A 57,671-nucleotide genomic window follows, 5' to 3' on the forward strand; every position below is an offset into this window, starting at 1 on the left:
TATTTGGAGATGCAAGAAGTGACGAGGACCAGATTGGCGCCTCTTATCCTGAGTTAGAATGGGCTATGAAAATGAAAGAGGATGGTAAAACAGAAGCTGATTTTTCCGGAAGAGAAAAAGAAGTTTTTAAAATTTTTAAGCGTTATAACACCAACAATTTACACAAAATGAACCCTATACCGGTTTGTGAAATACCTAAAGGTTTAATATAAAACACCTAACTATTATAATTTTACATACCTTTACCATGCTATTATTATTTCTATAACTCGTGCTTTTTTTAATATAAAAAAAAGCACCCTAAAAAATTAATTGACCATGGTTAAACTAATGGTTGCAGACCAACACCCTATTGTCACAAAAGGGTTAGAATTGGTATTTGCAAGTTCGCGTGACATTAAATTTATTGAAGCTGTTTCTGATGGCGAAGCAATTTTTGATGCCTTAAAACAGTACACTACAGACATTTTACTTTGCGAAATAGACTTACCAAAACTTAATGGTATAAGTGTATTAAGACGTATTAAAAAGGAAAACCCTGAAGTAAAGGTTATTATTTACAGTGCACAACAAGAAGATGTCTATGCAGTAAGTGCTATAAAAGCAGGTGCTGATGGCTATGTCCAAAAATCTACTGATTTATTATCTTTAAAAGATGCTATCATGAAAGTGCATTTGGGAGGCGTTTACTTAAGCCCAAGTCTTTCTAGAAAAATAGCTTCAGATAAAACTTCAGGAAAAGGTGGGTACTACAAAAAACTATCTACTAGAGAAGTGGAAGTCCTAAAATTACTATCTAGCGGTAAAAGAAATAAGGAAATTGCTGAAGAATTACAGATTAATGAAAAAACTGTAAGTACTTATAGAGCACGTTTAATGAAAAAATTAAATGTAACGAATCTAATAGACCTTGTCAATCAAGCTAAAGGATTAGAATTATAAGGCTCTATTTAATTTTCTAGCTAATAACATCTTCAAACCAGAATAGTCTTTGACCTCTTCCAAAATGTCTCTATTTACTACTGTTCTGTTTTGAAGTGTTTGTTGCTGAAAATTAAGTACTTTTTGATCAATTAAAAAACAACGTAACGTTAGGATTGTTTCACTTACTAACTGAGCCACAGAATCTATTTTAGTTTTAGGAAAAATATTATTACGCTCCCAATCCGATAATTCATAGCGCTCATCCTCCATTAAAATAGAAGTAATCTCTGAGGCTAAATCAGGATGTATCGTATTTATGATCGATTCTATTTTAAATTCCGGATTCTGATTTAATGTTTCAATTATTGCAAAATAAATATCTTTAAATAGCGGATTTAAAAATTCCATTTCATCTTCCTGCAAATCTAAAAACACTTTTTCAAACACTTTAGATTGTTGCACAATTGGTTCTAACTCTAATTGCCCTTTCTCATTTTCTTTTAATATAAGATCCTCAAAATCCACTGTTTTATCTCCATAAAGCAATAAAATCTCAATAATCTTGCGCTCTAAGGTATATTGTACATCTACCTTTTTAACTGCAGGCGTATTTTTTACAACTTCAAATGCTTGTGGCATTTCCGGTCCGTTAGAACTCCCTTTTTGATCTTTATTTGTGATTTGCGCCAAAGTAGAGAATAATACTTCCTCGCTAATATCCATGATCCTAGCACATTCTTGGATATAAATTTCTGTTTTAATCCTATCCGGAATTTTAGCTATACTGTTAACAATATCTCTAATCGTTTCCGCCTTTTTTATAGGATCATTTTTTGCACCTTCGTATAAAACAGACGCTTTAAATTGTATAAAATCTTGAGCATTCTCCTTCAGATACTTGGTTAACTCTTCTAACGTATTAGATTTAGCAAAACTATCAGGATCTTCTCCTTCTGGAAAAGTACAAACCTTAACATTCATACCTTGTTCAAGGATTAAATCAATCCCTCTTAAAGAGGCACGCATCCCAGCAGCATCACCATCAAATAGTACCGTAATATTTTTTGTCAATCGGTTAATTAACCTAATTTGATCACTACTTAACGCTGTACCAGAACTAGACACTACGTTTTTTATTCCCGTTTGATAAAACTGTATAACATCCGTATAACCTTCTACCAAATAACAATTATCTTCTTTAGCTATACTTTGCTTAGCATTATAAATACCATATAAGACTTTACTTTTATGGTACAAATCACTTTCTGGACTGTTTAAATATTTTGCAGCTTTTTTATCGTTAGTTAAAATACGACCACCAAAACCTAAAACACGCCCACTCATACTTTGTATCGGAAATAAGACACGACCTTTAAAACGGTCAAAGCGTTTACTTTCCTTAACTATAGTCAGTCCTGTGGCTTCTAAAAACTCTAATTTATAACCTTTTTTTAAAGCCTCATCCGTAAACCCACTCCATTGATCTAAACTATATCCTAAATCAAACTTCTTTATTGTTTCTGTTGTAAAACCACGTTCTTTAAAATAACTTAATCCAATTGCTTTTCCTTGGTCTGTGTTATGCAATATGTTCTGAAAATACTTACTCGCAAACTCACTCACTAGATATAAACTTTCTCGTTTATCTTGCTCTTGTTTTTGCTCGTTAGACTGTTCTGTTTCTTCTATTTCAATATTATACTTTTTAGCCAAATACTTTATAGCTTCCGGATAAGTAAAATGTTCATGCTCCATTAAAAAAGCAACGACGTTACCTCCTTTTCCACTAGAAAAATCTTTCCAAATTTGCTTAACAGGTGATACGACAAAACTTGGAGAACGCTCGTCAGAAAACGGACTCAGCCCTTTAAAATTAGTACCTGCTTTTTTTAGCTGAACAAAATCACCAATAACCTCTTCCAGTCTAGAGGATTCGTATACTTGGTCAATGGTAGATTTTGAAATCAAAGTTTTTTATTATTGAAGGATTATACTGCAAAAGTAATATAAATAACATGTTTTTCAATGCTGAAACTTATAGTTTTAAAACACTTTAGACAGCTCCAGTTTATAACATTCTATGGGCTAATAAGTCGCAAATAAAAAAAATGTTAAACAAGATAAATAGTACGTCATGTCTTTTAGCTCAAATTTGACTAATTTTGCAACATGGTAAAAGACATTCAACTTCGTGTTTCTTTAAAAGAAGAAGAGATTCCAGATATTTTAATTAAAAAATCTGCGGAATCGCTATCTATGTCACGGGACAAAATTTCCGGGATTAAGGTCTTGCGAAAATCTATTGATGCCAGAAAACCAAAAATCATATTTAATTACAAGGTCTCTGTTTTTATTAACGAACCCGTCCCTGAAACTTCAGACTACACCTTTGACTACAAAGACGTCTCTAAAGCTAAACCCATCCACATTATAGGATTTGGTCCTGCTGGTATGTGGGCGGCTTTACGTTGTATAGAATTAGGTTTTAAACCTATAGTTTTAGAACGCGGCGCGAATGTAAAAGACAGACGACGTGATTTAAAAGCCATAAATCAAGATCACTTTGTAAATGAAGACTCTAATTACTGCTTCGGTGAAGGAGGAGCAGGAACGTATAGTGACGGTAAATTATACACCCGTAGTTTAAAACGTGGTGATGTCCGACGTATTTTTGAAAACCTTGTTTACCATGGTGCCACAGATCAAATTTTAGTCGATGCCCATCCACACATTGGGACTAATAAGCTACCTAAAGTTGTACAAAACATTAGAGAAAATATTATTAAATATGGCGGAGAAGTCCATTTTAATACACGTGTTACCGATTTTGTAATTAAGAATAATAAAATAGAAGCCATACAACTTAAAAATGGTGACGAGTTAATTACTGACAAAGTCATTTTAGCGACTGGTCACTCTGCTAGAGATATATTTAACCTATTACATGATAAGAATATCGCCATTGAAGCAAAATCGTTTGCAATGGGGGTTAGAGCAGAGCATCCGCAACACATTATAGATTCAATCCAATACCATTGCGAAGGTCCAAGACCAGATTTATTACCTGCGGCTTCTTACAGTTTAGTGCAACAAGTTAATGGACGCGGTGTCTACAGTTTTTGTATGTGTCCAGGAGGTTTTATTGTACCAGCAGCAACTGCCAATGGAGAAGTTGTCGTTAATGGAATGTCGCCTTCAAGGCGAAATAACAAATTTGCCAATTCTGGTATTGTTGTAGAAATTGATGCCAATCGTGATCTTAAAAAGTATGAACATTTTGGAGCATTAAAAGCTTTAGAGTTTCAGAAAGACCTAGAGAAGTTAGCTTTTACAGCTGGCGGCAGAAGCCAAGTTGCACCAGCACAACGCATGACCGATTTTGTTGCAGGTAAATTATCTACTAGTTTAAATGAGACGTCTTATCAACCCGGTTTAAATAGTGCACCGCTACACAGTTTGTTCCCTAAATTAATTGGAGCTTCTTTAAGAAAAGGCTTTAAAGCTTTTGGAGATAAAATGAAAGGGTACTATACTGAAGAAGCTAATATTATTGGTGTAGAATCCCGTACCTCGTCACCAGTTAGCATCCCAAGAACAGACCTTTTATCTCATCCTGAAATCACGAACCTATTTCCTTGCGGAGAAGGTGGTGGGTATGCTGGTGGAATTATAAGTGCTGCCATGGATGGCGAACGTTGTGCAGAAGCGGCGACCGGTAATCTATAAAACACAAGAAAAAGCACTGTATTCCATTTAGAGAAAACAACATAAAGAAAGGCTAAAAACGTCCGAATTCTATACTAAACAGTACTAAATCTTAGGAACTGACTTGCGTCTTATACAGATTTTATTCTTATTTTCGCTACTTAAATAAGAAAGCAATGAAAGCATATATATTTCCAGGTCAAGGCGCCCAATTTACAGGAATGGGCCTTGATTTATACGAAAACTCACCAGAAGCACAACATTTATTTGAAGATGCTAACGAAATTTTAGGTTTCAACATTACAGATATCATGTTTGAAGGTACTGCTGAGCAATTAAAAGAAACTAAGGTTACACAACCTGCTATCTTTTTACACTCTGTTATTTTAGCAAAAACATTAGGTGATAGTTTTAAACCAGAAATGGTTGCAGGACATAGTTTAGGTGAATTTTCTGCTTTAGTCGCTGCTGGCGCATTAAGCTTTGAAGATGGTCTTAAATTAGTATCGCAACGTGCCCAAGCCATGCAAAAAGCATGCGAAATGCAACCAAGCACTATGGCAGCTGTATTGGGTCTTGAAGACCAGGTTGTTGAAGCTATTTGTGATAAAATAGACGGTGTAGTTCTTGCTGCAAATTACAATTGTCCCGGACAGTTAGTAATTTCTGGAGAAGTTAGTGCTGTAGAACGTGCTTGTCAAGCGATGAAAGATGCTGGAGCAAGACGTGCTTTAATGCTACCTGTTGGAGGCGCGTTTCACTCGCCAATGATGGAACCTGCAAGAGAAGAATTAGCAGCTGCTATTGAAAATACTACTTTTAGCAAACCAAATTGCCCAATTTATCAAAATGTAACTGCTACTGCAACTACTGATGAAGCAGAAATTAAAGCGAATTTAATATCGCAATTAACTGCTCCCGTGCGTTGGACACAATCCGTACAGCAAATGATAACAGACGGGGCTACTTTATTTACAGAAGTTGGTCCAGGAAAAGTCCTTCAAGGTTTAGTAAAAAAAATAAATAGAGATGCACAAACAGCATCTGCAACTTTACAAACTAAAGACGATGAGTAGTAGAAACATACTTATTTTAGGGTTAATTGTCCTCAATATTATTTTAGACCAAGTGTCTAAATTTATTGTCAGAGTAGATGTTATTGCAGGTACTCAAACAGAAATTTTCGGACAATACTTTACACTTCATAATGTAGAAAACAAAGGTGCCTTTCTAGGTATGGGTAGTGATTTTAGTCCAGCCTTACGCATCGGCTTACTTCTAGTCCTACCTATAGTTGTATTAGGCTTAGTACTAAGACATATTATTAAAGACAAAACCATGAATACAATGACCTTAGTTGGTTTTTGTTGTATAATTGGTGGTGGAATTGCCAATGTTTATGACCGTATTATTTACGGTTCTGTTACCGATTTTTTACATATCGATTTAGGTGGTGTGTTTAGGACCGGTATTTTTAATCTAGCAGACGTGTCTGTTATGGTTGGAATGGGCTGCCTAATTGTTGGTGGTTTAAAAACCAAAAAAGCATAAAAAAAAGCCTCGAAATAATTTCGAGGCTTTTTTTTATTTAACTAGCTAAATTACATGCGCTGCAATCTTTGACTTCTCCGTAATACGTTTCGCGATACTTGTGAAGTGTTTTAATTGGAATACCTAGTATTTGCTTTTTAATATACGTTACTTTGGCATTAAGTCGTCCCATTTTTGGATCGAATCTGTTTTCCTGTCTTGTCTGACGTTTTACTGTAATCAATTTCATTATTTTATCATTTGCATTGGCTACAAAGGAAGGGAGAATAACAACCAATAACGAATTACAAAAACTAAAATAGTGTTAATCAACACATTAATATTAATCTATTAATAAGATCGCACTATAATTATCGGATTACTAATTTAAGCATGCTCTTGTTCAAGATTTACTAATGCTATTTTAACACTTTTTGCCATTTCCAAGACGATAACATCGCTTGTTCTAAAGTATGTTCTGCTTTCCAACCTAATTCTAAATTAGCTTTAGACGTATCTGCAAACGCTGAAATAACATCGCCTGGACGTCTATCTACTATTTTATAATTAAGTTTTGTGTCTGATACTTTTTCAAATGCTTTAATGACTTCCAAAACAGTACTTCCTGTTCCTGTCCCTAAATTAAAAACCTCAAAATTAGTTTGATTTTTATGGTCCAGTAAACGTTGTAATGCCACCACGTGTGCCTTAGCAAGATCTACTACATGTATATAATCTCTTACACAAGTACCATCTATCGTTGGATAATCGTTTCCAAAAACTGATAACTGATCACGTAATCCTATTCCTGTTTGTGTTATATAAGGTATTAAGTTTTGGGGCACTCCTATTGGTAATTCCCCTATTTTTGTAGACTCATGTCCTCCAATGGGATTAAAATAACGCAGCGCAATACTATTTAAATTAGTATTGACTTTACAGGTATCTTTAATAATCTCTTCTCCAATTTGTTTTGTGTTTCCGTAGGGCGATTCTGCTGGTTTTATTGGAGCCGTTTCTGAAATAGGCATGACATCTGCCTGACCGTAAACAGTACATGAAGAACTAAATATAAAATTAGAGACCTTTAACTTTGTTAATTCTTGCAATACGTACACCAATGTATTTATATTATTCTCATAATACATTAATGGATTTTCTACACTCTCTCCTACCGCTTTACTCGCTGCAAAATGGATAACGCCTTGAATGTCTTGGTGTGCTTTAAAAAATGCTTGCACTGCTGCCTTATTTTTTAAATCTAATTTTTCAAAGACAGGAACTTGACCAGTAATTGCGACAATTCCCTCCAAGACCTCTAACGAGGCATTGGAGAGGTTATCTATTATTACAACTTGATATCCTTTATTTTGAAGCTCGACAACGGTGTGTGATCCTATAAACCCTAAACCTCCTGTGACTAGTATTTTCATATGCTGCTGCGCGCGTTAGGGATAGAAGCGGTATCCTTTTTTTGCTGCCATATATGGCAAAAAAAGATTTTAGCGGATAGCCCGACCCTTGTGGTAACGCCCTAATTATTTAGATTAAAAAGTTTTTAATTGTGGTTGTTATAAATTCGATTTGCTCGTCATCCAACTCGGTATGCATTGGTAAGGATATTACCTGCTTTACTAATTGGTTTGTTACTGGAAAATCAGCTTCGTTATAACGCTCGTCTTTATATGCTTTTTGTAAATGTAACGGGATTGGATAATAGACACCACATGGAATTCCGTTATCATTTAAATGCTTGACTAAGGCATCCCTGTCTGCGTTTTCTATTTTTAAAGTATATTGATGAAATACGTGACAGTCGCACGTATCACAAATCCCTTCGCAGTTATTTACCGTCTTTGGTGTTGTTATTTGCGGCACGTCCGCCAATGCTGCACTGTATTTTCTTGCGGCATTACGACGGGCATTATTATAGCTGTCCAACTTAGGTAATTTAGCGTCTAAAACTGCCGCTTGGATAGAATCTAAACGTGAGTTTACACCAACAACATCGTGGTGGTAACGCTCATACATTCCGTGATTTACTATTCCTCTTATGGTATGTGCTAATGCGTCATCATTTGTAAAAATAGCACCTCCATCTCCATAACATCCTAAATTTTTAGATGGAAAGAAAGACGTTGACGCCACATGACCTATTGTACCTGCTTTGGCTTTTTTACCATCGTTATATGTATAAGTTGCTCCAATCGCTTGCGCATTATCTTCAATAACATACAAATTATGCGCTTTAGCAATTTCCATAATAGCCTCCATATTTGCACATTGCCCAAATAAATGAACGGGTACAATTGCTTTTGTTTTTGGAGTGATGGCTTTTTTTATAGCTTCAATACTAATGTTAAAGTCATCTGGATTAACATCTACTAAAACAGGTGTTAGTTTAAGTAATGCGATAACCTCCACAGTTGCTGCAAAGGTAAAATCCGCAGTAATGACCTCATCTCCTTGTTCCAAACCTAATCCCATCATTGCAATTTGCAATGCATCTGTACCATTGGCACAAGGGATTACATGTTTTACGTTTAAATAATCTTCAAGGTTTTTTTGAAACTCATGAACCTTAGGTCCATTTACAAAACTGGTGTTGTCTATAATTTCTTGAATTGAAGAATCTACAACATTTTTTATAGCTGCGTATTGACCTTTAAGATCAACCATTTGTATTTTTTTCATCGCTGTATATGTGGTAAACTAATGTTAGAAACTTAGTTTTACTTTTAATTTATAATTATCGAATTTACAAAAATACCAAACGCTAAGCAATGAATTGTTTATTTTAGCAAAAATACCTTCGTGAAATTACTTTATAACATAGCCATACAACTAGCCACATTAGCTTTAAAATTTTTAAGTTTATTTAATAACAAACTTAAATTAGGGGTTATTGGACGCGCTAAAACTTTTGACCTATTACAACAATCAATAAATAAGGGCGATCGGACTTTATGGTTTCATTGCGCGTCTTTAGGCGAGTATGAGCAAGGTCTACCCATATTTAACGAGCTTAGAAAAGACTACCCTAAACATAAAATTGTATTGACTTTTTTCTCTCCTTCCGGTTATGAAATTAGAAAAAATGCGCCTTTTGCAGATGTTGTCGTGTACTTACCTTTGGATAGTAAACAGCATGCAAAACGCTTTATAACTATAGTTAATCCTGAATTAACTGTTTTTGTAAAATATGAAATTTGGCCAAATTATTTGAATCAAATTAAAGTACGAGGACTAAAAGCAATATTAATATCGGCCGTATTTAGAAAAGAGCAATCGTTTTTTAAATGGTATGGGATCGAAACTAAAAATGCCTTATTTGCTTTTGACCATATTTTTACACAAAACGAACCCTCTAAAACACTATTAGAATCTATTGGTTATACTACGGCTACCGTTTCTGGAGATACTAGATTCGACCGCGTCTCTAATCAATTAGAAATCAATAATAATTTACCTTTTTTAGATGAATTTAAGGACAATAAATTATGTGTCGTCATTGGTAGTTCATGGCCTGAAGACGAGTCTATTTTAGTTGATTTTATTAATGTTTATAAAGGATTACCCGTTAAATTTATAATTGCACCGCACAATATTAAGTCTAAACAGATTGAAAACATACAATCTGGATTAAATAAATCCTCTGTACTTTTTACAACAAAAGAAGGACAGAATTTACAAGATTACGATGTCTTTATTTTAGACACTATTGGTTTGCTAAGTAAAGCTTACAGTTATGCAAATATCGCTTACGTTGGTGGCGCTATGGGAACTACAGGTTTACATAATATTCTAGAACCTGCTGTTTTTGGAGTGCCCATTATTATAGGAAAAAACTACAGTAAATTTCCAGAGGCTTATGACATGATTGCTAATGGCGGGGTATTATCAGTTGCTAACAAAGCGCAATTATTTTCTAATTTAAACCTTCTGATTACCGATAAAGAATACAGGAGAACAACAGGATTAAAAAACCTTAACTTTATAAATGACAACAAAGGAGCGGTTATTAAAGTGACTGAATTTTTAAAGCAATAAACCCTGAACTACTTTTTAGCGGCATACAGCGTGTTACTGATTAAAGCGAGTATAATTACTGCTATTCCTAATAAAACCATTGCACTATAGGTTTCTAAAAACCAAAATGTACTGACTATTATTGTAAAGATTACTTCGATGTATTTAAACGGCGCAACAATACTGGTTTTTCCTGTTTGAAATGCTTTGGTCATATAGAGTTGCCCAACGTACCCAAAAACACCTAAACTAAGCAATATTAGCCATTCTAATTGGCTAGGGGTCTTCCAGTCACCAATACTCATGATACCTCCAAAAATTAAGGCGGTTAGCATAAAGTAGTTGATAATAACCAATGGGCTTTCTTCCTTTCCAATTTTTCTAATTAAAACAAAAACTAATCCATTGGAAAACGCTGAAACAAAGATTAAGACTACCCCTAAAGTATTTATATCCTGACCAAATCCTTTAATAATTAAAACGCCTGAAAAGGCCAATGCAAATAAAAACCATTGTAAAAGTTTGATTTTTTCTTTCAATAAAAACACAGCTAAAATAGCGGCAAAGATCGGAGCTGTATAGCGTAAAGACACCGCAGTACCAACTGCAATATAATTTAGAGATTGAAAGAAGCAGGTCAAAGATATCACACCTACTATTGCCCTTATTATCAATAACTGCTTTTTGTTACCAAAATAGGGAATCTTATTTTTTAAAATTAATGGCGTTGTAAAAGCTAAGGTACCTATTGCTCTAAAAAACACAATTTGATACACACCAAAACCATTTAGATATTTAACTAACAAATTCATAAATGCAAAAGCTAGTGCACTTACAACCATAAATATGATGGACTTATTATAATTCATTTTCAAGTAAAAATCCCTTCAATAAAAAATATTGAAGGGATATATTTAATAGTGCTAAATAACGTATTATTTTAACGAATCTATAATTTTTAAAGTACTTTTTGTTGTGGATTCAATTTTACTTAAGTCGTACATACCATTACTTTCTTTTGCAATAAGCTTAGATCCTATACCGACACAGGTAACACCCGCATTAAACCAAGACTCAAGATTTTCTCTTGTTGGAGAAACCCCACCTGTAGGCATAATACTAGTCCAAGGTTGAGGCCCTTTTATTGCTTTAACAAAGTCAGCCCCGTATGTTCCACCGGGAAATAATTTTACAATCTCACACCCTAATTCTTCAGCACGACAAATTTCTGTCAACGTTCCGCATCCAGGAGACCACATTACTTTACGTCTATTACAAACGATAGCAATATCTTCTCTTAACACAGGAGTGACAATAAAATTAGCTCCTAAAGACATGAATCTAGATGCAGAAGCTGCGTCTGTTACAGACCCAACCCCAAGTATCATTCCTGGTAACTCTTTTGTTACATACTTGCTTAGTGCGTCAAAAACTTCGTGAGCAAAATCGCCACGCGCTGTAAACTCTAATAATCGTGCGCCACCATCATAAACTGCTTTTACAACTGCTTTACTTATTTCTATATCGTCATTATAAAACAAAGGTACTAACCCTGTTTGTTTCATAACTTCTGCTACTTCTATTCTTGTGAAATTTGCCATTTTATTTTTTTTATCTTGAAACTTTACCTGAAGAATCTCCGCTTAACAATTTTTCGATATCATCCAGTGTTATTAAATTACAATCACCCGAAATGGTGTGCTTTAAGCAGCACGCTGCTACCGCAATATTTAAAGCTCTTTGCTTATCATCTTCGTTATTATCTAATCCATATATTAACCCTCCCATAAAAGCATCACCACTACCTACTCTATCTACAACAGGAGTTACTTCTTTAACATCTGCATTATAAATAGTTTTTCCATCGTATAAAATCCCACCAATACGTTGATGAGAGGCACTAACAGAATATCTTAATGTAGTAGCTGCGGTATGTAAATTAGGACATAATTTAAATATTTGATCATATAAAAACGGCAATGATTTTTCATTTTGATAATTAGGATCTACTTTGTCTTTTCCTAACATAAAAAATGCCGTATCGATATCTCCTAAAATGATATTACTATATTTTAAAAGTTGTGGCATTATTTGATTGGGCTCTTTGCCATATTGCCACAGCTTAGATCTATAGTTTAAATCTGAAGAAATAGTAATCCCTAATTTATGAGCCACTTTAATTGCTTCTAAACATTCGTCAGCAGCAGATTGCGAAATTGCAGGCGTAATACCACTCCAATGAAACCATGTCGCTCCCTTTAAAACGTTTTCCCAGTCTATCGCCCCTTTAACAATAGTCGACATAGAACTATGTGCTCTATCATAAACAACATTACTACCACGGGTCCCTGCTCCTGTTTCTAGGTAATAAATACCTAATCTGTCTCCACCATAGATTACATTTTTAGACTCTACGTTAAATTTACGCATCTCTTTAAGAGCACAAGCACCAATTTCGTTATCAGGTAGTCTGGTAACAAATTCGGCTGGTATACCATAATTTGCTAATGATACTGCGACATTAAATTCTCCACCACCATAAGAGGCAGCAAATTTATTTGCTTGAGAAAACCTTAAATGACGCTCTGTAGAGAGTCTTAACATAATTTCTCCGAATGTGACAATTTTACTCATTTTATAAATTTGATTACTATTCTATTTTTAAAAAACTAAATAGTTTTATTTTTTAAAATCTTTATTAAAAATAAACTATTACAGTTTAAAAAAAGACGTTCTTAAAAAATAAAACTATTTAGTATACTAAAACTTATATCACAATTTAGCTAAAAGCTAACGCTTCTTTACGAACAACATTACTTTGAATGTGACATAAAGTTTTATTAGCTGCTAAATATGCTAATTTAAATTTAATTTAAATTCCTAAAGCTTGACCACCACCAATTTGGATAGTTTCTGCTGTAATGAAAGAGGCATCCTTACTTGCTAAGAATGAGATTACTCCAGCAACATCTTCCGGCTGCCCTAATCTACCTAACATAATATTATTTGCCCAAGAAGCGAAAACTTCTGGTTTAGTTGCTTTAATTTGCGCGTGGAATGGTGTATCAATAGTACCAGGTGATACCGCATTTACTCTGATGCCGTATTCCGCTAAATCCTTAGCTAATGCTCTTGTAATAGCATGAACACCGGCTTTAGATGTTCCGTAGATACCTGCTCCTGGCCCACCTGCAGTCCATCCTGCATTAGATGTGTAATTAATTATTGAAGGATGCTCTCCTGATTTAAGGAAAGGTATTGCTGCTCTTGATGCATAAAATACAGAATCCAAGTTTAAAGCCATTACGTTTTTATAAAATTCGGTAGTCATTTCTTCAAATCTAGAACGACCTCCTAATCCACCTGCATTGTTTACAAGTACATCAATTCTACCATATTTATTTCCTATCGCTTGAATATTAGACGTTACTTCAGCTTCATTTGTTACATCAAAACCGTAGTATTCTGCCGTGATTCCTTCAGCTTTCAACACTTCTAATTTCTCAGCTCCCGCTTTATCGTCTATACCATTCAAAACTACAGTATACCCATCTTTACCTAATCTTTTTGCTACTTCAAAACCGATACCTCCTGTTGCTCCTGTTACTATTGCAACTTTTCCTGTTGTATTACTCATTTTTATATGTGTTTAAATTTAATTTATTCTTTAATTATTGTCTAAATTCTTAATATCTAATTAACTTCTTGGTTTTAGTGGTTCTATTTTTGGACATAATAACCAAACCGCTAAAAGTGCAATTATTGCTAATGCTCCACCTATTATAAATGCAGGCGTATAATTACCACCTGTTGTTATAAATGTCACTAAAAGTGTCAATCCAGCTGCGCCAAGTTTAGCCGCCATACCAGCAAAACCTGAAAGTGTACCCACTATTTTACCTCCAAAAAGATCACTTGGAAGTGTTTGAATATTTCCTATAGCCACTTGAAAACCAAATAATAATATAGCCATAATTATAACTGCAATTAATGCTGCAGTATTTCGAGCCTTATTAATTTCTGATAAAGACGCAAGAGCTGCAATTCCAACATCTGAGGGCGGTCCATATTTTGCCAATAAACGTTCTTCCTTTGTTGCTTCTGCTTTTGGTGTTTTCCAAACAGCAGATTGATATGCCTTAATAAATCGAGGATTAGATTTAATTTCATTAGTGCTATTTCCAGCAATGTCTTCAATAAAATCTTTATCCGATTTTAAATCTTTGAATGCATCATTATCCATTATCTTTTTAACTTGTGGATCAGCCATTGTTACAGCTGCAGACTCTTCAACTCCAAAAACCCCTAAAACTTGCGGTGCACCAGGGTATTTTAATAGAATAAAACATGGAATCATTATTACACATCCCAATGTAATAACATACTTACGGGTCTTATCCACAGTCCATCCAAAATTTAGCTTCTTTTGAGCAAGCAAACCGCCATACCATGCACCAATCATTGCTCCTACATAAGGAACCCAAGCTGAAAATGCAATTTCTTTTACATTCATACCAAATACCTCAGATAAATAAATAGGAATCCAAACGATAAACAACCACCAAATAGGATCAAGTGCTGCCGAAGCAATTATTACTCCCCAACTTTCTTTATGCCTAAGCAACTCTCCAGTATCAGGCACATATCCATCATCATAATTACCATCTTCATCAATATCTTGATTTTTTTGTCCAGAAAGGATATATTTTCTTTCATCATCAGACAACCAAGGATGGGTCTTTGGACCTGATTTTACAATGAACAACCAAGGCAATAGCCATAATAATCCAAGTATACCTACAACTATAAAAATGGATTTCCATTCTAAATAAGCAGATAACAAGCCAATAACTGGATAAGCAACAATACCTCCAATAGCTGCTCCTGAATTAAAAACGCCTTGAGCCAGTGCTCTCTCTTTTGTTGGAAACCACTCCGCATTAGCTTTAGCTGCACCGGGCCAATTTCCAGCTTCCGCAACACCTAATATTGATCTAAATATCGAAAAACTTAACATCCCTTGGGCTAAGGCATGAAACATAGTTGCTACAGACCAAACACCAATAGATAAAGCAAACCCCATTCTAGTACCTATCCAGTCAAAAATCTTACCAAAAAGCGCCTGACCTCCGGCATAAGACAGTATAAAGACTGTTGATATGGTACCAAAAATAACCTTATGTCCATCCTTGTCCATCTCAGGAAATAAATCTTTAGCAATGTCAGGCCATAGTGCTCCAAAAGCTTGTCTATCTATATAATTTACCACTGCAGCTAAAGCCACTAGTCCTACTACCCACCATCTTAATCCTTTTACTTTCATAAGGTTTTTTAATTTTTAAAATAAACCATCTAACAGGATATTTAGGAACAAACTAAATACCAGTACATTAGACTGATTTGTAATAAATTTGAATATTTGTAATTTAAAGAAGTGTTACCTTAAATTATTTTCTATATATCTATAAATTGTAACAATATTTATACAATTCGTTAAAGTGATTTTTCATTGCCTGTTTTGCTCCAACGGGATCTTGCCTTTTAATGGCGTCGAAAATTAGTTGGTGTTCTGCAATAGCCCCTCCTGATAAATTTTTATCACAAACATGGTATTTTTCAAAATTTGTAATAATTTCAGGGGTGATTATTAACATGAACGTATTCATAGTGCTATTTCCACTAGCCTTTGCTATCGCTAAATGGAACAGTAAATCTTCCTGAACAGCATCCTCTTTGTTCTTAACTTTATTACTATAAGCATCTAAAGCTATTTTCATTTTCTCTAAATCTTCATCTGTACGTCTTAAAGCTGCTAGCCTTACCGTTTTTAATTCTAATAAAATTCTAGTTTCAACTAAATCTTTAAATTCTGGAGATTCTAATCTTAAGATATCTTCTATCATTCCATTCATAGCAATAACTCCGATATTTGCTACAAAAGTTCCGCTTTGCGGAATGGATTTCAATAAACCGTAAAATTCTAATTTTTGAATAGCTTCCCTTACATTACTCCTTGACACTTCAAACTTTTCCGATAGCACACGTTCAGCAGGTAATTTATCTCCAGGTTCAAGATTTTTAATGTTTATTAAATCTCTTATCTGAGCAATAATTTGCTTTTGTAGGCTAAAGTTTTCATTTTTTGTAAGGACTTCCAATTTCATATAAATAATATTTTATTTATTCTATTATACCTTCAAATTTACTAAATATGAACAAATCTTTTATATAATTATTTAGCTAAACTTTACACTTCTGTCTAGACTTGTAAAGCTTAACTTAAATAAAAGACTAATCATAATAATTTTAATATGTGACCACTAGCTCATAATACCTCACTTTTAAAAAAGGTGTTTATCCCTTTTCTAATGTTAAAATTCATACCCTCTTTTAAAATTACAAACTATACTTATTTTGCTTATTTCTGGAAATAATTTACTTAAAACCCTATAGACTCTAATACTTACTTTTTAACTAATAAACATATCATCACAACTTTTCACAATTTAAGATAAGCCGTATATAATATAACTATTCCCACTATTTAATTACTTTTAAGCAAAAAAATATTTTCTTTCTTTATAAGTATTACATTTAAACCAAATGGATAAATAATAAGATTTATAAAGAAAGAAAATCACCAACTATTAATAACCCGCATTTTGAGTAATCACACCATCGGTAGCTAATATTTCTGAAACAGGAACAGGGAATAAATAATAATTACTATTAACGGTTACTCCCATTTCTGAATCTACAGTATTTGTTCTAACTAAATCAAACCATCTATGTCCTTCAAATGCTAATTCTAATCTCCTTTCATCTGCAATAGCTTGTCTAACATCAGCCTGAGAACTGATTGTACCTGTTAAGCTATTTAAACCAGCTCTAGTTCTTATATCATCCAATAAAGGAAGTACAGTAGAAGCGGGAGACGAATTTTCATTCAATGTTTCAGCATATAATAAAATAATATCTGCTAATCGAATTTCTATCCAATCATGCTCTGGACCTAAACCACCTTCTTTAGGGAATTTCACTGCCGTTAAACCATCTACATTAAGAGTCACAGCTCTTCGTAAATCCGTACCACCTCCATTAGCATCACTAGCATCAAATGCTGCAACTAAATCAGGATCGACTGGTAAATCAGCTTTTGAATCATCCCCTACATACCAATTCCAAAAATCAGAACCAAATGAATACTCATCTGTTACAGATCCTGTTATTTGAGTTGAAAAAATAATTTCAGAGTTCTCTACTTCATTTTGTGCTCCAAAAATTTCATCGAAATTAGTTTTCAAACTTATTCCTGCTGATGCTGCTCCATTTACAACAGCCGCCAAATGTGGCTCAGCATTAATAAAATCTCCCATTGCCACATACACCTTACCTAGTAAACTCTGAGCTGCATAACGAGAAGCTCTTCCATTATCACTAGTAACACCTAACAAAGCCATAGCACTGTTTAGATCAGGAATAATAACATTATTATATACATCCGCCGCAGGTTGTCTTACCAAAACAGATGTATCAGTTAAGCTAGGCTCTGCCAATAAATTAACAGTAACATCTCCAAAAACTTGTACTAACTTAAAATAAGATAAAGCTCTCAAAAATTTAGCCTCACCAATTTGAACATTATTAGAAGAATTTTCTATTACATTATTAGCACTCAATATTGATTTATACACAGCGGTATAAAAAGGCCCAAAAAATTGATCCTCCATAGCTGTTAACCCATTATCATATTCATCAAACTCTGTATAAGGAGATTCATCCATTACAGCATTATCCGATCTAAACTCCCCCATAACAGCAATTGGTGTTACCGTACCTAATTGATAATAATATGCTGCATTCAAAACACCTTCAAAATCTGTTAAAGAATCTGAATTAGCAATATTAGATGGGGATTGCTCTAAATCCGTCGAACATGCTGTTATGAAAAGCAATGATCCTAGTAATATAGATATTTTTTTCATTTTATTTTTTTTTTAAAAATTAACATTTAATCCTACTGTAAAACTTCTAACAATTGGACTAGCACCAAATTGTGTTCCGTACGTTGTTGGTCCTAAATAATCACCACCAGAAGTACTAACTCCTTCAGGGTTGTAAGAAGTATAATCATCTGCCCATAAATACAATAAATTAGTTGCCGCAACATAAGCTCTAATAGAACTTAACCCTATTTTTTCAACAACATCCTGTTTAAGCGTATATCCTATAGTCAAGTTTTTTAATGCTACAAAAGAAGCATCTTGTAAAGCTGCATCTGTTTGATTTCTGTTTGGTGTATAAAATTCTCCATTATGATCAGCAATACCGTCATTATTAGCATCAAAGCTATCTACCAATCTTCCTCCCCATTGCGATCCATAATACAAAGGATCTACATTATAAACATCTGCTCCATGAGACCCTTGAAATTGTAAAGACATATCAAAATCTTTGTAAGTAAAATTATGAGACATACCCCAGTAAAAATCTGGTGTATTCTGTCCTATTTTCACTAAATCTCCACCGTCTTCAACAGTTCTAGTATTATCAATTACACCATCTCCATTCTGATCTACAACATAAGATTCTCCAGATTGATTATTTGGACTTCTTGTACCATCAGCCAAGTAAGTCATTTCAACCTCCCCAATAGTTTCTAATCCCCACATCTCACCTATTCCTCCTCCTACATAATTTCTAAACACAGGACCTCTTCCACTTACTCCATAAATAGTTTGAGGCAATTCTGAAAGTCCACCTAAATCTGTAATCTCTGTATCAACAGTAGATAAGTTAGCTCCAAAACTCCAAGTAAAATTATCATTACTTATCACTCTTGCATTTAACTCAAATTCCCAACCAGAACTTCTTACGTCACCTGAATTAAGAACAATAGAAGATGTTCCTAAAACTTCGGAAACACTTTGATTAATTAATATGTTTTCAATATCAGAAGTATAGTAATCTACCCCGATTGTAAAACGATTATTCAATACTCCGAAATCTATCCCGTAGTTAGTTTCAGTATTTGTTTGCCAAGTCAAATCTAAGTTTGCGACATTATCAGGTATTAAAAAACCAGTCCCAAAAAACGTTGCTGAAGGATCCAACAAACTCAATGCATCATAAGACCCTAAAAATGAAGTCGTCCCTAAAGACCCATAACTCATTCTTAATTTCAACTTACTCAACATTTCACTTTCGTCTAAAAATGATTCTTTATGTACATTCCATCCCAATGAAAATGCTGGAAAAGTTGCATATTGTTTATTTGCTCCAAATCGAGAATCTCCATCTCGTCTTACAGAAGCAGATACTAAGTAACGATCATCATAAGCATAGCTCACTCTTCCAAACACACTCTCTCTTGCTCTAGTTTCATCTCTTTCTGTTACGGTAATATCCGCAGGGTCAAATAAATTATAATTTAATATATCTCCATCAGGCACATTTACACCATCTAATGCTGTCCCTTGTAATTTAGTCGTTTGAAATTCTATTCCCGCGACTGCTGAAACATCATGTTTACCAAACTCTTTAGCAAAACTTAGAGTCGTTTCGCTCAAAACAGATGACACTTTTAAATCTGTTTGATCCATATATGTTTGAGAAGTCCTAGCTCTAGAATCATAACCAATTAATCTATGTTCATAATACTGTGTATCCTTAAGGTCACCACCTAAAACAGTTTTTAAGTTAAGACCATCCAAAATACTATATTGTAAATAAGAACTTACATTCCCGAAAAATGTTTTTTCCCAACGCTCTGTATTATCTAGCTTTGCTGCTGGCCCAGCATCACCAGAACCTCCAATACCGTTATTATTTCTTCCATAATGCCAATCTTGGGCCGCCATACCAGGTTCCAGAGTATAAATACTATTTGCCTCGTAACCAGAACCTCTATATCCATCATCAAAAGCTTCTAATCCTAAAGCTTGTGCTTGTACATCTAATTGTTGCACAAATGCGATTGATTCAGCTGTATGATAAATAGGAGTAACAGGTGTTGATCTTAATAAATCCCTCATATCATGACCTAAAATATCTCTATCAGATGTAAATCCATTAAAGCTTACTCCTGTTTTGAATTTATCACCTAATTTCGCATCGATATTCAATCTTGCATTTAGTCTTTCATAACCTTCAGTGATTACAACACCTTCTACTTTTTGATATCCAATTGACCCAAAATATTTCACATCATCAGTCCCACCACTCATATTAAAATCATGACTCATTGTATTACCATCACGAAACAACCAATCTTCTGGACTAATTGAACCTGGTGAATCTTCATAAGCACTCAACCTATACTCTAAAAAATCAGGATCAACACTATTTACAGTACCTTCCCAATTACCTGCCGCAATCTCCTCTCTTGCATGAGCTGCCCATTCCGTACCAGACTTAAGGATATTCTTACGGTACTTACTAGAAATACTTGTATAGGTATTGTAGCTAAAAGCTGTTTTACCTGACTTTCCTTTTTTGGTTGTAATTAATATAACACCATTTGCACCTCTAGAACCGTAAATAGCAGCAGAAGCTGCATCTTTTAAAACCTCTAAACTTTCAATATCATTTGGATTAACGGTAGCCAGACTACCTGAAATAGGAAAGCCGTCAACAACTATTAACGGGCTAGAATTACCAGAAATAGATGATGCCGCTCTAATTTGAATTTTTGGATCCGCACCAGGTGATCCATTTTGGTTTTGAATTAAAACCCCTGGCAATTTACCAGCTAACGCTTCATCTACACGTGTAGCCTGAACACCAGCAACGTCATCTCCACCAAGACTTGATACAGCTCCTGTAAGATGTGATTTTTTTCGTGTACCATACCCAACAACAACAACTTCCTCTAAAGTATTAGCATCAACCGTTAAGGAAATATTAAGTTTTGACTGCTTATCAACCACAACCGTTTGAGCTGTATAACCTATATACGAAAATTTTAATACATCTCCTTTTTTAGCTTTGATTTGATATTGACCATCAAAATCTGTACTTGCGCCATTAGTCGTTCCTACAACAACAACATTAACATTAGGTAATGGCATGTTGTACTCGACATCAACCACTGTTCCGGTTATTGTCACATCGTCTTGAGCAAAAGCAGCAATGCACATGAAGAGCATTGCAAATAGTGCTGATTTAGCTTTTAAATTCATAATTAATTTTTAAGTTTTTAGTTAATTAATTTAGTTTCACTAAAAACACAAACGTTAGGCGAGTAACAATTTGTTTGTTACTTTTGTAATGTTATGTTTTTAACATAATTACTTCCCGTCAAAGAAGTGTTTTTTTTTAAAAGGATAGATTTTTTAATCTGTCCTTTTTTTATGGTTTTAACCCAATAAACATAATTGGTTTACCAGATTGGTTTACCAAATATATATAAATATTTGTTAATTACAACGTTTTCGTGATTTTTCTATGTTAAAAAACCACATGTTTAAGTTAAAATAGTAAAGAATCACATAGAAAATAAGCGTTTCATTGCTATTCTATAAAGTCTTCATATACAAGACTAAACAGATTTATCAAAATTATTACTTGACACTAATTGCTTTCTTTGGCAAAATAGTTTGGATTTTCACTCAACTTATGAGTCAAATAAAACCGATTTTAACGTTTCGCACTAGTCAGTCAATTCACCTTACTTCTTATCTCCAAAATAAGAGACCTCAGCTCCGCTTAAAAAATCTTCTCTTACAGGACTGAATGTATCTATCAACTCACCTTCTTCTAAACATACAGCACTGTGTAATAAATTGGGCTCGATATATACACCATCTCCAGCTTCTACAATTTGTTTTACGCCATCAATTTCAAATTCGAATTTACCGGAAACACAGTAAGTCGCTTGCGTATGAAAATGTTGATGCGGAGCACCTAATGCGCCCTCGTCAAATTTTACTCTGACCATCATAATTTGATTATCATAACCTAAAAATTTTCTTGACACACCACCACCAAGCACTTCCCATTCCATGTCTTTTGTAATGACGTATTTTTCACTAGATCGATTCATTTTTTTATTTATTTAAGGATTAATTTATTCAAAGTAATAAGCACCACTCCATTGATAATCAACACCATTGATTTTTAAAGCATGCTTTGCTTCTTCTGAAGCATTTTTATTTGCTGTTATAAAAAGTTTAGTAACACTGTTTATATTAGTTATTGCAATTGCGGTATATTCTTCAGTATCTAAAATAACTTTCAATTCTTTTATATTACTATTTGAATTTACAGCAGATTCTGAAACAGGACTATAACTACCATGTGCTTCTATAGTGGACACAAAAAGTGTGTTCTTAGTGTTTTTTCGTCTTAATAACAATGCAGGGTCCCGACGTAAATTAAACTCAGGATCGTTTGCTCCTATTCTAGTAAACAACAAGTCATCATTAGTATTAGTCACCGTGGTTAACGTATAAAACTTACGATTATTTAACCACGAAAATTTACTGTTAACATCAGAAGCTTTAGCAGTCGCCTCCACATATAAATGTTGATACCCATTTTTACTTCCTAATGGCTTTAACGTTTCTGGTGTTTTGTATTCAAAATTTGTAGCTAATACTTGACCAAAAAAGTAATATGGGAAATCATATTGATTGATTTTATTGGATACAATTTTCATAATATCCAACACATATGGTTTTTCGAAATCTGGATCTTTGATAATTGCCATAGTACGAAGCATTTCTGTCCCGGGATAAGCATTTACCTCTTTTGCACTAACAACTTGTACACTCTGATTGTCCGAAGAAAAATAGTGTAGTACGGAATGGTTTTTACTTCCTATTTCATACTTCCCATTAAAATGAGACGTTTCATTTTGTGTTACTGTATTATGTGCTATAGTTTGTTTTGCCCAGGTCTTATTTTCTTTTAGATAGTTCCCACCTCCCTTTTGTTCAATATTTACAAAACGTGCTAAACCATAATCCTGAATAACTTCTTCACCATTTTCATATAAAGAATATGATAATTTATCATAATGACCATGACTAGACCCTTGAGCTGCATATTTAAAAACAAGTTCTAAGGCTTCATTTCTCAAAATACCAACACCTCCTTGTGTTCCATTTGGTCCATCAGATAAATTAATCGACTCTTTATCAAACGGTTGTGTTTCTCCATTTTTAATCCCAAGCGCTACTGCTAACCCCGAATCATCTAATAACACTTTGTCCTGTTTTTCTGCTACACTTAGTAATCCTGGATTCTGATTTCCAAATTTATATGAAATATCTACAGCCGTAACTAAAGCATCATTATAGTAAGACATTCCTTTTTGACCATCATTAAGTGGAAAAAAATCACCATCCGCATCTGATAAATTCAAAAGCGCATTAATCGATTTTAATAACACCCCATCTTTATACTCAAAAATCTTTAATTCTGGTTTAACATTATGCAATCCTTCAGCAAAAACTAAAAATGGATACATTGCATAGCGTTGATAATATGGTCCTTCATTATAATAACCATCTGGAGAAAATGGTTCTTCTATATTCGCTAAAAAACCAGCTTTACCATCTTTATTTAAAAACCCACCATCATCATCTTTTTCTTTAGTATCTAATTTTAAATCCTTAATGCCATATAAAGCACGATCAATTAATTCTTGATCATTCATTACCAAACCAATCATACCCACTGCTGCATTACCCCAAGTACTATGGTTATGCACTCTTTGGTAAAATTGTGGACTATCTACAGAAATATGATCTGCAAATGGCTTAAATAAATTTGCCTCTAAAGTATTACGTTCTTCTTCAGTCAAATAATTATAAACACAATCATAGGCTTGACTCACGTATACTAACCAATTAGCATCGTTTAAACATTGCCAAAACAATTTACCTCTTGCATACGATCTAGTTTTAGGATGCAGTGGTAATGTTTGATACATAGCCTCATATTGCATCAACATATCCTTTACATATTTAGCATATTTTTCGTCGTCCAAAATTTGATATAATACACCTGCTTTTTGTAATACAACCATATTACGCTTATGACGCACATGCGTATAACCTCCAGAATAATCTAATGGAATTGGTGTGTCGATTCCTAATGCAATCTCAGTATCTATTTCTTCTTGCACCGTTTTTAAGGTTGAATCAAAAATAGGAATACTCCCTAATTGTGCTCTAATATCTTTAACCCCTTGAGCCGTTAAAATCAAATTAGGATGCGTTGTTGTTTTTATTGTTCTCGCAGCTTCCGTTTTACTATTTGTATGCTCTGCATTTTCTTTTTTACAAGAAAATGCAGTCAATACAGTTGCGACTAAAGCAAATCTTAATATGAAGTTTTTATTAAATGTCATCATTAGTTTTTAGCAATAATTCCTATTTCTTTTTTATCTGTCCCTTTTCCTCGTAATGAAGACCTCTCTAGCAATTGAAATGTTCCTTCCTTAAAGTCAGATTCAATACTATAAAGATTTTCTACATTATATTTCTCGTCTCCAGTAACCTCTATTTCACCAGACTTATAATAGTTGTTATTAACGACGTTTACAATTGGCTCTCCCACCACTAAATGCATTTTTAAACCCTTCGTATTGTTAAAATTATTATTTTGAATATCATTTACTTGCACACCATATAAAGACATCGCTGCTTTGTATTTATTTTTCTTACCAAAACCTACATTATTAAATACGTTATGATCGACTTCTAGAAACGGCCCGAAGGTACTTTCGTCTTTTCCTCCTCTATACAATCTTAAAGCAGCACCTTGCATGTCGGTAACTGTGTTGTTTTTCATTAACATATATTCTACATTATAAGCGCCAATATCATCAGTTTCCTTGTCTAATGCTGCAATATGTCCTGATATATTTTTGAATGTAGAATTTTGAATACTAATTGTATCTGCAAATGTCCCTTTGGACACTCGCAAGACATCAAAAGAATGATTAACCACCATATCTTTAAACTCGCAATTATCAATAAACAATTTGTAATTATCTAACATAGAATTTTTACTTGTACTTATCACTGAATTACCTGCGTAATCCGGTGATTTTGTACCATCAAACGATACATTCTCCAAAGATAAACTTCCACCATTCTGAATTTCGAAAGCCATCATACGTTCAAATAAAATCGTTGCTTTTTTTGTTCCTGAAGTTTTAAATGTTAAAGGATGATTAATCTGAACCGCTTTAGTAATTAGATAAGTACCACCTTCCTCTAATTCTATTATATCACCACCTTCAGAGTCCTTAACAATTTCATACAGCGTATTAATACCAGCTTTAACTTTGATCGTTTTACCCGAATTTAAAGCAATGTTTGTATCTGCTTTAGAATACCAAGTCATCCCTGTATTTTCTTTAGTTGCGACATTTGGACTAATAGTAACTTTCGATTTTATTTTGTCAGAAGTTGGTATTAAAAATCCTTGTTCGTTTTTTACTAATGTTATTTCTGCGTTTTCAAAACCGCTAGTAATACTGGTTTTGCCATTTGTACCTAAAAGATTATCTTTAAATGTAATACCACTAATATCATCATACACCGTAAATGTGTCGTCTTTAGTGTCATTATAAAAGATATTTCCTGAAATCTCTGACGTTCTTGGCGCTTGACTTCTTTCAGAATCACTACCCGCACCTAATTGAATATGATCACAATTTACAAACGTGTTATTATTTAGCTTAGAATCTATAACAGGTACGTAACGATTTGGTGGCGAATTTGGGACACCATTCATCATTACAAAAGCACCTCTAAAACGATAGCCCGTTAATCCAATATGGTAATTATTTATTACAGTTTGTGATTCATTAATGATACGTACACCTCCAGTACTTGGTTTTCCGTTTCCTATAAACACATTCCCATCTACCAAAGTTTCATTTCCATGACGCATGGTTAAGGTTCCTGTACATTCAAAAAAGGTATTGTATTTAAAAGTATTTTGACACGATTTATTTGAGATAATTTCGTGTTCTCCGTTAGTTCTATCAAAATAGTTAGATTCTACTAACGTTTTAGAATTTTCTAATGCCGTATGACTGGTACCAATACGTAATGTTTCGCCACCATTGTTTCCGTAGGTTGGACGTGGTCCGAAATAGTTATGATCAATTTTATGATTATTCTTTACACTTTCTTTTGTATCCAAACCGACAATCATAGTCACCCCTAAATTCTTTTTCCCTACAATATGATTGTGATCTATACGATTATTTTTTCCGTAGATAGTGACCCAATAATCTTGTACTTGACGTTCAGGATTATTAAAATTATCAATAACACATTCTGTTAATCTTGTATTATTTGCTAATTCCTCTCTATTTTTTCTAAATGAAATAACGGCATTTGTTGGTGTATATCCATTTTTAAAAACAAGACCATTAATAATCAAGTGTTCTCCTGCCAATTGAAGATTTGAAGCCCCTTCCAGAGTTACCTTTCCTTTAGTTTCTACTGTTAAAGTAATAGGCTTTTCTGTGGTTCCGTGCCCCTCAAAAACCAATTCCGCATCTTTCCAAACACCATTAGCTAATGTAATTACATCTCCTGGATTTGCGTTTTTAACAGCGTCATTAAACGCTGCTACATCTTTAACTAACAAACCATTAGTGCTTGACTCTTTTTCTTTACAAGAAAATATGACAAATAAACAGACGATTAATACTAGCGAAAAGCGTGGTTGTTTTTTCATATAAATTGGTTTACCAAATTGGTTTACCAATATACAAGTTTTTTAATCCTAACCAAAACAATCTATTGACAATTAACTCCAAACTATGCTATTTTGACAACACAAAAAAAACTATTTTAAAAGTATTCCGTCAAAGCGATAATACCATTATAAGAAATGACACACGCAAAAAGTAATGCTGCAAACAACCCAATATTCACAAAAAGACTTGTTTTATAATCCCCCATAACCTTTTTACTATTCACCATGATTATAATACCCAAAATCACAAGAGGTAAAACAAACACATTAAACACTTGAGATAAAATCTGAATTTCAATAGGGTTTGCTCCAAAAGCAGGCCCGATTAAAGCTACCAAACACGCTACAAAAGTTACAACTCTAAACTGTTTAGAACTTGTATCTAATTCTCCCGACTGATAATCCGCTAGTAACAGTGGCGCTATTAAAAGACATGGAAATATAGACGACAAACCAGCACTTAATGCTCCAAAGAAAAATATAGTAACAGCCCATTTACCAGCAACCGGCTCTAAAGTATTAGCCATATCTAACACACTATTAACTTCTTTTCCTTGATAAAACAGCGCTCCCGCCGCCACAGCCATTATAGTTGCACTTATGATAAATATCAAAATTGCAGCTGTTATAGAATCCTTTTTTTGTTGTTCTAAATTTTTAATAGTCCATCCTTTTCCTTTTACAAATAACGGTCTAGATAAAAATGTAGCAGATGCCATAGTAGTCCCAACAAATGCAGCAACTAACATTTTTCCTCCCGGAACATCAGGTATTGTCGGAATTAATCCTTTAACCACATCTAAAGGAAGTGGTTGCACAAAACATAATGACAACACAAAAGAAAACCCCATCAATGTCACAAATATGACTAATATTTTTTCAAAAAAAGTATACTTACCAACTAGCATTAATAAATAAAATGTAATAATAATTACAATTGCTGTTATTAAAACAGTTTCGTATTTATAAGCACCTAACCCATCAAAATTGACGGCTAATATTTCAAAAATAATATTGGATGAAATCCCAAGAATTCCCATCAAAGAATTCCATTGTCCAAACGTAATACCTACTATAATTAAGATTGCTAAAGCTTTACCATATTTTAAATGTTTTTTAAAACCAAAGAGCGCTGTTTCTCCTGTTATCAAACCATAGTTTCCATAAGCAAACATTAATATTCCAGAAAACAAACAACTTAAAAGTAAAACCCATAATAATTGCATATTAAACTTACTTCCCGCAACAATCATTGAAGTAACACTTCCAGTACCTATAGTATAACCAATAGCAAAAATACCAGGACCGAAACCTAATATTATGGCAATAATTTTTTTGAAAAATGAATTTTTAGGTGTTGTTACATCCATAATATGTGTTAGTTTTTGGGATTAGTTCGTTTGTTTTATTAGTTCCATTTGGTATGATGAGACTTACCTGAAGCATCATCTAATCTTAGATAAGTATGTGCGCCAAAGAAATCACGCTGGGCTTGGATTACATTTGCCGAAGCATATTCTGTTGTTATTCCATTTAAAAATTGAATAGCTTCACTTAGAGCTGGTGTCGCAATATCATTAAGAACAGCTTCCGACACTACTTTTTTAGCTGCAGGTCTGTAACTATTAATTTTTGTTATTAATTCTACATTAGTTAATACGTTGGCTGTATCCTTAAACACCGCAACTAATTCTTCCATTAGAGAAGATCTAATAATGCAACCATTAGTCCAAATTCTAGCAATTTCACTAAGATTTAAATCCCATGCAAATTTACTAGAAGCTTCAGCTATTAACTTAAACCCTTGATAATGGTTAATAATTCGTGCAAACTGATACCCCTTCAAAACCTCATCAGTACTAATTTGTAAATCAGATTTATTACTGCGATCAAATTGTTTACTTAATTCGATTCGTTCTTCTTTATAAAACGAAATATATCTTGAAAACAACGCTGAAGCAATTAAAGTACTTGGCACTCCTAGTTCCGCAGATGCAATCGTCGTCCAGTTTCCTGTTCCCTTATTACCTGCTTTATCTAATATTTTTTTCACCAACCAATCGCCGCCTTCTTTCTTTTTAAAAATAGTTGTTGTTATTTCTAGCAAATAACTATCTGCTGTATCTGCCCAAGACTGTAAAGTATTAGCTATTACATCTGGACTTTGCCCTAAAGCTTCCAAAATAACGGTTACCTCAGCTAGCAATTGCATTTCTACATACTCCACACCGTTATGCACCATTTTAATAAACTGACCACTTCCTTCTGGACCAACGTACGTACAGCACGGCAGGCCGTTTTTATCTTTAGCTGCAATAGTTTCTAAAAAAGGGGCCACTTTATCATAAGCCACTTTATCTCCACTTGGCATTATAGATGGGCCTTTTAAAGCACCTTCTTCCCCTCCAGAAACTCCTGTCCCAATAAAATTAATGCCTTTAGTCTTTAAATAATCGTAACGCTCTTTAGTTTTTTTATAGTTCGAATTCCCACCATCAATTATAATATCATCTTTTGTTAAATGAGGCAATAAGTCTTCAATAACATAATCTATTGTTTTACCCGCATTAACCATAAGCATAATCCGTCTTGGCTGTTGTAAAGAATTTACAAAGGCTGAAATATCATCAAAAGCTTCCGCTTGCGACAACTCAGAATATTGTGCTTTAAAGTTTTTAGCAACATCTACCTCTACATTCTCCACATGCCTATTAAACATCGAGATTTTAAATCCATTATTAGCTAAATTTCTACACAGGCTTTTTCCCATGACACCCAAACCAAATAATCCAAACTCTGAGGTATTCATTAATTCTTGTTTTATTTTTTTAATAATATTTTCTGGTGTTGCGCTGATATCTATCTGAATAGCATTTTCCGGAATTTCTAAAGTATCAAATTGCGACTGCAGTAATTCTGCAGGCATAAAATGATCTGCTCTGTTATTTACTCTTTCAAATATCTGATTGAAAGACCCCGATAAATGTACCCAAGCCGTATCGTCTTCAATAGTATGACTTAATAGATCACGATACTTTTGCTTTAAAGCAGAGCACACGATTACACAACTCCCTTTATTAAGCTGCTTTTTTGCTAAGTCATTTAAAGTCTCTAACCAACCTTGCCTGTCAGCATCATTCAAAGCTTGTCCGTTAGACATTTTTGTAATATTACGTTCAGGATGGAAATCGTCACCATCAAAAAAAGGAATATCTAATGCTTCAGACAACAACTTTCCAATAGTACTTTTTCCACAACCCGAAACACCTATAACAAATATTACTTTTTTCAATCGCTTTGTGTTTTAATTAGCTTTTACTGAACAGTTAATTTTTTGCTTTACCCCTTTTTGAATAATTTCAGCTTTACATTCCTTTTTACTAAGCAACTGTAACTTTAAACTCTCCGACTCTGTATTTACTAACACATCAACAACTTCTTCAAACTTAATTTTAGTATCTCCAAATTCTAATGTTTTCACTGAAAAGAATATAGAGGCCTCTGCTTTAGTTAAAGAAACAGCCTCACTATTATCAGCAATCCACTTTGATGCATTAAGCTTCCAACCATTAAATTGTTTGTCTTTGGCATCCTCATCTATACGCTTGTCATAAGTTTCAAAAGGATAAACAATTGTTATAAAACTGAATTGTTTTGTATTCGATTTTGACACTACAGACCATTCTTTACCTCTTGCGCCGTCTGTTTCCACTTTGTCTGTTGTATTCAACTGAAAAATATCTAACCCTGAACCATCATCGAAAGAAGATCGTAATAAATCTCCCCCATTTTCTTTCGTGTAATGTCCTTGCCAAACTTGTTTGTATTCGTGACTGTCTTTCGACTTAAAATTATCCTTAACAATCCAGAAATCATTTTTAATAGAAATAACTTGTCTGCTATAGTCTACACCAATGTTTTCAAAACCATCATGACTACCTACAAAAATATCTAAATGATCACTAGTATCAAAAGCAATTACTTTTGGTTGCGCCAATTGTTTAAACTTACCAAATCCACTACCTCCTTTATTACTTGTATATCGCTTACCAAGCAGCTCGTTATCTACTAAAGCTACATTTTTAGTCATTGAGTTTTTAAACAACTCTAAATCTTTTAATGAATAACGGACTTGATAATTTGGCAGTACAACTTGGCCATTAGCCATTGCTTGAATCCCTAAAATATCGCCATGTTGATGATCTGGTTTTAAAGGATCCAATCCAGCCGAAATCACCATCATATTATCCTTTACCTTCCACCCTTCTCGCAGTACATAATACCCTGTATCCGGAAAAGACAAAGACAGGTGTTTTGGAGCTACAGATTTAATGTTTTTTAATTTCTCTAATTGTTCTGCACTAGCATCCCAATAAAACTTTGTACTTAATTCATTTTTTGCAAAGTATCCCATCTCAGGGTCTTCAAAAAGCAAATACCCTAAAGTCATCGCTCCAGAAATATCATTTTTTACGGCCCAAGGGACATCTGTATCGTCAGACAACACAGGCGCTGATTTATCCGGAAATGCAATTTTAGTAAGTGTTGTAAACAACGACTCTAATTTATTTTCCCATACCGGCTTTATAGGCAACTTGCTTTTCTTCGCTAATTGGTACACATAAAAATAAGTTCCAATATCACTCATGTGATAATGGACTGTACGTTCAAACTGAAACCCATCGTCATTAATTTCTTTATCTAAGTGCTCTCCTAAAAGCGTCATAGAATGCTTATACCACTCGTCTGCACCTTTAAAATCTCTCAACACAATAGACAACATTGCTAAGGCTGATAACCCTCGCGTTTGGTGGTTCCCAGATTTAAACGTTTTATTATGCTCGTATAAATGTTGAGCATGTTGTAAAAACGTTGCAATAGTTACTAATTGCTCCGCATCAGAGTATCCAGACTGTCCTAAAAACAAGCTGTGTAATTGCAACCAATTAATCATTCGATATCCAGATCGAAAGGCTTCGTACACGCCATTACCACCTTCAATACGTTCATATTGTTTATTGGTTAAGGCTGTATTTAAAGACGCTAATTGTTCTGTGAAATAATCAAGATATTGTTCATCTTTATTCTGATAAAAATAATAGTACCCAATATCTATCATTTTATGTTGCCTAGCCAAATGACGCAAAGCATAAGCATTTACTGGATCTCCGTTTTGATAATTAAAAGGCAATTCCCATTGTGCTTTCGCGGGAAATTTAGCCAAATGATCTAATGCGCGTTCCGTGTGTTTTATTTTAGCCTCAGGATAAATCTCTGTATACTCCTTAAATCGCTTCTCGTTAGTTTCCCAATTATAGAAATAACGTTCCGTAAATTTTGTTCTAAAAAACTGCGCTAAGTCTGCTTCAGAAATAGTTCCATTGGTTTTTAAATCTTGCTGAACAGCGTTTGTTAAATAAGATGCTAAATCTTGATTAGACAAAACCTTATCAGAAGGTATCGTTTGCCCTTCAACAGTTTGAAACCATCCTAATAAACTTATAAAAAGTAGTGTTATTGACTTCATATTAATACATCAATTTCATTTTCAAATTCTCTTCCGTGTTAATTTGCCCTGAATTAACTAGGGTGTTTTCGGATTCTACATTATTTTTTGCTCCCCATAATGTAGAGACAAACTGTACTTTGTTGTTTTTAAATGTGTTTTTAGTGATATTCACATTTACAATCCCGTTATGATTTAACAATGTTTTGTTCTTTTCTTTAGCACCACAATTAGTAAAAGTACTATTCGCAATTAAAAGGTTTCCACCGATAGTAGACTCATCATACCCTCCTCTATAATAGTCAATCACATTTGCTTTTACAGCATTAAAACTACAGTTATTAATGGTTAAATACTCTGTATTATAATCTCCTTTATCGTTCGTTTCTTCTGATAATTCTATTCCGTTTTCGCAGTCTGTGATTGCCGTATTTTCAAAAGTAATACGTTCTGAAAATGATTCTTTATAAACTTTTAAAACATAACCAAAATTACTAATTTCAGTATTTGAAACGGTTAGCCCGAAATGGTTAGCCATGTTTTCTTTTAAACTTGCAAAGGCATAGTTATTTTCATTTCCTTCTAAAACAATATTATTAAACGTTAATTTACCTTTAGATTGTAATGAAAACAATGGCGTCTCAGACGATCCAACATATACTAATTTAGCTTTCTTTTCTCCTTGAGATTGTATTGTAATTGTTTTATTAATCACTAAAGCCTTATTAAAAGTATACCCACCTTCCGCTATAGCGATAATATCTCCATTATTTGCTTTATTTATTTTAGCCTGTAAATCCTCTGCTTCGCTTACAACATGTGTCACTGTGGCTTTGTCTTCTGCTTCATTTGAATACCAAGTTGTACCGTACTTAGATTTATCCAAAATACTAGGATTAACCGCCTCTGTACCGATTACTGCGCCAATACTGGTATTATCTTTTCTTGACGTTCCAAATAAGTCTTTCTCAATCGTATTAAAATCGAAACCTTTATAAGCTTTTATCCCTTCAGGAACTCCTATTGGTAAAAACAGATTATCCGTTAACTTTTTCAACTCTAAAGATGCCGCTATAATACCACCATCAAAATCATTAAACGACACGCCTTTATTATCGACTACATTATTTACAAATGTTACACCGTCTGCTTTATCGTTTTCCACAACAATAGCTTCCAGCCCTTTTTCATTATACACAACGTTATTAGCAACCGTTGTTCTAATTGCTCGAGCCGATCTAATTTCTGATTTTGGTAACACATCCGCTTGCGCGATATTTGTACCCACACCAAATTGCCAAGGCGAACTACAGTTAACGTAAGTATTATAAGCAACAACCACATCTGTCACTTGGTTGTAACGGTTTAATGGTGATTTAGGAATTCCATTCATTACCGCTAAAGGACTTCTAAAACTTTTCCCTTTTAAATTGTAAAAGAAATTATTTGTAACCCAATGCCCTGTGTTAATTATTCTAATCCCACCATAATTCTCGTTTACACCATCACCTATAAAATAATTTCCATCGATTTTACAGTAATTACCATGACGTGTCACTAAAGACCCCTCACTTTTATAAAACACATTATTTCTAAACTCGTTGAAATTAGTTTTACTAGAAATCACCTCAACTTCACCATTACATTCTTCAAATAAATTATTAGCAACCATAGTATGGCTTGGAGACATAGACGTATAACTATTACCTAATTGAATAGTTTCTCCGCTTGGCCCACCTTTTACAGGTCTTGGTCCAAAATGATTATTAATAATTTGATGATAATTATTAATACTTTCAACACCTTCTATACTAACTCTTACTGTTGGGCCTCTGTTTGTTTTACCTGCAATATAACTATTACTCAACTCATTATGTCTTCCCCAAAATTGCACCCATAAATCACTATTATCCCTTTTAGGCTTATTAAAATCTTCAATAACACAATTAGTCACCTTACAATGGTCAGCGATTTCATCCGGCGCATCCTTATGACTAATTTTAAAATCTATTACAGCACTAGATGGTGAAAATCCATTTTTAAAATGCAACCCTTCAACCACTAAGTATTCCCCTCCAAATTTTAAATACGACTGTCCTTCAATGGACACTTTACCTGCCGTTTCCGCCTTTAAGGTTATTGGATTGTCTTCAGTTCCTTTTCCTCTAAATTTTATTTCAAAATCCTTATAAGTTCCATTAGCCAACACAATATTATCACCAGGCTTGGCATCTTTAATAGCGTTATTTAACGCTTCTATATTAGATACCGTAGTAACACTAGCTTGTGTTGTTATTGTTTTTTTTCCACAAGAGACAAGGAAAAGAGATAAAACTAGAATATATACTGTTTTTTTCATAAGTATTAATAGTGTTGTATTTATAAAAGATAAAAGTCTTTTATTTTATTAAAAGACCTGATTATTATTATTTTAATGTGTCACGCTTAAGTCATAGTACTTAACGTTAAGTAAAACTACATTTTATTCACACCTTCACGATTGGTTAACCAAACTGGTTTACCAAATATAGGATTTTTTAGCACACTAGTAAAACAATAAACTTAATAAATAGTATCTAAAATTAATTATTCCACAATAACCCACCCTTTTTAATACACAAAACCATCATTTTGCTTAAAAAAATAGCAGTATCCCAAATACATCTAATATTAAAAATAGATCAAGAATATCCATTCCTTTTTTATCCAAAGTTTACTTTCAATTAAAAGTTTAGAGTCTTTAATTAGATATAAAAACAAAGATTAAAAACCTTAAAAAGAAGACCTTAATCCTAAAAACAAAAGACAAAACCATGCAAATCTTGACAATTGAGGTGCTAAAAGCTGTTTTTTGTCTAAAATGTTAAAATTATGTTATAATTACTGTCGCTTTTTGAAATTAACTTATTAATTTTGAATTAATATAACACTAAAATAGAATCTAATGAAAAAATTATTATTAAGTGCAGTTCTAGTTGCTGCCGTATTATTTACATCTTGTAGAGATGAAAAAGACAATGTTGACAAAACTGAAGACACTTTAGAAAACGCTGCTGAAGCGACAGGTGATGCTTTAGAAAACGCAGCCAATGCTACTGGTGACGCTGTAAAAGATGCTGCTAACGCAACAGGCGAAGCTCTAGAGGATGCTGCTAACGCTACTGGTGATGCTGTAAAAGACGCAACCAACGCAACAGGTGAAGCTTTAGAGAACGCTGCCAATGCTACTGGTGATGCTGTAAAAGACACAGCTGAAGGTGCTAAGCAATTAGCTACAGACGCAGTCGATGGTGCTAAAAAAATGGGTACTGACGCTGTAAACGCAACAAAAGAAGCTGCCTCAAAAACAGGAGCTGCTGTTGAAGAAGCAGGTCAAGACATTAAAAAGAAAATGAACTAAAGAGTTCTTTTAAAAAAAGCAATCTTTTTGAAATAAAAAACCTTATCAAAATCTGATAAGGTTTTTTTTATATTAAAAACTTAATTCATATAAAAGTGCACACTCAAAATAATTGAGAGGCTACTTTTATAAAGCAAAAAACCTCTTGAAAATCGTTTGATTAACAAGAGGTCTAGTACTCGGGACGGGACTTGAACCCGTACGTCCTAATGGACATTGGATTTTAAGTCCAACGTGTCTACCAATTCCACCACCCGAGCTTGGTATATTTTAAAGAAAGTCTCAGAGCGAAAGACGGGATTTGAACCCGCGACCCCCACCTTGGCAAGGTGATGCTCTACCCCTGAGCTACTTTCGCAGTCTTTATATGAACGTGCAATATCGTATTGCGGTTGCAAATTTAGGACTTTTATTCAAAGTACAAAGCTTTTTTTGAAAAAATTTTAAAATAATTTATACTTGCTTCTTTTTCACCAACATACGTTTAATCTCATTTAGCTTCATTAAAGCTTCCACTGGTGTTAATGTGTCAATATCGATGTCTATGATCTCTTCTTTGATATTTTCAAGTAATGGATCGTCTAAATTAAAGAAGCTTAATTGCATCTCATCTTGCATAGATTTTACTTTATCTGTCAATTCTTCACTAGAATGACTCTTCTCTAGCTTTTTTAAGATCTGATTTGCGCGTCTTAATACTTGTTGTGGCATTCCAGCCATTTTTGCTACATGTATACCAAAACTATGCTCGCTACCACCTTCTACAAGCTTACGCAGAAATAGCACATTATCTTTTAACTCTTTTACAGAGACATTGAAATTTTTAATACGCTCAAAAGTTTCTGTCATTTCATTTAGCTCATGGTAATGCGTTGCAAATAACGTTTTAGGCTTCGCAGGGTGCTCATGCAAGTACTCACTAATAGCCCAAGCAATAGAAATCCCATCATAAGTACTAGTCCCTCGTCCTATTTCATCTAATAAAACTAAACTCCTATCAGAGATGTTATTTAAGATTGATGCTGTTTCATTCATCTCCACCATAAACGTAGATTCACCCATCGATATATTATCACTAGCCCCTACACGTGTAAAAATTTTATCTACCACACCTATTCTAGCCTCTTTTGCGGGCACAAAACTTCCTATTTGAGCCAACAGTACTATTAAAGCGGTTTGACGCAAAATAGCGGACTTACCAGACATATTTGGCCCCGTAATCATAATAATCTGTTGCGCTTCCCTATCTAAAAACACATTATTAGCGATATAAGGCTCTCCTATTGGTAATTGTTTTTCAATAACGGGATGACGCCCCTCAACAATATCCAAATCATGCGACTCGTCTAAAGCTGGATACACATAATTGTTATCTGAAGCTAACTGTGCAAAACCGCACAAGCAATCAATTTTAGCAATTAAATACGCATTTTGTTGTACTGGCTTAATATACTGGTTCATCCATTGCACTAAATCCGCAAACAACTTTTGCTCTATAGCCATAATACGTTCTTCCGCTCCTAAAATTTTAGCTTCGTATTCTTTTAACTCTTCAGTGATATAACGTTCTGCGCTTACTAAAGTTTGCTTTCGTATCCATTCTTCAGGAACTTTATCTTTATGTGTATTTCTTACTTCTATATAATAACCAAAAACATTATTAGATGCAATTTTAAGAGACGTGATTCCCGTACGCTCACTTTCACGTTTTAACATTTTATCTAAATAATCCTTACCTGATGTAGATAATGCTCTAAGCTCATCTAATTCGGCAGAAAAGCCAGCAGCAATAGAACTTCCTTTTAAAATATTTACTGGTGCTTCTTCGTTTACTGTTTCTTTAATTTTTTCACGAAGCACATTACAGCTTTGTAAGTTATCCCCAATAACCTGTAAAGACTCATTATCACAATTAGAAGCGAGTTCTTTTATAGGGATTATGGCTTCTAGAGAATTTTTAAGCTGAATGACCTCACGTGGACTCACCTTCTGAGTTGCTATTTTAGAAATTAAACGCTCTAAATCACCAATCAACTTTATGTTATGCTGAATTTTACCCAAAACAATAGTATCTGTTTTTAAATAAGACACCACTTCGTGACGTTGCTTAATTTGATCTATCTGTTTTAATGGTAAAGCCAACCATCGTTTTAATAAACGCCCTCCCATTGGGGAAATCGTTTTATCGATGATATTTAATAAAGTGACCGCATTATTATTAGTCGAATTATAAAGCTCTAAGTTTCGGATAGTAAAACGGTCCATCCACACATAATCATCTTCTGCAATACGCGAAATAGAAGAAATATGCTCTAATTTATTATGTTGTGTTTCTGCTAAATAATGCAGTATCGAACCCGATGCGATAATACCTTCATTTAAATTTTCAATTCCAAACCCTTTTAAAGATTTAGTATCAAAATGTTTTAATAACGTCTCATTAGCATAATCTGGCTGATATACCCAATCTTCCAAATTAAACGTGTGAAAATCTTTACCAAAACATTCCGTAAACTTATTACGCTTAGGTTTAGCAACCAAAACTTCACTTGGACTAAAATTTTGAAGTAATTTATCAATATACTCTTGATTACCTTGAGAGGTCAAAAACTCTCCAGTTGAAATATCTAAAAATGAAACTCCGATATTGACTTTACCAAAATACACAGAACATAAAAAATTATTAGTTTTAGATTGAAGTACTTCGTCATTTAAAGCAACTCCCGGTGTCACTAATTCTGTGACCCCACGTTTTACAATATTTTTAGTTTGCTTTGGATCTTCCAATTGGTCGCAAATAGCAACACGTTCTCCTGCTTTGACCAATTTAGGCAAATAGGTATTTATAGAGTGGTGGGGGAAACCAGCTAATTCAATTTCACTTTCACTTCCTGCGCCTCTTTTAGTAAGAGTAATACCTAATATTCCAGCTGCTTTTATTGCATCCGCGCCGAAGGTTTCATAAAAATCTCCTACTCTAAATAATAATAGTGCATCAGGATATTTAGCTTTGATCGCATTATACTGCTTCATTAACGGAGTGACTTTTTTGCTTTTTGTTGCCAAAGGATATACGTTTTTAGTAAGTTTGCAATGTAACTAAATATTGATTTTTATTGAAGTCAATTCAGTTTAAGTTATTGAAAATTATTCACAATTATTGTAATGAGAAAACTAAAGAACAACGAACTAGACAGATTAAGTGTTAACGACTTTAAAACAGCTAAAAAAACGCCCTTAATTATTGTTTTAGATAACATTAGAAGTTTGAATAATATTGGAAGTGTTTTTAGAACTAGTGATGCCTTTTTAGTTGAAAAGATTTACTTGTGCGGCATTACAGCAACTCCTCCACACAAAGACATACACAAAACAGCTTTAGGAAGTACGGATACTGTTGCTTGGGAGCATGTTGAAAACACGATTGAACTAGTAGAGAAATTAAAATCTAAAAATATAGTGGTTTGCGCTATTGAGCAAGCAGAACACGCTACACTACTTAATGACTTTAAAGTTGAAACTAATAAAAAATATGCTTTAATTTTTGGTAACGAAGTAAAAGGTGTTGCTCAAGACGTTGTTAATGCCAGCGATGTTACTATTGAAATTCCGCAATTTGGAACAAAACACTCGCTAAACATTAGTGTCAGTTGTGGCGTTGTAGTTTGGGATGTTTTTTCAAAACTGACCTTAACAAGTAAGTAAATTGTTTCTAAAAAAGATTAAAACATAAAAAAAAGGTTATAAAACCTTTCTCTATATAAATATTACAGACCACACAACACCTGAGCCTTTCTAGCGTCTACGTTTTCCAAAAAAGCCGCTTTTCATGCGCTTCTGATAAGTACCCGCTGTATCTGTAGCACTAGCACCTGAAGCTTGCTGACCTACCTCACCTGAAATCACCTTGTCCTCTTCAACTAAAACCATTTTCTTTTCTACATGAATCTCTTCAACTTCAATCGATTCTTTTCTAACAAAAAGCTCTTCTACAACAGAGCTTTCAGTTTCAACAACATTATCTTCCTCAATAACAATTGCTTCTTTAGATACAACATCCTCAATAATCACTTCCTCATCATCTGAAAATATTTCAGGATTAATTCTAAACGAATTAAACTTTATTTTCTTCTGTTTCAAAACTCCCATCAAAACCATTTCTGGCATCTCTCTAAATTGCATATTATATCATTCTTTACGGCAAAATAATGCTTTTTAAATGTAACCTTAATCATTAAATTCGTTAAAAAATATTTTACTCGACAAAAAGCAAATTTTCACCACTAACTACACTATATCTTATTTAAAATACTAAACACCACTATTTTAATCTACACGACTACCTTTAAACCGATAAATATGATATTTATCGGTTCATACTGAAAACCTACAATTTACTCACAAAAAATATAGCTGTTTTCAAAAAAGATATTACATTTGCCGCCCAGAACACTTCCAATTAATGATTGATATAGAACAAATTAAAGCTGATACAGGAGCAAACATCGTGATTATAGTAGATAACTACGGTACCATTATTAACTCTACAGAAACGGAGTATGTAAAAAACTTTGCATTAATGACTGAATCTGCTTTCTCCATGTGCGATGCTCTACTTAAAGACATGACCAACAACAACCTAGAGCAACTAATAGCCAAATCTAAAGAAAGTCTTTTTATAGCGAATAGATTAGACGAAAACTCTATCATACTTATAACCACTGACAATTTATCTAAATTCGGCTTACTTCTTAAGCACATGAATTCAATAAAAAACAAATAACTCAAATCAAATAAATAAAATTATGTCAAATTTTTTAGAACAATTTTCAACAGAGATTAAAGCTAATGTACCAGGATACATTGCAGTAACAGTTACAGAGGTTGCTACAGGTATTTGCTATGTATCTCACTCTGAAAAAGCAGATTTTGATCCAGAAATGGCTTCTGCATACAACTTAGAAGTTGTTAAAGCTAAACAAGGCGCTATTAAAGCATTAGGTTTAGATTCAAAAATCCAAGATATACTAATTACACTTACAGATCAAATCCACATTATTGATGTTGCTGAGAATGGTGAATATTTCATCTATTTAGCTGTTGATTCAAGCAAAGCAAACTTAGGAATGACTAGAGCATTACTTAAAAAGTACAAAAAAGACATCGTTAACGAATTATAGAAACCACTTTAGCATTACAAGAAACTTTTTATGTAACTGCACTTTCTATTTAACAAAAAAACCATCATAAATACTTGATTTATGATGGTTTTTTTTGTTATAGCCATCAAACAATAGGCACCCATATCTCCTCTTCAACTTCTAAATTTGTAGGATGATAATCTTCAGGGAGCTTTTCAAAATGAGGCCTATCATCCAACGTAAATCCTGAGCTAGGCAACCAGTTTTCATGTATAAATTGCCAAGCACTTAAAAAACCCTCTGGTTTCCCCTTATAATTAAACACAGCATATTTACCCGACTCCATTTTTAATGTTTCCAAACCTTCAGGCACGTTTAAAAATCCAGACACCTCCACACCAACCCACTTTATATATTCTGTTTTTGGAGATATTTTATTATAATCAAACTGATCGTAAATCTGAATAGAAAATTTTTGATCACTAACCTGATTTAAAATCTGGTGTCGTTTAGGCATAAACCGCCTAGCTAAAGCCCCAGTTCCTTGCCCATTAGTCATAAAAGTCAATACATCCTTAAGACCAACAATTAAAATAGATTTTGATTGTATTATCCTAGGCGTCATGCTCACATATTTGTTCCATCAACCACAAATAATCCGCCCTACTTTTGACAAAATCTTTATCTGAAATATCAATAATCTTAATATTAAAATCCGTTTGGCTTTTCAAGAACTCTAAATACCCGGCATTAATCTTATCAAGATAATCATCTGCTATGTCACTTTCATACTTCCGTCCACGCTTTTTAATATTAGCTTGGAGACGCTCTGTATTTTGATATAAATAAACATACAAATCCGGTTTTGCAATATCCTTGTACATAAGATAAAACAACTTTCTGTACAACTTAAATTCATCTGGTTGCAAAGTGATTTTAGAAAAAATTAACGATTTAAAAACATCATAATCACTAACAATAAAATCTTTAAACAAATCCAGCTGTCCTAAGTCGTCCGTAATCTGCTGATAACGATCCGCCAAAAAGGACATCTCTAAAGTAAACGCATAACGTTGTGGTTCTTTATAAAATTTTGGCAAAAAGGGATTATCCGCAAAACGCTCTAACACTAATTTAGCGTTAAAATCTTCAGAAATCCGAGTCGTTAAACTTGTTTTACCTGCACCAATATTACCTTCAATAGCAATATAATTATGATTAGAAAAATTATAATTTTTATTAGGGTTTTTCAACCAAATCTTAACTTCTTCTAATTCGCTTTTATCCTCACAGGTAATTAACAAGTCCTCAATAGACTTTTCCAATACAGGATGTATTAAACCACTTGCAATTAATTGCAAAGGAGCTAATACAAATCGTCGTTTATGAGCTTCAGGATGTGGAATTATCAAATTTTTATCATCAACAATTTCATCTTCAAAAAAGATAATATCTAAATCTATAACTCTAGACTCGTATCCTTCTGATTGTTTTGGTGTACGTCCTAACTTTTTTTCAATTTGTAGCAAAAGACTTAAAACCTTCTTAGGTTTAAATACCGTACTTACCGCGATACAAGTGTTTAAAAAATCCTCACCTTCAAAACCAAAAGCCTTGCTTTGAAAAACTTTAGCAATACCAACCACATTACCCACCTCTGCAAACACGGCGTCTACAGCGTTTTGCAAGTTTTTAAACTTATCGCCCTTATTACTTCCTAATGCTATGTATACTGTTTTTTGGTCAGTCATAATTTCTTCGACAAAATAACTAAAAGAAATCCACTTAGTTCTTATCTTTATCAAATCTGTTAATAAGTTTTTATGACCTTAAAAGACAAATTACTTGCTCAAAAAATCTATTTACTTCTAGGTGGGCTTTTTATAACCTCTTTAGTTGTTTCCAATCTAATATTCCAAAAATTTTTTTACTGGCACCCATTTAACATAACCCTTTTTGGCGCTAAATTATTTGAGATTTCCGTTGGCATCCTCCCTTATCCTATTACTTTTTTAATCACAGATCTAATCAGTGAAATATATGGCAAAAAGCGTGCAAACCAAATTGTTATAGGCGGTATTTTTGCTTCAATTTTTTCATTACTCATTGTGTTTACAGCCAATTCTGTACCTGCGACAAATTGGTCTCCTGTTAGCGACAGCTTGTTTACCAACGTTTTTGGAAATACCATCATCGCGGTATTTGCTAGCATGATGGCTTATCTTCTCGCTCAATTAGTAGATATTCAAATTTATCATTTTTGGAAACGCATCACTAAAGGGAAACATCTATGGTTGCGTAATAACTTTTCAACCTTTTTATCACAATTTGTAGATACCTTCTCCGTCTTGATTCTATTGTGCTCATTTGGAGAAATACCATGGGACCGATTTACAGGCTTACTTATAAGTGGTTTTATTTTTAAAGTTTTGATTGCTATTCTAGATACTCCCTTTCTATATTTAGGTGTTTATCTATTCAGAAAACGCTTTAAACTAAACCCTAATGAAGAATTACAACTACTTTAACGAATCCTAAATTTTTATTAAATACTTTTGTATAAACAACTATTTAATAGAAATACACGTAAATAGATTGAAGAAAAACTTAAATATTTTATGAAGAAAAAACTTAAAATCGCAGGTATATCATTACTAATAATTGTTGCATTATTGGTTGCAAGCCCATTTATATTCCAAAACCAAATAAAAGACATGGTGCGTAATTACATCAACGACAATGTAAACGCTAAAGTCAGTTTTGACGATGTTAATTTAAGTTTCATAAGTAGCTTCCCTCAAGCTAATGTCACATTAGACAATTTAATTATAACAAATTTAGCTCCCTTCGAAAATGATACGCTTGCTAAAGTTAAGTTACTGTCGCTTGATATGTCGATAAAAGAATTGTTTAAAAATTCATCAGAAGATCCAATTATCGTTAATACCATAGCCATTGACGAAGCAATAATTAATCTAAAAACCAATACAGAAGGACAAGCAAATTGGGATATCGCCAAAACCAGTGATACTAACACAGCTTCTGAAACAACTAAAAGTAAAGGTTTTGCTTTTGACATCGAAAATTACAGCATTAAAAAAAGTGCCTTTAACTATTTAGACCAAAGCACAAATACCATATTTAATATCGCCGATTTAAATCATTCTGGTAACGGACGATTTTCTGGTGATGTTTCAGAATTGGACACAAAAACCGAAGCTAATGTTTCATTTAGCCTTGATAGCACCGAATATTTAAGCAATAACAGCTTAAAGCTAGATGCTTTAATAGGTTTAGACTTAACCAATAGTAAATACACTTTTAAGGACAATAAGGCTGTAATTAACAATCTACCAATCGAATTTAAAGGGTTTGTCCAATTAACCGAAGCTGGTCAGAATATCGATATTAGTTTTGAAAACCCAGGATCTACATTTAAGGATTTTCTAGCTGTGATTCCAAAAGCATATGCAAAAAACTTAGATGATGTTGACACCACAGGTAGTTTTAAAATTAATGGTGTAGTTAAAGGAGAGGTTACAGAAACTAAAATCCCAACTTTAGATATAAACATACTATCTAACAATGCTTCCTTTAAGTTTGCAGATTTACCTAAACGTGTTGAAAACATAACCATTAATACACAAATAAAAAACGATACAGGTAATGTGGATGATACTTATGTGAATATTAATACACTGAATTTTAAAATTGACCAAGACGAATTTAAAAGTTCGGCTTCCATTAAAAATTTAACCAAAAACATGTTAGTTAATGCTAATATAGATGGTGTTTTAAACTTAGGTAATCTTACAAAAGCGTATCCGATAGAACTAGAAAACGAATTAAAAGGAATCTTAAAAGCAAAACTTAACACTAGTTTTGATATGAATGCTATTGAAACCAATGCGTATGACCGTATAAAAAACAGCGGATCTCTGAGCTTATCAGATTTCGTGTTTTCTTCAGCAGACATTGTTAATCCATTAAACATCACGCAAGCTTCCGTCAACTTTAATCCTGGAACTATTACGCTAGACAATTTTATTGCAAAAACAGGAGACACCGATTTAAATGCAACTGGAACGATTAATAACTTACTTGGTTTTTTATTAAGCGACCAAAAACTTACAGGAAATTTTAATCTAAAATCTAATGTCTTTAAGATAAGTGATTTTATGGCTGAAGGTGGTAGCGATGCGCCAATCAATCAAAGTGCAGAACCTGCAACAGCCTTAAAGATACCTGCTTTTTTAGACTGTACTATTACGGCTGATGCAAAAGCTGTATACTATGACAATCTAATATTAAAAGACGTCAAAGGACAACTTAAAATAGCTGACGAAAAAGCGCAACTTAACAATGTAACATCAAGTATTTTTAATGGTAATCTAACTTTAGAAGGTCTTGTAGATACAAAAACTGCTAGACCAACCTTTAACATGAATGTTGGCGCCAAAAATTTTGACATTGCACAATCATTTACTGATTTACATTTATTACAAGCATTAGCACCAATTACAAAAGTTTTACAAGGTAAACTAAACAGTACTATTAATCTATCTGGAAGTTTAGGCGAAGACTTTACGCCACTTTTAAATAGCATTTCAGGCGACGCTTTCGCGGAATTAATGACCACAAAAATTGAACCTAAAAATGAACAGCTATTTTCTATGTTAGAAAGTAAATTGACCTTTTTAGACTTTAGTAAACTAGACTTAAAAGATTTAACCACTAAATTATCTTTTGATAATGGTCAAGTCACTGTTAAGCCTTTTGACATAAAATACAACGATATTAAAATGACAATAGATGGATCACACACTTTTAGTAATACCATGAATTATAAAGTCGTTTTAGACGTTCCTGCAAAATACCTAGGTAGTGATGTAACTGGTCTAATTAATAAAATTAATGATCCAGCGGTGAACACGATTACCATTCCTGTTACTGCAACTATTTCAGGAAACACGTTAAAACCAAACGTACAAACCGATTTAACAAGTGGTGTAAAAAATCTAACCGCACAATTGATTGAAATTGAAAAACAAAAGCTTTTAAACAAAGGAAAAGATAAACTAACAGATGTAGTGGGGAACCTTTTAGGAAGTAACACACCTAAAGACAGTACAGGAACACAAAGTGGCAGTGGAGTTAAAGACCTACTAGGAGGTATAATAAATAATACTAACACTCCTAAAGACACTACCAAAACAGAAGACAACACTCCTAAAGACAAAGTCAAGGATGCGCTTAATGGTTTGTTTGGAAAAAAGAAGACAAAAGAGTAATTTACAAACTTTAACAAAATTTAATTGGTTGTACGATTTTTTTTAATGAATTTTAATCGTTTGAGCCCTTTTTTAAAAAGAAAGTGTTAAATATTTGGAAATGTCAAAAAAAGCATTAGATTGTATCTATAACATTAAAACAATTTGGACTGAATGAGGCAATTAAAAATTACCAAGCAAGTTACCAACCGTGAATCAAAATCACTAGATAAATACTTACAAGATATAAGCAAGCTTCCTATGATTACTGCTGAGGAAGAAGTAGAACTAGCCCAAAAAATAAGGGAAGGTTGTCAGAAATCTTTGGATTTATTGACTACTGCTAACTTACGTTTTGTGGTCTCTGTTGCGAAGCAATATCAAAATCAAGGTTTAACTTTACCCGATTTAATAAATGAAGGTAACGCTGGATTAGTTAAAGCAGCAAAACGTTTTGATGAAACCAGAGGGTTTAAATTTATATCCTACGCCGTTTGGTGGATTAGACAAGCTATATTATCTGCTTTAGCAGAGCAATCTAGAATTGTTAGATTACCATTAAACAAAATTGGATCTATTAATAAAATCCGAAAAGTAACCTCTCACTTAGAGCAAGTCAATCAAAGACCTCCAAGTGCCTCTGAAATTGCGAAAGAACTTGATTTAACAATTAGTGACGTTAAACAATCTATGAAGATTTCAAGTAGACACGTCTCTATGGATGCGCCTTTAAAAGAAGGTGAAGACTATAGTCTTTATGATTTAGTAAGCTCTAACGAGTCTCCAAATCCAGATAACAACTTAATGCGCGAATCTTTAAACACAGAGATTGACAGAGCATTAGAAACGTTAACACCTAGAGAAAGCGATGTGATTAGACTTAATTTTGGATTAAGCAATCAACCTGCGATGACTTTAGACGAAATTGGACGTACATTTGACTTAACACGTGAGCGTGTAAGACAAATTAGAGAAAAAGGAATCAGACGTTTACGTCAAACTTCAAAAAGTAAAATACTAAAAACATATTTAGGATAAACCTAAATATTGCTTTGTATATTAAATAACAAAAAAAAGTGCATTATTAATTTGAATTATATTTTAATTTAATTGATATTTGCACCAGATTTAAAATTTAGATATGTTAAGAATTGAAATTAAAGAAGGTGAAAACATAGAACGTGCACTTAAACGTTACAAACGTAAGCACAGAAATGTAAAAGTTATGCAAAACTTAAGAGACAAGCAATACTTTACAAAACCATCTGTAAAGAACAGACGTCAGATTCAGAAAGCTAGTTATATTCAAGGTCTTAGAGACGCAGAGAATATCTAATAACTTTTTATTTTATATAAAAAAACCACGCATTTATAAATGTCGTGGTTTTTTTGTTGTCTTAAATTTAGATTATTACAATACATAAATTTAATAGAAGGCTCTTAAGTGTTCTTGACTAAATTTATCTCTGTAGTTTATTATCTTTTATAATAACTGGCACTAAAACCACCTTCACTTAAACCAAGAATGAAACGACTATCCTATTTAATTAAAATTTTAAATACTCTACTTTATATCTTTTTTTTAATAAGACACGCATAACTTCAGGATTACCATTAGAAAAGAACTTTAAATTTGGACCTGTAATCGTGGTGTTCGATAATTCAAATTCTTCTAAAACAGTTTTAGTCTGTCTTGCTACTGCCGCACCAGAATCTATTATTTTAACATTATTAGGTAACATATTGACTAATTGATCTATCAAATAAGGATAATGTGTGCACCCCAATACTAAATAATCAATATTAGCCTCCAGCATTGGTTTAAGATACCCTTTAAGCAACTCCACCATTTGAGGAGAATTAATTTGACCACTTTCTATTAATTGCACTATACCTTCTCCTTCCTGCTCTATTATCTTAATACCATTACTGTAAAGCTGTGTGGTATTACAAAATAATTCACTGCTTAAGGTACCTCTAGTTGCTAAGACGCCTATGGCCTTAGTTTGCGTCTGTAAAGCTGCAGGTTTTATTGCTGGTTCGATACCAATAATAGGAACATTATAATGTTCTCTTAAATAACCAATAGCATTCGTTGTGGCCGTATTACAAGCCACTACAATAAGCTTACAATTCTGACTAAGCAAATACTCCGTGTTTTTTATAGAAAGGGCTAAAATAGCTTCTTTTCCTTTAGGACCGTAAGGTGCATTAACACTATCGGCAAGGTAAATAGTGTTTTCATTAGGCAGTAACGCATGGATTGCGCTCCAAATAGATGTTCCACCTACTCCAGAATCAAAAATACCTATGGGTTGTTTATTCATAATAATTAAGCATAAAAAAAGCTGTCTAAAGTTAGACAGCTTAATTTAAATTTGAAAGGAATTTTACTTAAAATCCTAATTCTTTTTGTACATCACTCATTAAATCTTTTCCTGCTGCCATAATTACACCAGAACCTTCAGAAGCATCTAATACATAATTAAAACCTTGAGCAGCCCCTACCTTTAAAATAGCTGCTTTAGCTTTATCAGTAATAGGCTTTAATAAGTCAAATTCTTTTTTCTGTAATTGCGTTTGAGCATCTGCTTGAAATTGACGAATACTTTGTTGCATTCCTTGCAATTCTTCACCACGAGATTGATTCTGCTCATTTGTTTTAGTAGCAGCCTCTCCTTCATATAATTTTGCTTTAGATTGGTATTCGGTCATCATTTCCTTAATATCAGCCTCAAAAGTTTTACTCATCTTTTCCATTTCTGCCTTAGCAGCTGTCATTGCCGGCATTGATGCTACAAGTTTTTGTGTATCAATGTGTGCTAATTTAGTTTGAGCGCTAGTAAAACTTGTCCCCCCAATAAATAAGGCTGCAGCAAATAAAAGTGTCTTGATCTGTTTCATTTTTAAAATAGTATTTGTGTGTTATAAATATTTGTATTTGTCTTAGTTTTCTTCGTCCTCTGTGCTCTCGCTTTCTTCTTTAGCCTTCTTACGGTCATCTAAGATTTTTTGTTTCTTAGCAGCAAGCTCGACTTGTCTTGCTTCCCTGTCTGCTAATTTTTTTAATCTTCTTTCTTCTAGGATCTCCTCTCTTGTTTTTGGAGTATTCCCCTCGTCTACTTTGCTTTCTTCATCGACAGAAATAGATTTCTCCTGTCCTTCTTGATCATCCTCTCTTTCATTTAATTTATCTTCCCTAGCTTTAGCACGATCTTCTAATATTTTAGCTCTTTTGTCTGCCGCTTCTTTTTTCTTAGCTTCCCTTGCCTCTAAAATCTCCTTCTTCCTTAATTCTGCTGCTGTCGCTCTTTCACTTAACTTATCATCTATTGCTTTTTGACGTGACTCTTTATCTTCATTAATCTCAACAACAACATCTTCCTCTTTAGCATTTTTTCGTTCAGACTTATTCTTTGCCTGAGTACGTTTAGAAGCTCTTGATATTGTTCTTATAATTAATTCACTCATATCAAAACGCTCTGCAGAATAAAGCATTACTACATCCGCCGACTTATCAAAAACAAAATCATATTTTTTTGCTTTTGCTATATCTTGAACAGCCTGAAAAATTTGATCCTGAACGGGTTGCATTAGTTGCCTTTTCTGAATCATTAAATCTCCATTAGGACCAAACCGTTTCTGTTGATAATCCAAAATTTCTTTTTCTTCAAAAACAAGATCCTCTTCACGCTCTTCAATCAATTCTTTAGTCAGTAAGGCTTTTTCATTATTCAACGACTCACGTTTAAGCTTTACATCATTTAGTTTACGCTCTATTTCGGTTTTCCATTTCTGAACTTTACTATCTAATTGGCCTGTTGCTTCAGTATATTCTGGAATATTTTCTAAAATATATTCAGTATCAATATAACCAATTCTAACCCCACGTTGGGCACTAGCAGTAAATCCTGCTGACAGCATAACCAATACAATAAGAACTTTTAATTTCATTTTGGGTTTTGTTTAATTATTTCTTAATTATAAACTCAAATTAATCACAAAGATTATAAAACCAATGTTCTTTTTTGAATTAATTTTTTCAAAATAACGAATTTTAATTGAAAACTTCAATTCTTTAATCAAATCCTTGTAATGTTATTAGAAAATATCGTGCCACAAATAAAAAAATAAAAAACTATGTTTGTTATTTAATGGTTTTATAAGAGTAAACTACAATTAATTAAAACTGTTGACCAATTATAAAGTGCGTCTCCCAACCATGCTTTGAAGTTTCACCTAATTGCGGATCAAATCCATGTCCAAAATCAATACCTAATAATCCAAATGCCGGCATAAAAATTCTTAAACCAAATCCTGCTGATCTCTTCAGTGCAAATGGATCATAATCATTAAAATTATCATAAGATCCCCCTGCTTCTAAAAACCCTAACGCATATATCTTAGCTGACTGCTTCAAAGTAATTGGATAACGTAATTCTAAAGAAAACTTATTATAAATAGTACCTCCATCTGAAGAAGAAAGTGCTTGATTTGCATAACCACGAAGCGCTACAGCTTCTCTACCATCTAAACTATAACTACCCAATCCATCACCACCAACAAAGAAACGTTCAAAAGGAATCACACCTCTATCTTGATTATACGCTCCAAGAAAACCAAATTCTACACTTGGACGTAATACAAATTTACCCACCAATCTAGTATACCAATCTCCTTTAAACTTAATTTTATAAAATTCTAACCACTTATAACGTTCTTGATCTATTTCACTAACTCTATTGGCTGCTGCTGTTCTTAGAATAGTGTTAACTTCAGAGTCATTAGCTATAGCTTCATTAGTATCTCTTTCCGACTTAAGAGCATCATAATCCGTACTATTAAATAAAGAATACGGTAAAGAAAATTTTGCTGTTGCAGAAAAACTAGATCCTCCCATTGGGAAAACTGGATCGTTAAACGTATTATTTCTACTTAACCCTAAAGTATAAGATAAGTTATTAGAAAAACCATCTCCAAACGTAAACAACCCTGTGTTATAATTTTTTAAATTATAATGTTGAAAACTTACGGCTTGAGATAAAGTAAAGAAGTCATCCGGAATTGATAAACGTTTAGCTAATCCAAATGTAATACCCGTAATATTAAAGCGACTATCTTTATCTGCATTTCCAGTACTTGCATCATACAAGAATTGTTTTGTTTGCGAAATAGATGTTGAAAACTGGACTGGTTTTTTCCCCCCAAGCCAAGGTTCTGAAAATGAAAAACTGTAAGTTTGAAAAAAACGACTAGCTTGTAAACGCAAAGCTAATTTCTGGCCATCTCCTGAAGGTATTGGCTTATAAGCATCCTTTTTAAATAAATCTTTTATAGAAAAGTTATTAAAAGACAGTCCTAAAGTACCAATAAAACCTCCACCTCCATATCCTCCTTGAAGTTCTATTTGACTAGATCCAGACTCTACTACAGCATACTCCATATCTATAGTTCCTTCTTCAGGATTAGGGTTTTTAAAATTGGGAGATAATTGTTCTGCATCAAAGAATCCCAATTGGCTAAGTTCTCTAATAGTTCGTACTACATTTTCTTTACTATATAATTCCCCTGGTCTTGTTCTAATCTCTCTGTAAATTACATGGTCATTAGTTTTTTGATTACCAACAACTGATACCTTATCAAAATACACTGCTTTACCTTCTGAAATTCTAATTTCCATATCAATGACGTTTCCATCGGCATTAATCTCTACAGGATTGATTGTTGAAAATAAATAACCATTATTTTGATATAAGTTGGTTAGGTCATCTCCATCTGGCTTTGTCTCATCAGCTATACGCTTCTGAAGTTCAACACCATTATAAGTATCCCCTTTTTCTATTCGCAATTTTCTTCTCAAAAAATCATCTGAATACACGGTGTTACCTATAAAAGTAACCTCTCCAAAGGTATATTTCTCCCCTTCTTCCACTTTAATTTTTAACGATACTGTTTTATCTTTATTATCCATCAGAGAATCAGAAATAATTCTCGCATCTCTATACCCAACTTCTTTATACTTATCAACTACACTAGCAAGATCTTCCTTATAATCTGCTTCAATAAACTTTGAACGTTTTAAAACTCTAATAGGATTTTTCTTTTTAGTGTTTTTCATAGCTTTTCTAAGATTTTTATCACTTAGAATACTATTTCCTTCAAAATCTATGTCTTTAACTTTAACTTTTTCTCCCCTATTAATAGCAACAACCATATTAACAATAGACTTATCTATTGAGTCATTAACCACCTCTATAGTATTTACATTAACCTTAGCATTAAGAAAACCATCTTTCTTGTATTTACTTTCTAAATAATTTTCTGTCGTGGTTATTAAGTTCTCTGTAACTTTTGTCCCTTTTAAAAGCTTATTTTCTTTTAAAATAGATTCGTGTTTACCCTTTTTAATTCCCGTTATTACAATCTCTTTTAATTCCGGTAAATCAGATAATCTAATTTCTAAAAAAGCACTATCCCCTTCCACCTTGACTAAATACATTTCGATATCACTAAACAAATTAGATTTCCATAGTTTTTTTATGGCATCGCTAATTTCTTCACCAGGAATCATAATCTCCGCCCCCTTTTTCAAACCGGAATACGTAATTATAGTCTGTTCGCTAAAGCTTGTATTTCCTTTAACTGTAATTTCTGCTAGATTATATTTCTTACCGTTTTCGTAACTTAAATCTTGAGCGCTTATTGTTATTGTACTTAAAAATGCAAATACAAACAAAGTGTAGTTTAATATTGTTTTCAATGGTAATTGTTTAGCTAAGTTGTTCACTTGTTTTCCCAAATCGTCGTTCTCTTTTTTGATATTCTGTAATAGCTTCATTTAAGTGTTTCTTTGTAAAGTCCGGCCAAAGTACTGGTGTAAAATATAATTCTGCATAGGCTATCTGCCACAACAAAAAATTACTAATACGTTGCTCTCCACTTGTCCTTATAAGTAAATCAACATCAGGTAAACTCTGCGTGTAAAGATGTGCATTAAATACCGATTCGTCAATATTTTCTGTAGAAATTATATTATTTTTAACTTTAATACTGATTTCTTTAACAGCATGTAATAACTCTTCTCTAGACCCATAGCTAAGTGCTAATGTCAGATCCATATGTGTATTATCCTTAGTTAATTCAATAACTTCATGTAATTCTTTATAAACTTTTTTAGGTAATGATTCTAGATTACCAATTGCCTTTAGTTTGATTTTGTTATCTAAAAGCGTTTTAATTTCTTTTTTTAGAGAAGACACTAAAAGTTTCATTAAAGTATCCACTTCTAATTTGGGACGTTTCCAATTCTCTGTAGAAAACGCATATAATGTTAGATGTTTTATACCTAATTCGGCACAAGCCTCAACTGTTTCGCGCACAGATTTAGTACCATTCTCATGACCGAAAGCACGTAACATACCTTGCTTTTTAGCCCATCGACCATTACCGTCCATAATTATGGCGATATGCTTTGGCAGGTTCTGTTTTTGTATGTGATTTTCTGTTTTCAAATTAATATCCGCAATAACAAGGGTTTTTACCAAATGTATACGTTAAGGTTACTCCTGTAAACATATACCAATCATTATTATTTAAGTTTCCAAAACGTCTTTGTGCTAACTCTTCTGCATCCGGAGCACTTCCATCTAAGTTATCCGAAAAAGTATACCGCGCACCTACTTCTAAAGCTAGAATTATATTAGAAGTAACCAAAGCTTTAAACCCTATTATCATTGGAATGCCCAAAGCAATATTAGTATCGTCATTGGACGTTACCTCTCCTAAACTATTATAGTAAAAATCGTCGTGTTGCGTTGCACTTATACCTGTAGATAGATATGGTGTAGAGACAAACCCACCCTCGTGTAAATTAAAGTCAAAAAAAGTAAACTCGACACCTGCCGATAATTCTATAATTTGATTATTAAACTCTAACCCTCTTAACTGTCGACTAGGATCGTCTGAGTTTTTATCAACACCTTCTAATTCTGCAAAAGTTAAAGAGACCCTGTAAGAATGCCTCGGGCTTCTGTTCCATTTATATATAGCCCCTATTGCCAATTGGTTTGGAGCGATATAATCAGTAGCGCCCACATCTCCTACAAAATTAGCACCACCCAAATACAACCCAAATTCGTTGATTTGTGCACTACTATACTGTATGCCAAAAAATGTTAGTATTACTAAGGTTAACTGCTTCATAAATCTTCAAAGTTTGCAAATATAATAAATAAGACTAGTCTATAACAATTTGATTGAAATAGTTACACTTAAAAACAGATTTAACAGCAATTTATTGTTTAATTACGTTTGTCTTCTCCCCAAAGTAGTTTTTTTCGGAGTGTATCCAGAAAAGTTTCGTTGTTTAGCACGATCATTTTAATAGTAAAAGGTGCCTTTTTAATGGTCATTGTAGTCCTATTTGAAAGGGTCGCAATTCTAGAATCCATAGATACTAAATGCTTTTTCTCTCTTCCATCTACTTTTAGAGTAATTACAGTAGAATCATCAATAACCAGAGGTCTTGCACTTAAATTATGCGGCGCAATTGGTGTCAAAACTAAACTAGTTGTATTAGGGGTTATTACTGGCCCCCCACAACTTAAAGAATACCCTGTAGATCCTGTTGGTGTTGATATAATTAAACCATCACTCCAATACGACGTTAGATACTCGCCATTTAATTCGGTTTCAACCGTAATCATAGACGTTGTGTTTTTTCTACTAACCGCTATTTCATTTAAAGCAAAATTACAGGTATTAATTTCTGAATTATCCTCAGAACTTTCAATCGTTAACAAGCTTCGTTCTGAAATAGAATATTTTTTTTCTAAAATGCGATGTATCGCCGTTTCAATGTCTTCAATTTGTATGGTAGCCAAAAAACCTAGACGCCCTGTATTTATACCAACAATAGGAATATTTAAATCTCCAACGACAGTTATCGCACGTAAAATAGTACCATCTCCTCCAATACTAACTAAAAAATCAAAACTATTATCTAGCATTGAAAACGTATTATATTCTGATTTTATGCTTGGCGACACCCCTTTATAAAAAGCGGCTTCAATAACAACTTCTATTTTCTTTTTTTCTAACACGTCTAGCAACACTTCTAGTGATGCTAATGGCTTTTTTTTCTGAAACTGACTAAAAATAGCAACCTTCATCATTACATGTTTAAGTATTTATTAAGATAATCCGAGCGTTCCTTTAAAGCATCAATATAACTATCTTCTTCATGTCCCGAAACGATATTATAACTATAACGTCTAAAGGTTTGCATAATTTCGCTTAGACCAACATTACCTATTTTTAATGTAATCTGAGCAATATCGTTTTCTATTTTAGAAATAAAAGCACCATATAATTTACCATCATTACTTTCTACAATTTGACTTATTTCGCTAAACGAATAATCAGGCAATCCTTTTTCAATAATTAAAACGGCTCCATTCTCGGCAAAAAATGGCGTTTCATTAAACAAACCAATAATATCATTAAGTTCGTAATAGCCTAAATACTTACTATTACTATCTAAAACCGGCATAATATTAGTCGAATTTTGTGCAAAAGCTTCTAAAACATCCAGCCAATTAGTATCATCTCTTACAAAAAAACCTTCTGTAGCATACGCACAATCAGAAATAACCTCAACTTTTTGAAAACAATGCGCATCATTCTCCGAGATACAGCCCAAGTAGACGCCGTCTTCGTTTTTTATTGGTATATGAGAATAAGTTAATTGATTAAACAGCAATTGCAAATCACTAACCAAACCTGTGTTAAGCAATGGTTTTATATCGTTTATTACGTAATCTGGAAGATTCATTTTAGAAAAACTTTTGTTTTGCAAATTAATTAAAAATTAGAACAAAAAGCCTCTTATACTTTGTATTTTTGTGATTTAAATTCTAGTATAGTTATGACAAAATTAAGCGTAAATATCAATAAGATTGCCACTTTAAGAAATTCTCGTGGTGGCAACACTCCCAACGTCGTTCAATTTGCAAAAGACGTCCAACGTTTTGGAGCAGAAGGCGTGACTATACATCCACGACCAGACGAACGTCATATTACTTATCAAGATGCTTACGATTTAAAACCTGTTGTACATACCGAGTATAATATCGAAGGTAATCCTATCCCGAAATTTATGGATATGGTTTTAGAATTGCAACCAACACAAGTAACCTTAGTCCCTGATAGCATTGACACATTAACTAGTAACGCTGGTTGGGACACGATTAAAAATAAAGCCTTTTTAGTTGAAGTTGTTGCCGAGTTCAAGAAAAAAGGCATCAGAACATCCATATTTGTAGATCCTGATTTAGCACAAATAGAAGGCGCTAAAGCCACGGGGACTGATAGAATTGAATTATACACTGAAGCTTTTGCACATCAATATAGTTTAGGCAACAACAAAGCAATTGAACCTTATACTAAATGTGCAGAATTAGCAAATAGCTTAGGACTTGGAATAAATGCAGGACACGATTTATCTTTAGATAACATCCAATTTTTTAAACAAAACATCCCTAGTTTATTAGAAGTATCAATAGGTCACGCTTTAATATCAGAGAGTTTGTATTTAGGTATTGAAAACGTGGTTAATATGTACAAAAATAAGCTGAAGTAGTTAGAGAAGAAAAACAATTAATCTTAATCCAAAATTAATGTTGTTACATTCAAATATTATAGGTGAAGGCCAACCATTCGTAATTCTTCATGGTTTTTTAGGCATGAGTGATAACTGGAAAACACTAGGTAATCGATTTGCCAAACATTTCCAGGTCCACCTAGTAGACCAACGTAATCATGGACGCAGTTTTCATGACGACCACTTTTATTACGAAGCTTTAGCTGAAGATTTAAAACACTATTTTGAACAGCACAATATTAAAAACGCCATAGTATTAGGGCATTCCATGGGTGGAAAAACAGCCATGCTTTTTGCAACCTTATACCCTGAGCTAGTAAGTAAGTTAATTGTTGCCGATATTTCGCCACGTTTTTACCCGGTGCATCATGATGCCATCTTAGAAGGATTAAATAGTTTAGATTTTGACGTATTAAAAAGCAGAGGTCAAGCTGATAAACAATTAGCTAATTATGTCTCTGATTTTGGAACACGACAGTTTTTATTAAAAAACTTGTATTGGATAGAAAAAGGAAAACTAGCCCTAAGAATAAATCTAGACGTTTTAACAGAAAATGTGTCTGAAGTTGGAGAAGCACTTCCATTGCACGCTAAATTTGACGGTGACACCTTATTTTTAAGAGGAGACAAAAGTGAATACATTGGTAATCAAGACGAAACCTTAATTAAAAATCATTTTCCACAAGCAATAATTGCAACTATTTCTAATGCGGGGCATTGGCTACATGCAGAAAACCCTGAAGATTTCTATAATGCTGTAACAAATTTTGTAAATTAA

The 57,671-nt window shown here is 33.3% G+C and carries 47 protein-coding genes and 2 tRNA genes (1 of these 49 cut by a window edge); 16 read left to right on the forward strand and 33 right to left on the reverse strand.

What is annotated here, in order from left to right:
- Both nadE and H0I26_RS00320 read left to right on the forward strand, forming a co-directional pair.
- A protein-coding gene (gene nadE / locus H0I26_RS00315; RefSeq protein WP_218700530.1) for an NAD(+) synthase crosses the window boundary here: on the forward strand, window positions 1-212 show its 3' portion. The gene continues 577 nt to the left of window position 1, outside the view; the window shows 212 of its 789 coding nt (coding positions 578-789); the start codon falls outside the window, past its left edge; its stop codon occupies window positions 210-212.
- Window positions 213-318: 106 nt separating this feature from the next.
- The gene (locus tag H0I26_RS00320; RefSeq protein WP_101015273.1) at window positions 319-942 is read left to right on the forward strand and encodes a response regulator; all 624 of its coding nucleotides are present in this window, start codon (window positions 319-321) and stop codon (window positions 940-942) included.
- Here the strand turns inward: H0I26_RS00320 and dnaG are convergent.
- Window positions 937-2,892: a DNA primase gene (gene dnaG, locus H0I26_RS00325; RefSeq protein ID WP_218700531.1), complete on the reverse strand. Its 1,956-nt coding sequence runs from the start codon at window positions 2,890-2,892 to the stop codon at window positions 937-939. The two genes, H0I26_RS00320 and dnaG, sit on opposite strands and share 6 nt — an antisense overlap.
- 201 nt (window positions 2,893-3,093) lie before the next feature.
- On the opposite strand from dnaG, the gene H0I26_RS00330 reads away from it, so the two are divergent.
- The 3 genes from H0I26_RS00330 to lspA all read left to right on the forward strand — a co-directional run bounded on the left by H0I26_RS00330 (window position 3,094) and on the right by lspA (window position 6,180).
- Window positions 3,094-4,650, forward strand: coding sequence for an NAD(P)/FAD-dependent oxidoreductase (locus tag H0I26_RS00330; protein WP_218700532.1), 1,557 nt, complete (start codon window positions 3,094-3,096; stop codon window positions 4,648-4,650).
- Between the two features lie 155 nt (window positions 4,651-4,805).
- Window positions 4,806-5,705, forward strand: coding sequence for an ACP S-malonyltransferase (fabD, locus tag H0I26_RS00335; RefSeq protein WP_218700533.1), 900 nt, complete (start codon window positions 4,806-4,808; stop codon window positions 5,703-5,705).
- Complete coding sequence (gene lspA / locus H0I26_RS00340) at window positions 5,698-6,180, forward strand: signal peptidase II (RefSeq protein ID WP_101015277.1); 483 nt, start codon at window positions 5,698-5,700, stop codon at window positions 6,178-6,180. The genes fabD and lspA overlap by 8 nt, the downstream gene beginning before the upstream one ends.
- A gap of 37 nt (window positions 6,181-6,217) precedes the next feature.
- On the opposite strand, the gene H0I26_RS00345 is transcribed toward lspA, so the two are convergent.
- From H0I26_RS00345 to H0I26_RS00355, 3 genes are all read right to left on the reverse strand, one after another.
- Window positions 6,218-6,409, reverse strand: a complete 192-nt coding sequence (locus tag H0I26_RS00345; protein ID WP_101020774.1) for a hypothetical protein — start codon at window positions 6,407-6,409, stop codon at window positions 6,218-6,220.
- A 169-nt stretch (window positions 6,410-6,578) separates the two neighbouring features.
- Window positions 6,579-7,592: a UDP-glucose 4-epimerase GalE gene (gene galE / locus H0I26_RS00350; protein WP_218700534.1), complete on the reverse strand. Its 1,014-nt coding sequence runs from the start codon at window positions 7,590-7,592 to the stop codon at window positions 6,579-6,581.
- Window positions 7,593-7,701: 109 nt separating this feature from the next.
- The gene (locus tag H0I26_RS00355; protein WP_218700535.1) at window positions 7,702-8,853 is read right to left on the reverse strand and encodes a DegT/DnrJ/EryC1/StrS family aminotransferase; all 1,152 of its coding nucleotides are present in this window, start codon (window positions 8,851-8,853) and stop codon (window positions 7,702-7,704) included.
- A 120-nt stretch (window positions 8,854-8,973) separates the two neighbouring features.
- Between H0I26_RS00355 and H0I26_RS00360 the strand changes: the two genes are divergently transcribed.
- On the forward strand, window positions 8,974-10,209 hold the full coding sequence (locus tag H0I26_RS00360; RefSeq protein ID WP_218700536.1) for a 3-deoxy-D-manno-octulosonic acid transferase: 1,236 nt from the start codon (window positions 8,974-8,976) through the stop codon (window positions 10,207-10,209).
- A gap of 8 nt (window positions 10,210-10,217) precedes the next feature.
- Here H0I26_RS00360 and H0I26_RS00365 read toward each other — a convergent pair whose 3' ends face one another.
- The 15 genes from H0I26_RS00365 to H0I26_RS00435 all read right to left on the reverse strand — a co-directional run bounded on the left by H0I26_RS00365 (window position 10,218) and on the right by H0I26_RS00435 (window position 34,781).
- Window positions 10,218-11,057, reverse strand: coding sequence for a DMT family transporter (locus H0I26_RS00365; RefSeq protein ID WP_256935221.1), 840 nt, complete (start codon window positions 11,055-11,057; stop codon window positions 10,218-10,220).
- A 66-nt stretch (window positions 11,058-11,123) separates the two neighbouring features.
- Window positions 11,124-11,789, reverse strand: a complete 666-nt coding sequence (locus H0I26_RS00370; protein WP_218700537.1) for a bifunctional 4-hydroxy-2-oxoglutarate aldolase/2-dehydro-3-deoxy-phosphogluconate aldolase — start codon at window positions 11,787-11,789, stop codon at window positions 11,124-11,126.
- Window positions 11,790-11,799: 10 nt separating this feature from the next.
- On the reverse strand, window positions 11,800-12,822 hold the full coding sequence (locus H0I26_RS00375) for a sugar kinase (RefSeq protein WP_218700538.1): 1,023 nt from the start codon (window positions 12,820-12,822) through the stop codon (window positions 11,800-11,802).
- A gap of 238 nt (window positions 12,823-13,060) precedes the next feature.
- Window positions 13,061-13,825, reverse strand: coding sequence for an SDR family NAD(P)-dependent oxidoreductase (locus tag H0I26_RS00380; protein WP_101015284.1), 765 nt, complete (start codon window positions 13,823-13,825; stop codon window positions 13,061-13,063).
- A gap of 60 nt (window positions 13,826-13,885) precedes the next feature.
- Entirely contained in the window at window positions 13,886-15,511 is a 1,626-nt protein-coding gene (locus H0I26_RS00385) for an MFS transporter (RefSeq protein WP_218700539.1), read from the reverse strand.
- A gap of 139 nt (window positions 15,512-15,650) precedes the next feature.
- The gene (locus H0I26_RS00390) at window positions 15,651-16,352 is read right to left on the reverse strand and encodes a FadR/GntR family transcriptional regulator (protein ID WP_218700540.1); all 702 of its coding nucleotides are present in this window, start codon (window positions 16,350-16,352) and stop codon (window positions 15,651-15,653) included.
- Between the two features lie 483 nt (window positions 16,353-16,835).
- Entirely contained in the window at window positions 16,836-18,173 is a 1,338-nt protein-coding gene (locus tag H0I26_RS00395; protein WP_218700541.1) for a RagB/SusD family nutrient uptake outer membrane protein, read from the reverse strand.
- A gap of 12 nt (window positions 18,174-18,185) precedes the next feature.
- Window positions 18,186-21,368 carry a SusC/RagA family TonB-linked outer membrane protein gene (locus H0I26_RS00400; protein ID WP_218700542.1) on the reverse strand — a complete coding sequence of 1,061 codons (3,183 nt, stop codon included), beginning with the start codon at window positions 21,366-21,368 and terminating at the stop codon, window positions 18,186-18,188.
- Between the two features lie 488 nt (window positions 21,369-21,856).
- Window positions 21,857-22,231, reverse strand: coding sequence for a cupin domain-containing protein (locus H0I26_RS00405; RefSeq protein ID WP_101015291.1), 375 nt, complete (start codon window positions 22,229-22,231; stop codon window positions 21,857-21,859).
- Window positions 22,232-22,255: 24 nt separating this feature from the next.
- On the reverse strand, window positions 22,256-24,544 hold the full coding sequence (locus tag H0I26_RS00410) for an alginate lyase family protein (protein ID WP_218702001.1): 2,289 nt from the start codon (window positions 24,542-24,544) through the stop codon (window positions 22,256-22,258).
- A gap of 2 nt (window positions 24,545-24,546) precedes the next feature.
- A complete protein-coding gene (locus H0I26_RS00415) occupies window positions 24,547-26,895 on the reverse strand; it encodes a chondroitinase-B domain-containing protein (protein ID WP_218700543.1) in 2,349 nt (782 codons plus the stop codon).
- Window positions 26,896-27,011: 116 nt separating this feature from the next.
- On the reverse strand, window positions 27,012-28,286 hold the full coding sequence (locus H0I26_RS00420) for an Nramp family divalent metal transporter (RefSeq protein ID WP_101020777.1): 1,275 nt from the start codon (window positions 28,284-28,286) through the stop codon (window positions 27,012-27,014).
- Window positions 28,287-28,324: 38 nt separating this feature from the next.
- Window positions 28,325-30,208 (reverse strand): NADP-dependent phosphogluconate dehydrogenase, encoded by a 1,884-nt coding sequence (gndA, locus tag H0I26_RS00425; protein WP_218700544.1) that lies wholly within the window; start codon window positions 30,206-30,208, stop codon window positions 28,325-28,327.
- A 12-nt stretch (window positions 30,209-30,220) separates the two neighbouring features.
- A complete protein-coding gene (locus tag H0I26_RS00430) occupies window positions 30,221-32,443 on the reverse strand; it encodes a heparinase II/III family protein (protein WP_218700545.1) in 2,223 nt (740 codons plus the stop codon).
- 1 nt (window position 32,444) lies between these two features.
- Entirely contained in the window at window positions 32,445-34,781 is a 2,337-nt protein-coding gene (locus H0I26_RS00435) for a chondroitinase-B domain-containing protein (protein WP_218700546.1), read from the reverse strand.
- Window positions 34,782-35,366: 585 nt separating this feature from the next.
- Here H0I26_RS00435 and H0I26_RS00440 point away from each other — a divergent pair.
- Window positions 35,367-35,822 (forward strand): hypothetical protein, encoded by a 456-nt coding sequence (locus tag H0I26_RS00440; RefSeq protein WP_218700547.1) that lies wholly within the window; start codon window positions 35,367-35,369, stop codon window positions 35,820-35,822.
- A gap of 176 nt (window positions 35,823-35,998) precedes the next feature.
- Here the strand turns inward: H0I26_RS00440 and H0I26_RS00445 are convergent.
- From H0I26_RS00445 to mutS, 3 genes are all read right to left on the reverse strand, one after another.
- Window positions 35,999-36,082, reverse strand: a tRNA-Leu gene (locus H0I26_RS00445).
- Window positions 36,083-36,108: 26 nt separating this feature from the next.
- Window positions 36,109-36,180: transfer RNA gene (locus tag H0I26_RS00450), tRNA-Gly, on the reverse strand.
- A gap of 95 nt (window positions 36,181-36,275) precedes the next feature.
- Window positions 36,276-38,888: a DNA mismatch repair protein MutS gene (gene mutS / locus H0I26_RS00455; RefSeq protein ID WP_218700548.1), complete on the reverse strand. Its 2,613-nt coding sequence runs from the start codon at window positions 38,886-38,888 to the stop codon at window positions 36,276-36,278.
- A 99-nt stretch (window positions 38,889-38,987) separates the two neighbouring features.
- On the opposite strand from mutS, the gene H0I26_RS00460 reads away from it, so the two are divergent.
- A complete protein-coding gene (locus H0I26_RS00460) occupies window positions 38,988-39,527 on the forward strand; it encodes an RNA methyltransferase (protein ID WP_218700549.1) in 540 nt (179 codons plus the stop codon).
- A 90-nt stretch (window positions 39,528-39,617) separates the two neighbouring features.
- On the opposite strand, the gene H0I26_RS00465 is transcribed toward H0I26_RS00460, so the two are convergent.
- Window positions 39,618-40,004 (reverse strand): hypothetical protein, encoded by a 387-nt coding sequence (locus tag H0I26_RS00465; RefSeq protein ID WP_218700550.1) that lies wholly within the window; start codon window positions 40,002-40,004, stop codon window positions 39,618-39,620.
- 280 nt (window positions 40,005-40,284) lie between these two features.
- Between H0I26_RS00465 and H0I26_RS00470 the strand changes: the two genes are divergently transcribed.
- Window positions 40,285-40,605 (forward strand): roadblock/LC7 domain-containing protein, encoded by a 321-nt coding sequence (locus tag H0I26_RS00470; RefSeq protein ID WP_101015301.1) that lies wholly within the window; start codon window positions 40,285-40,287, stop codon window positions 40,603-40,605.
- 22 nt (window positions 40,606-40,627) lie between these two features.
- The gene (locus H0I26_RS00475) at window positions 40,628-41,002 is read left to right on the forward strand and encodes a hypothetical protein (RefSeq protein ID WP_101015302.1); all 375 of its coding nucleotides are present in this window, start codon (window positions 40,628-40,630) and stop codon (window positions 41,000-41,002) included.
- Between the two features lie 106 nt (window positions 41,003-41,108).
- Here H0I26_RS00475 and H0I26_RS00480 read toward each other — a convergent pair whose 3' ends face one another.
- Window positions 41,109-41,588, reverse strand: coding sequence for a GyrI-like domain-containing protein (locus H0I26_RS00480; RefSeq protein WP_218700551.1), 480 nt, complete (start codon window positions 41,586-41,588; stop codon window positions 41,109-41,111).
- Complete coding sequence (gene folK, locus H0I26_RS00485) at window positions 41,578-42,714, reverse strand: 2-amino-4-hydroxy-6-hydroxymethyldihydropteridine diphosphokinase (RefSeq protein ID WP_218700552.1); 1,137 nt, start codon at window positions 42,712-42,714, stop codon at window positions 41,578-41,580. The genes H0I26_RS00480 and folK overlap by 11 nt, the downstream gene beginning before the upstream one ends.
- 72 nt (window positions 42,715-42,786) lie before the next feature.
- On the opposite strand from folK, the gene H0I26_RS00490 reads away from it, so the two are divergent.
- The 4 genes from H0I26_RS00490 to rpsU all read left to right on the forward strand — a co-directional run bounded on the left by H0I26_RS00490 (window position 42,787) and on the right by rpsU (window position 47,569).
- Window positions 42,787-43,491, forward strand: coding sequence for a queuosine precursor transporter (locus tag H0I26_RS00490; RefSeq protein WP_218700553.1), 705 nt, complete (start codon window positions 42,787-42,789; stop codon window positions 43,489-43,491).
- A gap of 90 nt (window positions 43,492-43,581) precedes the next feature.
- A complete protein-coding gene (locus tag H0I26_RS00495) occupies window positions 43,582-46,254 on the forward strand; it encodes an AsmA-like C-terminal region-containing protein (RefSeq protein ID WP_218700554.1) in 2,673 nt (890 codons plus the stop codon).
- 153 nt (window positions 46,255-46,407) lie between these two features.
- Complete coding sequence (locus H0I26_RS00500; protein WP_101015307.1) at window positions 46,408-47,271, forward strand: RNA polymerase sigma factor RpoD/SigA; 864 nt, start codon at window positions 46,408-46,410, stop codon at window positions 47,269-47,271.
- Between the two features lie 103 nt (window positions 47,272-47,374).
- Complete coding sequence (gene rpsU, locus H0I26_RS00505) at window positions 47,375-47,569, forward strand: 30S ribosomal protein S21 (RefSeq protein WP_090841842.1); 195 nt, start codon at window positions 47,375-47,377, stop codon at window positions 47,567-47,569.
- Between the two features lie 211 nt (window positions 47,570-47,780).
- Here the strand turns inward: rpsU and murI are convergent, their stop codons facing one another.
- From murI to H0I26_RS00545, 8 genes are all read right to left on the reverse strand, one after another.
- Window positions 47,781-48,560 (reverse strand): glutamate racemase, encoded by a 780-nt coding sequence (murI, locus tag H0I26_RS00510; RefSeq protein WP_218700555.1) that lies wholly within the window; start codon window positions 48,558-48,560, stop codon window positions 47,781-47,783.
- A 67-nt stretch (window positions 48,561-48,627) separates the two neighbouring features.
- Window positions 48,628-49,137 (reverse strand): OmpH family outer membrane protein, encoded by a 510-nt coding sequence (locus H0I26_RS00515; protein WP_218700556.1) that lies wholly within the window; start codon window positions 49,135-49,137, stop codon window positions 48,628-48,630.
- Window positions 49,138-49,179: 42 nt separating this feature from the next.
- Window positions 49,180-50,187 (reverse strand): OmpH family outer membrane protein, encoded by a 1,008-nt coding sequence (locus tag H0I26_RS00520; protein WP_218700557.1) that lies wholly within the window; start codon window positions 50,185-50,187, stop codon window positions 49,180-49,182.
- A 229-nt stretch (window positions 50,188-50,416) separates the two neighbouring features.
- Window positions 50,417-53,071, reverse strand: a complete 2,655-nt coding sequence (locus H0I26_RS00525; protein ID WP_218700558.1) for an outer membrane protein assembly factor — start codon at window positions 53,069-53,071, stop codon at window positions 50,417-50,419.
- Complete coding sequence (locus tag H0I26_RS00530; protein ID WP_232735174.1) at window positions 53,004-53,687, reverse strand: isoprenyl transferase; 684 nt, start codon at window positions 53,685-53,687, stop codon at window positions 53,004-53,006. Before H0I26_RS00530 ends, H0I26_RS00525 begins: the two co-directional genes overlap by 68 nt.
- A gap of 58 nt (window positions 53,688-53,745) precedes the next feature.
- Window positions 53,746-54,435 (reverse strand): DUF6089 family protein, encoded by a 690-nt coding sequence (locus H0I26_RS00535; protein ID WP_218700559.1) that lies wholly within the window; start codon window positions 54,433-54,435, stop codon window positions 53,746-53,748.
- A gap of 98 nt (window positions 54,436-54,533) precedes the next feature.
- Complete coding sequence (locus tag H0I26_RS00540; RefSeq protein ID WP_218702002.1) at window positions 54,534-55,403, reverse strand: NAD kinase; 870 nt, start codon at window positions 55,401-55,403, stop codon at window positions 54,534-54,536.
- Window positions 55,404-55,405: 2 nt separating this feature from the next.
- Window positions 55,406-56,065 carry a CBS domain-containing protein gene (locus H0I26_RS00545; RefSeq protein ID WP_218700560.1) on the reverse strand — a complete coding sequence of 220 codons (660 nt, stop codon included), beginning with the start codon at window positions 56,063-56,065 and terminating at the stop codon, window positions 55,406-55,408.
- A 93-nt stretch (window positions 56,066-56,158) separates the two neighbouring features.
- Between H0I26_RS00545 and H0I26_RS00550 the strand changes: the two genes are divergently transcribed.
- Window positions 56,159-56,872 carry a pyridoxine 5'-phosphate synthase gene (locus tag H0I26_RS00550; RefSeq protein ID WP_218700561.1) on the forward strand — a complete coding sequence of 238 codons (714 nt, stop codon included), beginning with the start codon at window positions 56,159-56,161 and terminating at the stop codon, window positions 56,870-56,872.
- 37 nt (window positions 56,873-56,909) lie between these two features.
- Window positions 56,910-57,671: an alpha/beta fold hydrolase gene (locus H0I26_RS00555; RefSeq protein ID WP_218700562.1), complete on the forward strand. Its 762-nt coding sequence runs from the start codon at window positions 56,910-56,912 to the stop codon at window positions 57,669-57,671.

Origin of the sequence: Olleya sp. HaHaR_3_96 (assembly GCF_019278545.1) — a bacterium.
GTDB lineage: Bacteria > Bacteroidota > Bacteroidia > Flavobacteriales > Flavobacteriaceae > Olleya.

Bases quoted from the DNA above. Each gene is read 5' to 3' on its own strand.
- H0I26_RS00320 (WP_101015273.1), top strand. From the start codon at position 319: ATGGTTAAACTAATGGTTGCAGACCAACACCCTATTGTCACAAAAGGG.
- H0I26_RS00330 (WP_218700532.1), top strand. From the start codon at position 3,094: ATGGTAAAAGACATTCAACTTCGTGTTTCTTTAAAAGAAGAAGAGATT.
- fabD (WP_218700533.1), top strand. From the start codon at position 4,806: ATGAAAGCATATATATTTCCAGGTCAAGGCGCCCAATTTACAGGAATG.
- lspA (WP_101015277.1), top strand. From the start codon at position 5,698: ATGAGTAGTAGAAACATACTTATTTTAGGGTTAATTGTCCTCAATATT.
- H0I26_RS00345 (WP_101020774.1), bottom strand. From the start codon at position 6,409: ATGAAATTGATTACAGTAAAACGTCAGACAAGACAGGAAAACAGATTC.
- galE (WP_218700534.1), bottom strand. From the start codon at position 7,592: ATGAAAATACTAGTCACAGGAGGTTTAGGGTTTATAGGATCACACACC.
- H0I26_RS00355 (WP_218700535.1), bottom strand. From the start codon at position 8,853: ATGAAAAAAATACAAATGGTTGATCTTAAAGGTCAATACGCAGCTATA.
- H0I26_RS00365 (WP_256935221.1), bottom strand. From the start codon at position 11,057: ATGAATTATAATAAGTCCATCATATTTATGGTTGTAAGTGCACTAGCT.
- H0I26_RS00370 (WP_218700537.1), bottom strand. From the start codon at position 11,789: ATGGCAAATTTCACAAGAATAGAAGTAGCAGAAGTTATGAAACAAACA.
- H0I26_RS00375 (WP_218700538.1), bottom strand. From the start codon at position 12,822: ATGAGTAAAATTGTCACATTCGGAGAAATTATGTTAAGACTCTCTACA.
- H0I26_RS00380 (WP_101015284.1), bottom strand. From the start codon at position 13,825: ATGAGTAATACAACAGGAAAAGTTGCAATAGTAACAGGAGCAACAGGA.
- H0I26_RS00385 (WP_218700539.1), bottom strand. From the start codon at position 15,511: ATGAAAGTAAAAGGATTAAGATGGTGGGTAGTAGGACTAGTGGCTTTA.
- H0I26_RS00390 (WP_218700540.1), bottom strand. From the start codon at position 16,352: ATGAAATTGGAAGTCCTTACAAAAAATGAAAACTTTAGCCTACAAAAG.
- H0I26_RS00395 (WP_218700541.1), bottom strand. From the start codon at position 18,173: ATGAAAAAAATATCTATATTACTAGGATCATTGCTTTTCATAACAGCA.
- H0I26_RS00400 (WP_218700542.1), bottom strand. From the start codon at position 21,368: ATGAATTTAAAAGCTAAATCAGCACTATTTGCAATGCTCTTCATGTGC.
- H0I26_RS00405 (WP_101015291.1), bottom strand. From the start codon at position 22,231: ATGAATCGATCTAGTGAAAAATACGTCATTACAAAAGACATGGAATGG.
- H0I26_RS00410 (WP_218702001.1), bottom strand. From the start codon at position 24,544: ATGACATTTAATAAAAACTTCATATTAAGATTTGCTTTAGTCGCAACT.
- H0I26_RS00415 (WP_218700543.1), bottom strand. From the start codon at position 26,895: ATGAAAAAACAACCACGCTTTTCGCTAGTATTAATCGTCTGTTTATTT.
- H0I26_RS00420 (WP_101020777.1), bottom strand. From the start codon at position 28,286: ATGGATGTAACAACACCTAAAAATTCATTTTTCAAAAAAATTATTGCC.
- H0I26_RS00430 (WP_218700545.1), bottom strand. From the start codon at position 32,443: ATGAAGTCAATAACACTACTTTTTATAAGTTTATTAGGATGGTTTCAA.
- H0I26_RS00435 (WP_218700546.1), bottom strand. From the start codon at position 34,781: ATGAAAAAAACAGTATATATTCTAGTTTTATCTCTTTTCCTTGTCTCT.
- H0I26_RS00440 (WP_218700547.1), top strand. From the start codon at position 35,367: ATGAAAAAATTATTATTAAGTGCAGTTCTAGTTGCTGCCGTATTATTT.
- H0I26_RS00460 (WP_218700549.1), top strand. From the start codon at position 38,988: ATGAGAAAACTAAAGAACAACGAACTAGACAGATTAAGTGTTAACGAC.
- H0I26_RS00465 (WP_218700550.1), bottom strand. From the start codon at position 40,004: ATGCAATTTAGAGAGATGCCAGAAATGGTTTTGATGGGAGTTTTGAAA.
- H0I26_RS00470 (WP_101015301.1), top strand. From the start codon at position 40,285: ATGATTGATATAGAACAAATTAAAGCTGATACAGGAGCAAACATCGTG.
- H0I26_RS00475 (WP_101015302.1), top strand. From the start codon at position 40,628: ATGTCAAATTTTTTAGAACAATTTTCAACAGAGATTAAAGCTAATGTA.
- H0I26_RS00480 (WP_218700551.1), bottom strand. From the start codon at position 41,588: ATGACGCCTAGGATAATACAATCAAAATCTATTTTAATTGTTGGTCTT.
- folK (WP_218700552.1), bottom strand. From the start codon at position 42,714: ATGACTGACCAAAAAACAGTATACATAGCATTAGGAAGTAATAAGGGC.
- H0I26_RS00490 (WP_218700553.1), top strand. From the start codon at position 42,787: ATGACCTTAAAAGACAAATTACTTGCTCAAAAAATCTATTTACTTCTA.
- H0I26_RS00495 (WP_218700554.1), top strand. From the start codon at position 43,582: ATGAAGAAAAAACTTAAAATCGCAGGTATATCATTACTAATAATTGTT.
- H0I26_RS00500 (WP_101015307.1), top strand. From the start codon at position 46,408: ATGAGGCAATTAAAAATTACCAAGCAAGTTACCAACCGTGAATCAAAA.
- rpsU (WP_090841842.1), top strand. From the start codon at position 47,375: ATGTTAAGAATTGAAATTAAAGAAGGTGAAAACATAGAACGTGCACTT.
- murI (WP_218700555.1), bottom strand. From the start codon at position 48,560: ATGAATAAACAACCCATAGGTATTTTTGATTCTGGAGTAGGTGGAACA.
- H0I26_RS00515 (WP_218700556.1), bottom strand. From the start codon at position 49,137: ATGAAACAGATCAAGACACTTTTATTTGCTGCAGCCTTATTTATTGGG.
- H0I26_RS00520 (WP_218700557.1), bottom strand. From the start codon at position 50,187: ATGAAATTAAAAGTTCTTATTGTATTGGTTATGCTGTCAGCAGGATTT.
- H0I26_RS00525 (WP_218700558.1), bottom strand. From the start codon at position 53,071: ATGAAGCTATTACAGAATATCAAAAAAGAGAACGACGATTTGGGAAAA.
- H0I26_RS00530 (WP_232735174.1), bottom strand. From the start codon at position 53,687: ATGGACGGTAATGGTCGATGGGCTAAAAAGCAAGGTATGTTACGTGCT.
- H0I26_RS00535 (WP_218700559.1), bottom strand. From the start codon at position 54,435: ATGAAGCAGTTAACCTTAGTAATACTAACATTTTTTGGCATACAGTAT.
- H0I26_RS00540 (WP_218702002.1), bottom strand. From the start codon at position 55,403: ATGAAGGTTGCTATTTTTAGTCAGTTTCAGAAAAAAAAGCCATTAGCA.
- H0I26_RS00545 (WP_218700560.1), bottom strand. From the start codon at position 56,065: ATGAATCTTCCAGATTACGTAATAAACGATATAAAACCATTGCTTAAC.
- H0I26_RS00550 (WP_218700561.1), top strand. From the start codon at position 56,159: ATGACAAAATTAAGCGTAAATATCAATAAGATTGCCACTTTAAGAAAT.
- H0I26_RS00555 (WP_218700562.1), top strand. From the start codon at position 56,910: ATGTTGTTACATTCAAATATTATAGGTGAAGGCCAACCATTCGTAATT.